The organism is Streptomyces sp. V3I7 (assembly GCF_030817495.1).
Taxonomy (GTDB): Bacteria; Actinomycetota; Actinomycetes; order Streptomycetales; family Streptomycetaceae; genus Streptomyces.
Map to the genome: position 1 here is coordinate 1240466 of NZ_JAUSZK010000001.1, position 55643 is coordinate 1296108.

A 55643-nucleotide genomic window follows, 5' to 3' on the forward strand; every position below is an offset into this window, starting at 1 on the left:
GGCCACTGTCAGTGGCAGCACGTATGGTCTGTGGTCATGGACAGCAGCATCGAGGACGCGCCGGAGGCGGCCGCGCCGACCCCGTCGAAGCCACCCGCTTCGTTGTCGCCGTCGCGGGCCGGCGACTTCATGCAGTGCCCGCTGCTGTACCGGTTCCGGGTGATCGACCGGCTGCCGGAGAAGCCGAGCGAGGCGGCGACCAGAGGGACGCTGGTGCACGCGGTCCTGGAGCGGCTCTTCGACGTGCCCGCGGCCGAGCGGACGGCGCCGCGCGCCGCGTCGCTGATCCCCGGGCAGTGGGACCGGCTGCGGGAGACCAGGCCGGAGGTCGGGGAGCTGTTCGCCGACGATCCGGGCGGCGAGCGGCTCGCGCGTTGGCTCGGTGAGGCCGAGCGGCTGGTGGAGCGCTGGTTCACGCTGGAGGACCCCACGCGTCTGGAGCCGGCCGAGCGGGAGATGTTCGTCGAGGCCGAGCTGGACTCGGGGCTGCGGCTGCGCGGGATCATCGACCGGGTCGACGTGGCGGCGACGGGCGAGGTGCGGATCGTCGACTACAAGACGGGCAAGGCGCCCAGACCCGAGTACGCCGAGGGCGCGCTGTTCCAGATGAAGTTCTACGCGCTGGTCGTCTGGCGGCTCAAGCGCGTCGTTCCGCGGCGGCTGCAGCTCGTGTATCTCGGCAGCGGCGACGTGTTGACGTACGACCCGGTCCTCGCCGACCTGGAGCGGGTGGAGCGCAAGCTGCTCGCGCTGTGGGACGCGATCCGGCAGGCCACGGAGACGGGCGACTGGCGACCGCGTCCGACCAAGCTGTGCAACTGGTGCGACCACCAGGCGCACTGCCCGGAGTTCGGTGGCACTCCCCCGCCGTACCCGCTGCCGGTGCGGGCGTCCGCGCCGGCAGCGGACGGGGCCTGAGCCGACGGCCGCGGTGCCCCGCGGGCGGGTCGTCGCACCCGTGCAGGGCAGAATGGGGCCGGACGAGCGAAGGAGAGTTCCGTGGCCATCCGCGTGCTACTGGTCGACGACCAGCCGCTGTTGCGTACCGGGTTCCGGATGATTCTGGAGGCGGAGGAGAACATCGCGGTCGTGGGCGAGGCCGGGGACGGTCTTCAGGCCCTCGACCAGGTGCGCGCCCTTCAGCCCGACGTGGTGCTGATGGACATCCGCATGCCGCGGATGGACGGGGTGGAGGCGACCCGTCAGATCACCGGCCCTGAGCGCGACGGCCCGGCCAAGGTGCTGGTGCTGACCACGTTCGACCTGGACGAGTACGTGGTGGAGGCGCTGCGGGCCGGGGCGAGCGGCTTCCTGCTCAAGGACGCGCCGGCCGACGAACTGGTGCAGGCGATCCGGGTGGTGGCCGCGGGCGAGGCGATGCTCGCGCCGAGCATCACGCGGCGGCTGCTGGACAAGTACGCCACGCATCTTCCCTCGGGCGAGGAGCCGGTGCCGGACACCCTGCACACGCTGACCGACCGTGAGGTGGAGGTGCTGAAGCTGGTGGCGCGCGGGCTGTCGAACGCGGAGATCGCCGCCGACCTGTTCGTCAGCGAGACCACGGTCAAGACGCATGTCGGGCACGTGCTCACCAAGTTGGGCCTGCGCGACCGTGTGCAGGCTGCGGTGTACGCGTACGAGAGCGGGCTGGTGCGTCCCGGCCCGCAGTGACCGAAGGGCCCGTACGTACGAAGGCCACGAGGGCGCTCCCTCCCGGAGGAGGGGGCGCCCTCGCTGCGTGCACGGGCCGGCGGTGGTCAGCCCTTGCTGAGTTCCCAGAAGCGGAAGACGGTCGAGGCGTCGAGGCAGGACTCGAGGCCGTAGACGCCGTCGCGGACGACCGCGTACTGCTTGGCCTGCCAGACGGGCAGGACGGGCAGTTCGTCGGCGACGATGTTCTGGAGTCGGCTGAACTCCCGGACGGTGGCGGCACGGTCGCTCTGGGCGGCGGTGCGCGGGAGGAGGGAGCCGGTGATGGTGGTGTTGCTGTAGTTGTTGGCCAGCACGTTGCCCTTGCCGAAGAAGGGCGCCGTGAAGTTGTCGGCGTCGGGGTAGTCGGGCACCCAGCCCTTGACGTAGACGCCGTACTTGCCGCGGGCTATGTCCTTCTCGTACTGGTCGAAGGCGACCGACTGCACGTCGGCCTCGAACAGCCCGCTGGCGTTGAGCTGGCCGGCGATGGCCTTGAGCTCCTCGTCGGTGGCCGGGCCGTAACGGGACGGGGTGGACCACAGCGTGAGCTTGACCTTGCCCGTGATGCCGTCGGCGCGCAGGGCCGCGGCGGCCTTGGTGCGGGAGGGGCGGGCGCCGTAGGTGTCGAAGAAGGCCGTGTTGTGACCGGTGATTCCGGCCGGGATGATCGAGTAGAGGGGCGTGGCGGTGCCCTGGTACACGTTCTTGATGAGGGCGTCGCGGTCGATCAGGTACGCCATCGCCTTGCGGACGCCGAGCTTTCCGGCGACCGGGTCGCGCATGTTGAAGACGAGGTGCTGGACCTCGGCGCTGCTGCCCTCGATGACCTCGGTTCCCTTGGTGTTGCCCTGCTCGTCGACGTCGGCGATGTCGCCCGCGGACAGGCCGCGGTAGGCGAGGTCGACGTCGTCGTCGAGGAGCGCTTTCTTCAGGGCGGTACGGTCGCCGTGGAAGAACTTGAGCGTGACGCCGGAGTTCTTGGGCTTGGCGGCGCCCCGGTAGGCGGGGTTGACCGAGAAGACGGCCTCGTCGTGGTCGAAGGAGTCGAGCTGGTAGGGGCCGGAGCCGACGGCTTGGCCGTCCTTGCGCAGGCCGCTCGCGTCGTACTGCCGGTGGTCGACGATGGAGCCGGCACCGGAGGCGAGCTTGCTGGGGAAGGTGGCGTCGGAGACCTTGAGGTGGAACACGACGGTCTTGGCGTCCGGCGTCTCGATGTCGCCGAGCATCGGGAACATGATGGCGGGGCCGGCGGCGTCGTCGATCTTCAGCAGGCGGTCGAAGGAGTACTTCACGTCCTTCGAGGTGAGCGGGTCACCGTTGCTGAACTTGAGGCCGCCCTTGAGGGTGCAGCGGTAGACGCGCGCGTGGCCGTCGGTGAACGTGCAGGTCTGCGCGGCATCGGGCTGCGGCTCGGTCGCACTCTCGGGGAAACTCAGCAGCGACTGGAAGACGTTGTTGAACAACAGCCAGGAGCCTGGGTCGTATCCGGACGCGGGGTCGGTGGCGAGAACGTCGTCGGACATTCCCATGACCACGGGGGCCGCGTCGTTCTCGGATTCGCCGCTGTCCGTGCCGCAGCCGGTCAGCAGCCCGGAGGCCAGTCCCACCACGAGAGGCAGGACTGGCCACTGGTTGCGCATGTTCACAGCAGTGCCTTGTCGTCGTGTATCGAGAACCGAGGGCCGGTACGACACCGGCCCTCGGGTGGTACAGGAAGACGTCAGCCACTGACTCCGCGGCTGAGCTCCCACAGCTGAAGCGTCGAGATGGAGCTGACGGCGTACGAGGTGCCCGTGATGTCGTCACGCGCGGCGATGTACTGCTTGCCCTGCCACAGCGGCAGCACGGGGACGTCCTCGGCGACGATGTCCTGAAGTGCCGTCAGGCTCTTCGTGGCGCTGAGCCGGTCCGCCTGGCGGCGGGACTCGGGCACGAGGGTCGCGACCTGGCTGTTGGTGTAGGGCGAGTGCAGGAAGTTGTCCTTGTCGAGGAACGGCGCCAGGTAGTTGTCGGCGTCGGGGAAGTCGGGGAACCAGCCCAGGCCGTAGACGTCGTAGCGGCCCTTCTGCGCGGCGGGCCGGAACGTGGACCAGGGCGAGCCGTTGAGGGTGACGTCGAACAGCCCGCTGTCGTCGAGCTGCTTCTTGAGGACCTCGAACTCCTGCTGGGTGGAGGCACCGTAGTGGTCGGTGGTGTAGTTCAGGGTCAGCTTGACCGGCGTGCTGATGCCGGCGCGGGCGAGCAGCGCCTTGGCCCGGGCGGGGCTGGGGTTGCCGTACTTGTTGAAGAACGAGTTGGAGTGGCCGGTGATGGAGGCCGGGACCAGCGAGTACAGGGGCTCGGCCTGGGTGCCGTACACCTTGGAGACGAGCTCGCCGCGGTCGATGATCTGGGCCATGGCCTGGCGGACGGCCTTGGACTTGACCGTGGGCGCGTCGGTGTTGAAGGCCAGGTAGCGGATCTCCAGGCCGGGCATGTCGACGAGGTCGACGTGCGGGTTCGATCCGGTTTCGAGCTTCTGGATCTGCGCCGGCGTCATGGTGCGGGTCATGACGCCGATGTCGCCCTTGTTCAGGGCGGTGCCCATCGCGGTGGCGTCGGGGAAGGTGCGCAGCACGACCTTGTCGTTGTTGACCTTCACGCTGCCCTTGTAGGTGGGGTTCTTGGTGAAGGTGGCGCTGACGACCTCGTTGTTGCGGACGTCGGTCTGGACCGTGTACGGGCCGGAGCCGTCGACCTGGAACCCGTCGCGCAGCTTGTTGTTCGCGTAGTCCTTCGGGTTGACGATGCCCGCGACCTCGGTGGACAGCTTGTACGGGAAGGTGGCGTCGGCCGTCTTGAGGTGGAAGACGACCTCACGGTCGCCCTGGGTCTCGACGGTGTCGACGGTGGACAGCAGGGCGAACACACCACTGTCGGCCTTGATGCGCAGGGCGCGGTCGATCGAGAACTTGACGTCCTTGGCGGTGACCGGGGAGCCGTCGCTGAACATCAGGCCCTCGCGGAGCTTGCAGGCGTAGCGCTCGTTGCCGCTGTCGGTGAAGCCGCAGCTCTCGGCCGCCTCGGGGACGGGGTCGCCGTCGCCCTTGGGCTGGATCATCAGGGTCTGCACGGTCTGACGCAGGATGTTCCAGCTGCCGATGTCGTAGGCGGCGGCCGGGTCGAGCGGCGCCGGGGCCTCCTGGGTGGCGCTGAACCGGTCCGTGGTGCCGACGGTGATCGCACCGTCGTCCGCGCTCCCGCTGTCGGATCCGCCGCAGGCGGCGAGAACCGGCGCGAGCAGTCCGGCCACGGCCGGCAGCACCAAAGTCTTGCGGTTCATGCTCGAGTTTCTCCAGCTGTTCAAGTCCGTGTATCCGGAACACATGTGTGTGGTGGCGGATCACGGGGGGTGGGGCGATGTTCTCCGGATGAGATTAGTCCGCGTGTACAGGAGCGTTCACAGTCACCGGAGTTGAGACGCCATCACGCTGTGAAACCGGGTGCGGACACACTGAAAACCCGACAGCGGCATGATTGGTGCAGCGGTCCACCAATCGGGACACAAGGACACCCTGATCACCCCCGTTCAAGGTCGATCAGGGTGCCGGGACGGCGCCATCGCCCCCCTTGGGGAGTGGCAAAGGTCACACCTGCAACTGCGTTGACCGGTACCGGAATTCAGCCAGACGGCTCGATTCGAATCGAATTCCGGCATGTGTTTGCGCGGCGGACATTTGCCCGGCCAATGACTTTTAACGCTCGGTGAACGTCTGACGCATTTCCGTCATCAATCCGCGGAGAAATGCCAGATCGACCTCTTCGAGGGAGCCCACGACGGTGCGGCGCAGGGCGGGGGCGATGGGGGCCACGGACGGCACGGCGACCACGTGGCAGCCCGCGGCCTCCGCGGCTTCGACGCCGGTGGCGGTGTCCTCGACGACGGCACATCTGGCCGGGTCCGCCCCGAGGCCGGCGGCGGCGAGGAGATACGGGTCCGGGTACGGCTTGGTGCGCGAGACCTCGTCGCCGGCGATGGACAGCGCGAAGTGCTGGGGGCCCAGGGAGGCCAGCACGCGGTCGATGATGCGGCGGTGGGAGGCGGAGACCAGCGCGGTGGGGATCTCGTGCTCGCTGAGCTCGGCGAGCAGGCGGGCGGCGCCCGGCATCAGCGGCAGGGTGCTCCCGATACGGGCCTCGAAGCCCTCGTTGAGCAGGACGCTGATCTCGGGGAGGCTGATGTCTGCTCCGGTGGCCTCGATGAGGAAGCCCGCGCTGCGGGTCATGGGGCCGCCGACCACGACGTGCCGCCACGAGTCGTCGAGGGTGTGGCCCAGGCGGCCGAAGACCTCGACCTCGACCTCCCACCAGAAGCCCTCGGTGTCCACCAGGGTGCCGTCCATGTCGAGGAGCACCGCCTGCAGGGCGGAATCTTCGGCCGCTGGGGCCTTCACTGCCCGAACCGGGCCGAGGGTCGAGGGAAGGGATCCATGCGCGGGGACCGTGCTGGTCATCCGGGCGCACCTCCTTGAGGGACGATCAGGCCGGTTCCCGAGCGGGAACCGGCCTGCGGTGGATCGACCAGTCTACGTCGCCGGCGAGCGAATCGCCTTGTTTATCCCTCCGGCTCGCGGGTACCCCGGCCGACACCCCCCGGACGGCCCGGGAGGCGCACCGAGCTGTGCGGAAGCAGGCCGCGGAGGCCGTCCGGGGACGGGCACGGGGATGGGCAGTGGGCGGCGGGCAGGGGGGCACCCGGGCTTTCACCGGGCGTTGAAGTACTTCGCCTCCGGGTGGTGGATCACGATCGCGTCCGTGGACTGCTCGGGGTGGAGCTGGAACTCCTCGGACAAATGGACGCCGATCCGCTCCGGCTGGAGGAGGTCGGCGATCTTGGCGCGGTCCCCCAGGTCGGGGCAGGCGCCGTAGCCGAGGGAGAAGCGGGCGCCACGGTACTTCAGGGCGAACATGTCGTCGATACCGGCCGGGTCCTCGCCGGCGAAGCCCAGTTCGGAACGCACCCGGGCGTGCCAGTACTCGGCGAGCGCCTCGGCCAACTGCACGGACAGGCCGTGCAGTTCGAGGTAGTCACGGTAGGAGTTGGCCGCGAAGAGCTTCGCGGTCTCCTCGCCGATCTTCGAGCCGACGGTGACGACCTGGAGGCCGACCACGTCCGTCTCCCCCGACTCCTCCGGGCGGAAGAAGTCGGCGAGGCACAGGCGGCGGCCGCGGCGCTGGCGGGGGAAGGTGAAGCGGGTGCGCTCGTTGCCGCGCTCGTCCAGGATGATCAGGTCGTCGTCCTTGGACACGCAGGGGAAGTAGCCGTGGACGACGGCGGCTTCGAGGAGGTTGTCCGTCTGGAGCCGGTCGAGCAGTCCGCGCAGCCGCGGGCGGCCCTCGGTTTCGACGAGTTCCTCGTACGTCGGTCCGTCGCCGGTGCGGGCCTGCTTCAGCCCCCACTGCCCCTTGAACAGGGCGCCCTCGTCCAACCAGCTGGCATAGTCCTTGAGCGGGATGCCCTTGACGACGCGGGTGTCCCAGAACGGCGGGGTCGGCACGGGGTTGTCGGTGGCGACGTCGGAGCGGACGTGGCCCTCCTCGGGCCGCTCCTCGATCTCGACGGTGGCGGCGCGGACCCGGCGCTGCTTGAGTTCGGGCAGCACGGCGCCGGGCACCCCGCGCTTGACGCCGATGAGGGCGTCCATGAGGCGCAGGCCCTCGAACGCGTCACGGGCGTAGCGGACTTCGCCCTCGTACAGCTCGTGCAGGTCCTGTTCGACGTAGGCCCGGGTCAGGGCGGCGCCGCCGAGGATGACCGGGTAACTGGCCGCGAGGCCACGCTGGTTGAGCTCCTCCAGGTTCTCCTTCATGATCACCGTGGACTTGACCAGGAGCCCGGACATGCCGATGACGTCGGCCCGGTGCTCCTCGGCCGCCTCCAGGATCGCGGAGACCGGCTGCTTGATGCCGAGGTTGACGACGTTGTAGCCGTTGTTCGACAGGATGATGTCGACCAGGTTCTTGCCGATGTCGTGGACGTCGCCGCGGACGGTCGCGAGCACGATGGTGCCCTTGCCCTCGGAGTCCGACTTCTCCATGTGCGGTTCGAGGTGGGCGACGGCGGCCTTCATGACCTCGGCGGACTGGAGCACGAACGGCAGCTGCATCTGGCCGGAGCCGAACAGCTCACCGACGACCTTCATGCCGTCCAGGAGCGTGTCGTTGACGATGTCGAGGGCGGGCCGCTCAGCCAACGCGAGATCCAGGTCGGCCTCCAGGCCGTTGCGCTCGCCGTCGATGATGCGCCGCTTGAGGCGCTCCTCCAGCGGCAGCGCGGCCAGTTCCTCGGCCTTGCCCGCCTTCAGCGACTTTGCGGTGGCGCCCTCGAAGAGCTGCATGAGCTTCTGGAGCGGGTCGTAGCCCTCGGCGCGGCGGTCGTGGATCAGGTCGAGGGCCGTGTTCACCTCTTCCTCGCTGAAGCGGGCGATCGGCAGGATCTTGGAGGCGTGCACGATCGCCGAGTCCAGGCCCGCCTTGACGCACTCGTCGAGGAAGACGGAGTTGAGCAGGATGCGGGCGGCCGGGTTGAGGCCGAAGGAGATGTTGGACAGACCGAGGGTGGTCTGCACGTCCGGGTGACGCCGCTTCAGCTCGCGGATCGCCTCGATGGTGGCGATGCCGTCCTTACGGGACTCCTCCTGCCCCGTACAGATGGTGAAGGTCAGACAGTCGACGAGGATGTCGGACTCGTGGATGCCCCAGTTGCCGGTGAGGTCGTCGATGAGCCGTTCGGCGATCTCGACCTTCTTCTCGGGGGTACGGGCCTGGCCCTCCTCGTCGATGGTCAGCGCGATGAGCGCGGCGCCGTGCTCCTGGGCGAGCTTGGTGACCTTCGCGAACCGGGACTCGGGGCCGTCGCCGTCCTCGTAGTTGACGGAGTTGATGACCGCGCGGCCGCCGAGCTTCTCCAGGCCGGCGCGCAGGACGTCGACCTCGGTGGAGTCCAGCACGATCGGCAGGGTGGAGGCGGTGGCGAAGCGGCCGGCCAGCTCCTCCATGTCGGCGACGCCGTCCCGGCCGACGTAGTCGACGCACAGGTCGAGCATGTGCGCGCCCTCACGGATCTGCTCGCGCGCCATCTCCACGCAGTCGTCCCAGCGGGCCTCCAGCATGGCCTCGCGGAACTTCTTGGAGCCGTTGGCGTTCGTGCGCTCGCCGATCGCCAGGTACGCCGTGTCCTGCCGGAACGGCACCGACTGGTACAGCGAGGCGGCGCCGGGCTCGGGCCGGGGCGCGCGCTCGGCCGGGGTGAGGTTCCGGACGCGCTCGACGACCTGGCGCAGGTGCTCGGGGGTGGTGCCGCAGCAGCCGCCGACGAGCGAGAGGCCGTAGTCGTGGACGAAGTTCTCCTGGGCGTCGGCCAGGCCCTCGGCGTCGAGCGGGAAGTGCGCGCCGTCCTTGGTGAGGACCGGCAGGCCCGCGTTCGGCATGCACAGCAGCGGGATGCGTGAGTGCCGGGTGAGGTAGCGCAGGTGCTCGCTCATCTCGGCGGGGCCGGTGGAGCAGTTCAGGCCGATCATGTCGATGCCGAGCGGCTCCAGGGCGGTGAGCGCGGCACCGATCTCGGAGCCGAGCAGCATGGTGCCGGTGGTCTCGAAGGCCATCGAGCACAGCAGGGGCACCTCGACTCCGGTGGCCTCCATGGCGCGCCGGGCGCCGAGGACGGAGGCCTTGGTCTGGAGCAGGTCCTGGGTGGTCTCGACGATCAGCGCGTCGGCGCCGCCCGCGAGCAGCCCCTCGGCGTTGGCCTGGAAGCCGTCGCGGAGGGTGGCGTACGGCACGTGGCCTAGCGTGGGCAGCTTAGTGCCGGGGCCGATGGAGCCCAGGACCCAGCGCTGGCGGCCGTCGCTCGCGGCGAACTCGTCGGCCACCTCGCGGGCGATGCGGGCGCCGGCCACGGACAGTTCGTGGACGCGGTCGGCGATGTCGTACTCCGCCATGGCCGCGTGGTTGGCCCCGAAGGTGTTGGTCTCCACGCAGTCGACGCCCACGGCGAAGTAGGCCTCGTGGACGGAGCGCACGATGTCGGGGCGGGTGAGATTGAGAATCTCGTTGCAGCCCTCGAGGTTCTCGAAGTCCTCCAGGGTCGGCTCCTGGTCCTGGAGCATCGTGCCCATCGCTCCGTCGGCGACCACCACACGGGTGGCGAGTGCCTCTCGGAGCGCGGACGTACGGGTCCGGCTGTCGGCGGAAGGGGTCGTTGGCAACGAGGCCATGTAGGGCTCCCTGGGCTGCGACGGCTGTCGGCTATGCGTTCCCGGGCAGGTCCGGGCAAGGCGCACGGCGTCAGCCTAACCGGGAGTCGGCTCGGATGGGCAGGGCGTCCACGACGCGGACGGGTGTGGCGAGGCCGTGGTCCCCCGGCCCGTGCGTGCGGGGGCGTGAGTCGGTCGATCATTGGCGAGAGGTCGGCATCGACCGGTAGTGTTCGGCATTGCCGAACAGTGGCGATGAGCCGGGCACGCAGTGGTGAAGAGTGGCAGCGCGACGTCGCGCGAGGGCGGACGGCGGAGACGGAGGCAGGACGGCGATGGCACGGAACATCCAGTCGCTCGAACGGGCGGCCGCGATGCTGCGGCTGCTCGCGGGGGGCGAGCGCCGGCTCGGCCTCTCGGAGATCGCCTCCTCGCTGGGCCTGGCCAAGGGCACCGCCCACGGCATCCTGCGCACCCTCCAGCACGAGGGCTTCGTCGAGCAGGACGAGGTCTCCGGCCGCTACCAGCTGGGCGCCGAACTGCTGCGCCTGGGCACGACCTACCTCGACGTGCACGAGCTGCGGGCGCGGGCGCTGGTGTGGACCGACGACCTGGCCCGTTCCAGCGGGGAAAGCGTCTACCTGGGCGTGCTCCACCAGCGGGGCGTGCTGATCGTGCACCACGTCTTCCGGCCCGACGACAGCCGGCAGGTGCTGGAGATCGGGGCCATGCAGCCGCTGCACTCCACCGCGCTCGGCAAGGTGCTGTCGGCCTACGACCCGGTCGCCCACAGCGAGGCCCTGGACGGCGATCCGAAGACCTTCACCGAGCGCACCGTGAGCGACGTGGCCGGTTTTGAGCACATCCTCGACCTCACACGCGCGCGGGGTTACGCGGTCGACGTGGAGGAGACCTGGGAGGGCATGGCCTCCATCGCCGCCCCGGTCCACGACCGGCGGCGCATGCCGGTGGGCGCGGTCGGCATCACCGGCGCCGTGGAGCGGCTGAGCCGGGGCGGTGAGCTGCGCCCCGAACTGATCGCGGCGGTACGGGACTGCGCCCGCGCGGTGTCGCGGGACCTGGGCGCCCGGCGCTTCTGAGCCGGCGGGAGTCCGGAGCGCCGTCCATGACGATCGCGCAATAACGATCAATAACGATCCTGGTTTCGGCCACAGAACTCTTGACGCACGTGTGACGCCGGGACAAGACTCCCGTCCATCGGTCGGCATTGTCGAACACTTACCGGCAATACACGCTAGGGTGTGACAACGCCAAGGGCCGGCTTCCCCTGGACGAAGGACAAAGGAGTCGCGGGTGTCCAGCTCCGACATCTTCATCGGCGAGACCATCGGTACCGCCATACTCATCCTGCTCGGCGGCGGCGTCTGTGCCGCCGTGACGCTGAAGGCCTCCAAGGCGCGTAACGCCGGCTGGCTCGCCATCACCTTCGGGTGGGGCTTCGCCGTTCTCACGGCCGTCTACACAGCGGCGCCCCTTTCCGGCGCCCACCTCAACCCGGCCGTGACGCTGGCGCTCGCGATCAAGGACCACGACTTCAGCCACGTGCCCGTCTACTGGGCCGGGCAGATGTTCGGCGCGATGATCGGCGCCGCGCTGGTCTGGGTGGCGTACCTCGGCCAGTTCCACGCGCATCTCACCGACAAGGAGATCGTCGGCGGTCCCGGTGCCCAGGCCACGGCGGCCAAGGCGGTCGAGGCGCAGGAGGCCGCCGCAGGCCCGGTCCTCGGCATCTTCTCCACCGGCCCGGAGATCCGCAACGCCCTGCAGAACCTCGCCACGGAGATCATCGGCACGGTCGTCCTGGTGCTCGCCGTTCTCACCCAGGGCCTCAACGACAAGGGCAACGGCCTCGGCACGCTGGGCGCGCTGATCACCGCGCTCGTGGTCGTCTCCATCGGCCTCTCCCTCGGTGGGCCGACCGGTTACGCGATCAACCCGGCCCGTGACCTCGGTCCGCGTATCACGCACGCTCTTCTGCCCCTGCCCAACAAGGGCGGCTCCGACTGGGGCTACGCCTGGATACCCGTGGTCGGTCCGCTGATCGGCGGCGCCATCGCTGCGGGCATCTACAACGTCGCATTTGCTTAAAGGGACCGAACTTCAGGAGATCCGCTCCCGAGCACCGCGCCTCGCAGCACGCGCCGTACGTACCGCCCCCGTAACCAAGGAACTTCCAGGAGCACACAGTGACCGACGCCCACACCGCAGGCCCGTTCATCGCGGCCATCGACCAGGGCACGACCTCCAGCCGGTGCATCGTCTTCGACCGGGACGGCCGGATCGTCTCCGTCGACCAGAAAGAGCACGAGCAGATCTTCCCGAAGCCGGGCTGGGTCGAGCACGACGCCAACGAGATCTGGACCAACGTCCAGGAGGTCGTCGCCAGCGCCATCGAGAAGGCGGACATCACCCGCGACGACATCAAGGCCATCGGCATCACCAACCAGCGCGAGACCACCGTGCTGTGGGACAAGAACACCGGTGAGCCCGTCCACAACGCCATCGTCTGGCAGGACACCCGCACCGACGCCCTGTGCAAGGAGCTCGGCCGCAACGTCGGCCAGGACCGCTTCCGCCGCGAGACCGGCCTGCCGCTGGCCTCCTACTTCGCCGGCCCCAAGGCCCGCTGGCTGCTCGACAACGTCGAGGGCCTGCGCGAGCGCGCCGAGGCGGGCGACATCCTCTTCGGCACCATGGACACCTGGGTCATCTGGAACCTGACCGGCGGTGTGAACGGCGGCAAGCACGTCACCGACGTCACCAACGCCTCCCGCACCATGCTGATGAACCTGCACACGATGCAGTGGGACGAAAAGATCTGCTCGTCCATCGGCGTCCCGATGCAGATGCTCCCGGAGATCCGCTCCTCCGCGGAGGTCTACGGCGAGATCACCGGCGGCCGCCTCGGCGACCTGCTCGGCGGCATCCCGGTGGCGTCCGCGCTCGGCGACCAGCAGGCGGCCCTGTTCGGCCAGACCTGTTTCTCCGAGGGTGAGACCAAGTCGACGTACGGCACCGGCACGTTCATGGTGATGAACACCGGCGACAAGATCATCAACTCCTACTCGGGCCTGCTGACCACGGTCGGCTACCAGATCGGCGACCAGAAGCCGGTCTACGCCCTGGAGGGCTCGATCGCCGTCACCGGCTCGCTGGTGCAGTGGATGCGCGACCAGATGGGTCTGATCTCCACCGCCGCCGAGATCGAGACGCTCGCGCTGTCGGTCGAGGACAACGGCGGCGCCTACTTCGTGCCGGCCTTCTCCGGCCTGTTCGCCCCGCACTGGCGTTCCGACGCGCGCGGTGTGATCGCCGGTCTGACCCGGTACGTCACCAAGGCGCACGTCGCCCGCGCCGTCCTGGAGGCCACGGCCTGGCAGACCCGTGAGGTCGCGGACGCCATGACCAAGGACTCCGGCGTCGAGCTGGCCACGCTCAAGGTCGACGGCGGCATGACCGCCAACAACCTGCTGATGCAGACGCTCTCCGACGTCCTGGACGCGCCGGTGGTGCGCCCGCTGGTCGCCGAGACCACCTGCCTGGGCGCCGCGTACGCCGCCGGTCTCGCCGTCGGCTTCTGGAACAGCACCGACGACCTGCGCGCCAACTGGCGCCGGGCCGCCGAGTGGACCCCCCGCATGGACGCGGAGACCCGCGACCGTGAATACAAGAGCTGGCTCAAGGCCGTCGAGCGGACCATGGGCTGGATCGAGCACGAGGAGTAGTCACCCCACATGACCAGTCAGTCCACCCTGCAGTCCGTGCCTGCCCTGGGTACGCGCCCTGCCTCCGGCTCGAACCCGAGCCGCGCCGAGACCCGGGAGCAGCTCGCCAAGGCGTCGTACGACCTTCTCGTGATCGGCGGCGGCATCCTGGGCATCTCCACCGCCTGGCACGCCGCGCAGTCCGGCCTCAGGGTGGCACTGGTCGATGCCGGCGACTTCGCCGGTGCCACCTCGTCCGCCTCCTCCAAGCTGCTCCACGGCGGTCTGCGCTACCTGCAGACCGGCGCGGTGAAGCTGGTGGCGGAGAACCACTTCGAGCGCCGTGCGGTCTCCCGCCAGGTGGCCCCCCACCTGGCCAACCCGCTCACGTTCTACCTCCCCGTGTACAAGGGCGGGCCGCACGGCGCGGCGAAGCTCGGAGCGGGCGTCTTCGCCTACTCCGCGCTGTCCGCGTTCGGTGACGGCGTGGGCCACCTGCTCTCCCCCGCCAAGGCGGCGCAGGACGTGCCCGAGCTGCGTACCGAGAACCTCAAGGCCGTGGCCGTGTACGGCGACGACCAGATGAACGACGCCCGCATGGCGCTGATGACGGTCCGCGCGGCCGTCGAGGCGGGCGCGGTCGTGCTCAACCACGCCGAGGTCACCGGCCTGCGCTTCACCCGGCGCCGGGTGACGGGCGCAGAGCTGAAGGACCGTCTGTCCGGCGAGGAGTTCGGCGTCGACGCGCGCCTCGTGCTCAACGCCACCGGCCCGTGGGTGGACCACCTGCGACGGATGGAGGACCCGAAGGCCGCGCCGTCGATCCGGCTGTCGAAGGGCGCGCACCTGGTCCTGAAGCGCACCGCCCCGTGGCGGGCGGCGCTGGCCACCCCGATCGACAAGTACCGCATCACCTTCGCCCTCCCCTGGGAGGACATGCTGCTGCTCGGCACGACCGACGAGGCGTACGAGGGCGATCCGGCGGATGTCGCGGTCAACGACAAGGACATCGCGCAGATCCTCGACGAGGCCGCGTTCTCCATACGCGACCAGCAGCTCGACCGGGACCTGATCACGTACGCCTTCGCCGGTCTGCGCGTGCTGCCGGGCGGTCCCGGCGACACCGCCAAGGCCAAGCGGGAGACCGTGGTGAGCGAGGGCCGGGGCGGGATGCTGTCCATCGCCGGCGGCAAGTGGACCACGTTCCGGCACATCGGACGGACGGTCATGAAGAAGCTGGAGTCGCTGCCGGGGCATCCGCTGGGCGACGACTTCGAGCCGATCTCGTCGCTGCCGAAGCGGCTGCCGCTGCCCGGCGTCGCCAACCCCCGCGCCGTGGCCCACCGCCTGCTGGTGGACCGTCCGGCGCCCGGTCCGCGGATGGCCGCCGACACCGCCAGGCACCTGGCCACGCACTACGGCTCGCTGGCCTTCGACATCGCCCGCCTCGCCAACGAGTCGCCGGAGCTGGCCGAGCGCGTCCACCCCGACGCCCCCGAGATCTGGGCGCAGGTCGTCTGGGCCCGCGACCACGAGTGGGCCGAGACGCAGGACGACGTGCTGCGCAGGCGTACGACGCTGACGATCCGCGGGCTCGCCACGGACGAGGTACGGGCCCGGGTGCAGGGCGTCCTCGACGCCAAATAGCCCCGGACGCACAGCCCTTGGAGGGGCGGTTCCTCGCCGGAGGAGCCGCCCCTCTCCGCTGTGCCCGGGCATCGGCCTATCTTGTCGTACATGTCCGAGAGTTGACGACCCATGAGGCATGTGGGGTAGGAGGGGCATCATGTCGGGCATCGACTTGTCATGAACCTGCGATCCGACGGTCGGATCGCAGTCTCATGGAGGTGTGGGATGCACCGAAGACTCGCCACCGGATTAGCCGCCTCGACCCTCGCCCTGATGACCGTCGCCGGCACGGCCACCGCCGCCACCGCCGCCCCGGCCGACAAGCCCCAGGTCCTGTCCAGTTGGACCCAGACCAGCGCGTCGAGCTACAGCGCGTGGGCCGCCGCGCGCGCCAACCAGTCCGCCTGGTCCGCCTATGGGTTCGACTGGTCCACCGACTACTGCTCCTCCTCGCCGGACAATCCGTTCGGCTTCCCCTTCGCCACGTCCTGCGCCCGCCACGACTTCGGCTACCGCAACTACAAGGCGGCGGGCTCCTTCGACGCCAACAAGCCCCGTCTGGACAGCGCGTTGTACGAAGACCTCAAGCGTGTGTGCCTCAACTACAGCGGCTCGACGAAGTCCGCGTGCGACGGAACGGCCTGGACGTACTACCAGGCCGTTAAGGCGCTGGGCTGACCGGAGCCGCAGACGGGCCGGGGCCGGACGCGGCGCGTGACGCGGCCGGCCTCGTGCGTACGGCACCGCGGCCGCGGGCCGGTTGTCGGTGGCGGCTGGTATCCATGACCGTATGCGCACAGATCAGGCGGATCCGGGTGTGGGAGGAGGACGGCGAGGGCGACGGGGCGTTCGAAGACCCCGACGAGGCCATCGACCGGGTTCTCTCACCACTTCCGCGGGCGGGCGACACCCGGGCGGTGGTGCGGGAGGGGACGGTGGGCCCCGGGTGTTCCCGGGGGCCGATCGGGGCAGTGATCCGTTCACTCCCCCTTGCACGGGGGCTGCGGGCGCCCTCGGGGGACGCCGTAAGGTTGAGGCGTACGTGAGGGCTCGTCGGAAGGAGGCACTGGGTGATCGAGCTCGAGGGGGTTCCCGAGCTGATCGACCCGGTCATGGTGGCCGCGTTCGAGGGCTGGAACGATGCCGGCGACGCCGCCTCCACCGCGGTCGCGCATCTGGAGAAGGAGTGGAAGGGCGAGGTGTTCGCGGCGCTGGACGCCGAGGACTACTACGACTTCCAGGTCAACCGCCCCACCGTGTTCATGGAGGGCGGCGTCCGCAAGATCACGTGGCCCACGACGAGACTGTCGGTCGTCCGGGTCGGCGGCGAGAAGCCGCGCGACCTGGTGCTGGTCCGTGGCATCGAACCGTCCATGCGCTGGCGCTCGTTCTGCAACGAACTGCTGGGCTTCGCCCATGAACTGGGTGTGGAGCTGGTGGTCGTCCTGGGCGCCCTGCTCGGCGACACCCCGCACACGCGCCCGGTTCCGGTCAGCGGTGTCACCTCCGACCCCGACCTGGCCCGCCGCATGGACCTGGAGGAGACCAAGTACGAGGGCCCGACGGGCATCGTCGGCGTGCTCCAGGAGGCGTGCACGCACGCGGGCGTCCCGGCGGTGTCGCTGTGGGCCGCCGTACCGCACTACGTGTCGCAGCCGCCCAACCCGAAGGCGACTCTGGCCCTGCTCAACCGCCTGGAGGACCTGCTCGACCTGCGCATCCCGCTGGGCGAGCTGCCCGAGGACGCGCGCGCCTGGCAGGTCGGCGTGGACCAGCTGGCCGCCGAGGACAGCGAGGTCGCCGAGTACGTCCAGACGCTGGAGGAGGCCCGGGACACCGCCGAGCTGCCCGAGGCGTCCGGCGAGGCCATCGCCCGCGAGTTCGAGCGCTACCTGCGCAGACGGGACGTCAGTCCGCCCGGCGGGCACGCCACTGCGGACGGCGGTGAAGGGACGTCCTCGCCGTCCTCGTACCTGCGGGACAACCCGGGCGGCCGGACCCGTCCCCCGAAGCCGCCGCGGCGCGGCGGTCGGGGAGGCAAGGGCAGCCCGGGCAACACGGGCAGCGGCGAGAGCGGCGACGAGGAGAGCGGCTCCGAGGACTGAGTCCGCCGGCGATCGGGACGGCCGGGACGGCCAGTAGACGGAAGGGGCGGTTCCTCCGGTGTGGAGGAACCGCCCCTTCCGGCGTTTCTCAGGCCTTACAGCGCGACGCCCAGCAGCGCGTCCACGGCGCGCGAGGCGACGCCGGGAGCGCCGGTGTCCGTACCGCCCTGCTCGGCCTGGAGCGCCACCCACCGGTCCACGGCGGCGAGGGCGGCCGGGGAGTCGAGGTCGGCGGCGAGTGCCTCGCGGATCTCCTCGACGAGGGCGTCGGCGGACGGGCCGTCGGGACGGGAGACCGCGGCGCGCCAGCGGCCGAGGCGGGCGGCCGCGTCGGCGAGCACCTGGTCGGTCCACTCCCAGTCGGAGCGGTAGTGGTGGGCGAGCAGGGCGAGCCGGATCGCGGCGGGGTCGACGCCGTCGCGCCGCAGTTGCGAGACGAAGACGAGATTGCCCTTGGACTTGGACATCTTCTCGCCGTGCAGCGCGACCATGCCGGCGTGGACGTACGCCTTGGCCATGGGGAACTCGCCGGTCAGCACCTGGGCGTGCGAGGCGCCCATCTCGTGGTGCGGGAAAGCCAGATCGGAGCCGCCGCCCTGGACGTCGAAGCCCATGCCGAGGTGGTCCAGGGCGATGGCCACGCACTCGATGTGCCAGCCGGGGCGGCCACGGCCGAGCGAGCCGCCGTCCCAGCTCGGCTCGCCCTCGCGGGCGGCCATCCACAGCATCGGGTCGAGCGGGTTCTTCTTGCCCGGGCGCTCCGGGTCGCCGCCGCGCTCGGCGGACAGCAGCCGCATCGCGGCGGCGTCGAGGTTCGAGACCTGGCCGAAGTGCGGGTCGGACTCGACGGAGAAGTAGATGTCGCCCTCGAGGTCGTAGGCGGCGCCCAGGTCACGCAGCCGCTCCACGAGCGGCACGATGCCGGGTATCGCCTCGACGGCGCCGATGTAGTGCTGCGGCGGGAGCATCCGGAGGGCGGTCATGTCCTCGCGGAAGAGGGCCGTCTCCTTCTCGGCGAGGGCGACCCAGTCGACGCCGTCGCGGTCCGCGCGCTCCAGGAGCGGATCGTCGACGTCGGTGACGTTCTGGACGTAGTGGACCTGGCGCTTGGTGTCGAGCCACACGCGCTGCACGAGGTCGAACGCGTTGTAGGTCGCCGCGTGACCGATGTGGGTCGCGTCGTACGGGGTGATGCCGCAGACGTAGATACGGGCGACGGGACCGGGGTCGAGGGTCACAGGACCACCGGTCGCGGTGTCGTGGATCCGGAGGTCGCGGCCCTTGCCGGGCAGGGCGGGGACCTCGGAAGCGGGCCAGGCATGCATGTACATGAGCCTAACCGGCCGCGAGTTCGGTATACGAACCGGACCGCTGTGAATGACCGGAAAGGCGATCTTGCGCGGGGCGCCGCCGTGTGCTGCGCCGCCGGACGGCTGCCGCGGCCCCGGCTATACCGGCGGCCAGGGGATCGGCGGCCACTCCCCGCCCGGCTCCGGGTGCCTGCCCGAGCTCAGCAACGCGTCGACCCGCGCGCGCGTGGCCTTCAGTTCCGCACCGGTGATCAGGTGGGCCAGACGGGTGCCCAGCGCGCCGCCGTCGCCCAGGGCGGCCTTGAGGCCCTGGAGCGCGGCGACGGCGTCGTCGGTGAGGGGCTCGCCCGCCCAGCCCCACAGCAGGGTGCGCAGCTTGTTCTCGACGTTGAAGGTGACGCCGTGGTCGATGCCGTACAGGCGTCCCCCGGCGGCCGGCAGCAGATGGCCGCCCTTGCGGTCCGCGTTGTTGATCACCGCGTCGAGGACGGCGAGCCGCCGCAGCCGCTCGTCGTCGGCGTGCACGAGCAGCGCGGTCCGGCCCTCGCCGACGTCGGCGAGGCCGATCGCCTTCCAGCCCGGTCCGGGCTCCTCGCCGTCCACCAGGGCGAGCAGCTCGCCGTCGGGGACCGGGTCGATCCACAGCTGGCACATGCCCTCGCCGTACGGCCCGTCCCGCAGCACGGTGGGCGGCACCAGGCCCCAGCCGGTGGCCTCGGAGACCTCGTACGTGGCCGTTTCGCGCTCGGCGAGGGTGCCGTCGGGGAAGTCCCACAGCGGGCGCTCGCCGGCGATGGGCTTGTAGATGCAGGACGCCGTACGCCCGTCGTGGGCGACCGTGCAGAACAGGGCCGCGTTGGACGCCTCACGGATGCGGCCGCGCACCGTCAGCTCGCCCTCGGCGAGCAGTTCGACGGCGCCGTCCTCGGACGTCACGCTCTCCTCGGGCGTCACGCTCCGCGGCGGTATCCGTTCTGGCGCGGACATACGTGTCCTTCCGGGTCGAGCGGGAGGCTGCACAGCGGGCACGGCGGCCTTCCGGCGTTGACGACGTCGAGGGCCCGCTTGGCGAAGGCCCTGGCCTGCGCGCCGGTGAGCCGGACCCGCAGCATCGGAGGGCCGTTCTCCTCGTCCTGGAGCAGCCGCTCCTCGGCCTGGGCGAGGTCCTCGTCGGACTCGGCCTCCAGCTCGACCAGCGCCTGGGCCTCGACGACCATGCGCTGCTCCTCGCCGTCCCAGGCGAGGGCCATGGTGCCGACGCGGAACTCCTCCTCGAGGGGGGTGTCCAGCGGGTCGGTGTCGGAGATCTCGGCCGGCGCCACCGCGGGCACCGGCGCGCTGCCGCCGCTGCGCCGCACGACCTCGTCGAGGAGTTCGTCCATGCGCTCGGCGAGGGCGGCGACCTGGGTCTTCTCCAGGACCACGCTGGTCACCCGGGGGCCGGCGGTGGCCTGGAGGAAGAACGTACGGCGTCCGGGCAGCCCGACCGTGCCCGCCACGAAGCGGTCCGGGGGGTCGTAGAGGAACACCTGACGGGACACGTCCTGTCTCCATGGGATCTAGAGTGCGTGAGGATCCATGCGTGCACGCGGTGATGTCTACCGCAACCGCTTCACCCTACTGCGCTCGCCGATCACGGTGCGCCCGCACCGCCCCCCACCGGTGCGTCTCCCCCGTCCTGCCCGCCTTCCACGGGCGGTTCCTCCCTCGGTACGAGGGAGGCGAAGTCCCCGGTCTCGCCGAGGCGGACGAGGAACGGCCGCAGGCGCGTGTAGCGGATCGCGGTGACGGAGCACGGCTCGACGGAGATCCGCTGGAACAGGTCGAGGTGCATGCCGAGCGCGTCGGCGACGAGGGACTTGATGATGTCGCCGTGCGAGCACATGAGATAGACGGCGTCGGCGCCGTGGTCGCGCTCCACGCGCGCGTTCCAGTCGCGTACCGCCTCGACGGCCCGGGCCTGCATGGCCCGCATGGACTCGCCGCCGGGGAAGGCGGCCGCGGAGGGGTGCGCCTGGACGACGTCCATCAGCGGCTCGTCCTTCAGCTCGGCGAGCTTGCGGCCTGACCAGTCGCCGTAGTGGGCCTCCCCGATGCGTTCGTCGGTGTGCGCCGTCAGTTCCGGCCGGGCGTCGAGCAGCGGCTGGACGGTCTCCCGGCAGCGCTGGAGGGGGCTGGTGACGACCTCGCGGAGCGGCAGCGCGGCGAGCCGGCCGGGCAGCGCCGCGGCCTGCCGGGCGCCGCGCTCGTCGAGGGCGACGCCGGGCGTCCAGCCGGCGAGCAGTCCCGCGGAGTTGGCGGTCGAGCGTCCGTGCCGGACGAGGATCAGCGTGGGCATGCGGCCCAGAGTAGGCGGCCCGTAAGGGGATGCGTCCAGCGCCGTACGACGGAAGAATGCACCGCGTGATCTTCGACTGTGCCCTTTACCGCGACGGGCGTCGCACCGACGGACCCGCGGAACCCGCCAAGGCCCTTGAGGAGGCGCGCGACACGGACGGCGCCTTCGTGTGGCTCGCCCTGCACGAGCCGACGGCGCAGGAGTTCGACAGCGTCAAGAACGTGTTCGGGCTGCACCCGCTGGCCGTCGAGGACGCCCTGAAGGCCCACCAGCGGCCGAAGCTGGAGGTGTACGACGATTCCCTCTTCATGGTCCTCAAGCCGGTCTTCTACGAGCCCGAGAGCGACGCCGTCTCCACCGGCGAGGTCATGGTGTTCATCGGCGACTCGTTCGTGGTGACCGTCCGGCACGGCAAGGCCTCGGCGCTGACGGAGGTTCGGAAGCGGCTGGAGACTCATCCCGAGAAGCTGCGGCACGGGCCGACGTCGGTGCTGCACGCGACCGCGGACGCCACGGTCGACGCCTACATGGAGGTGGCGGCCGAGCTGAGCAACGACCTGGACGAGCTGGAGGCGGAGGTCTTCTCCCCCTCCGACTCCGGCTCGCGGGGCACCGCGTCCAGGATCTACACGTTCAAGCGGCAGATCCTGAAGTTCCGCCGGGCGACGGTGCCGCTGGCGCTGCCGCTGACCCATCTCTCGGGCGGGGAGGCGGGCGGCACGGCGGTGCCGTTCGTGGACGACGCGGCGCGGCCGTTCTTCCGTGACGTCAACGACCACCTGACGCGCGTGAACGAGTCCGTGGAGGGTCTGGACCGGCTGGTGTCCGACATCCTGTCCGCGCATCTCGCGCAGATGAGCGTCCGCCAGAACGACGACATGCGGAAGATCTCCGCGTGGGCGGCGATGGCCGCGGTGCCCACGCTGATCGCAGGCATCTACGGCATGAACTTCGACCACATGCCCGAGCTGCACTGGATCTGGAGCTACCCGGTGGTGTTGTGCGTGATGGCGGTCCTGGAGGTGCTGATGTTCCGGGGCTTCAAGCGGCGGGGCTGGTTGTAGGGCGGCTTCAATCGTCCCTCCCTCCTTCGGTCGTCTCCGCCTTCGGTCGTCCCCGCCGTCAGGCGTACTCGGTCGCCGCGGGCGCGGGGCCGCCCAGCGCGTCGCGTCGTTCGGGCATCCGCAGGGAGACCATGCGGTGCCAGCCGACGGCCCGCTCGTAGGCGTACCGGGCGTGGATGCCCGCGGCGAGGAGCGCGGACCTGGCCCGCGACCAGCCGAGGATGCACGCCATGTGGGCCATGACGGCGAGGCTGACGTCGCGGTGCACCCGGATCTCGGCGAGGGCGCACGCGCGCAGCGCCCGCAGGATGGCCGGGCCGTGCCCCGCGCGCGCGAGGCGCAGCAGTTCCTCGTGACAGTAGGCGAGGTGGTTGTCCTCGTCGTGGGAGATCATCCGCACGGCGCGACCGACGTCGGGGTGGTCGCCGAAGTGCCGGCACAGCAGCTCCATCTGCTCGGAGGCGCGCTGCTCGGTGACCCGGCTGTGGGCGAGGTAGACGACGATGTCCTGTTCGGTGAGCGGCTCGTCGCGCCTGAGCTTCTCGTGCGCGAGACCGATCCCCTGCCGCTCCAGGAGCATCGTGTAGTCGGTCTCGGGCGGTACGGGGACCGGGTGGAGGCCGCGCTTGCGCAGCAGGGCGTTGAAGATGCGCCCGTGCTTGTCCTCGTCCGCGCCGTGCCGGGTGATCTTGGGGGCGAGCGCGCGCCGGCTCTGCGGTACCAGTGCGGCGATCCGGCTGTTCTCCCAGCCGCCCTGCGCCTCCCCGCCGGCCGCGATGGAGCAGAAGAGCCGGAAGGACTCGTCGTTGTCGAGGATCTCCTGGAACAGACTCCTGGCCGACAGCATGAGGGCCACCTCTCCGCAGCATCCGCAGGGCTCCGCGAAGTCCGAGTCAAATGCGCGGGGAGAGGGGCTGCAACAGCTGTGTCCGACAACTCGGCCGAACGGGGGACTCCACGGCCGTGGCGCGGGCCCGTAACCGCTCGGGCGCCCGCGCGTTGTCCTCCGTGACGGCCGTGGCGGGGAAGACCCCCCGAGCCCCCACCACGGCCGCAGAAATCTTTCCGACGCCTCGCTGCCTACGCGAGACCGGCGCGCTCCAGGGCGTCGGTGCCGGCTCGCAGGGAGGTGAGCCGCTCGTCGAGGGTGAAGCCGGCGGGGGCGAGGCTCAGCGTGGTGACGCCGGCCGCGGCGTAGGCCTTCATCCGGTCGGCGATGCGGCCGACGGAGCCGAGCAGCGTGGTCTTGTCGATGAGGTCGTGTGGTACGGCGGCCGCGGCGCCGTGCTTGTCGCCGGAGAGGTACTTCTCCTGGATCTCGGCGGCCTCCTTCTCGTATCCCATGCGCCGGGCGAGCTGGTTGTAGAAGTTCTGCTTGAAGCTGCCCATGCCGCCCACGTACAGGGCGGTGTAGGGGCGGAAGGTGTCGGCGAGCCGGGCCACGTCCTTGTCGTCGCCTACGGCGAGCGGGAGGGTCGGGCAGATGTCGAAGCCGTCGAGGGTCTTGCCGGCCTTCTCGCGGCCCGCGCGCAGGTACTTGACGGCGGTCTCCTCCAGGTGCTCGGCGGAGGGGAAGATGAGCAGCGCGCCGTCGGCGATCTCGCCGGTCTGCTCCAGATTCTTCGGGCCGATCGCCGCGATGTACACCGGGATGTGCTCGCGCTGCGGGTGCACGGTCAGCTTGATCGGCTTGCCGGGGCCGCCGGGCAGCGGCAGCGTCCAGTGCTCGCCCTCGTACGACAGGCGCTCGCGGGTCAGCGCCTTGCGCACGATCTCGACGTACTCGCGCGTGCGCGCCAGCGGCTTGTCGAACTTGACGCCGTACCAGCCCTCGGAGACCTGCGGGCCGGAGACGCCGAGGCCGAGCCGGAAGCGGCCGCCGGAGAGCGAGTCGAGCGTGGCCGCGGTCATCGCGGTCATCGCGGGCTGGCGGGCGGGGATCTGGAAGATGGCCGAGCCGACGTCGATGCGCTCGGTCTGTGCGGCGACCCAGGTGAGCACGGTGGCCGCGTCCGATCCGTACGCCTCGGCCGCCCAGCACACGGAGTAGCCCAGCCGCTCGGCCTCCTGTGCCACGGCCAGATTGTCCGCGTCCATCCCGCCACCCCAGTAACCGAGGTTGATCCCGAGCTGCATCGCCGATCCCCTTACCCGTGAGTAACGTGCCTGTGGCGCAGACACTAGCGCGCGGGGAGGCCGCCCCGGGAGAGCCCCGGGCGGCCCGAAACCTGTGTCCACAAGGGAGTTCGGTTGTCCACAGGCAACCCACGGCAGCAGTCATGGCCAGTAATCTCGCGGACATGGAGCAGAGGCATCTCGGCCGAACCGGCCTGCGCGTGTCCCGGATCGGGCTCGGCACCCTCACCTGGGGCCGGGACACCGACGAGCACGACGCCGCGGACTTGCTGAAGGCGTTCTGGGAGGCGGGCGGCAACCTCGTCGACACCGCGGACGTGTACGGCGCCGGGGAGTCCGAGTATCTGCTGGGCAAGCTCATGGAAGGCCTCGTGCCACGCCGGGACCTGGTCATCTCGACGAAGGCGGGGAGTGTGCCGGACCCCGAGCGCCGGTTCGACGGCTCGCGCGGCCATCTGCTCGCCGCGCTCGACGCCTCCCTCGCCCGCCTCGGCACCGACTACGTCGACATCTGGCACATCCACGCCTACGACCCCGACACCCCGCTGGAAGAGACCCTCCAGGCCCTCGACCTCGCCGTCAGCAGCGGCCGCGCGCGCTACGCCGGGGTCTCCAACTTCTGCGGCTGGCAGCTCGCGAAGGCGGCCACCTGGCAGCTCGCGGCGCCGGGTACGCGCACCCGGCTGGCGAGCACGCAGATGGAGTACTCGCTGCTCCAGCGCGGGATCGAACGCGAAGTGCTGCCCGCCGCCCAGGACCTGGGCGTGGGTCTGCTGCCCTCCTCGCCGCTCGGCCGCGGCGTCCTGACCGCCAAGTACCGCCATTCCACGCCCTCGGACTCGCGCGGCGCCTCGGAGCACCTGGCGCCGTTCGTCGCCCCGTACCTCGACGACACGGCACGGCAGATCGTGGAGGCGGTGACGACGGCGGCGGACGGCCTCGCCGTGACGCCGCTTCAGGTGGCCCTCGCCTGGGTGCGGGACCGGCCCGGCGTGGCCGCCCCGATCGTCGGCGCGCGCAACGTCCAGCAGCTCACGGGGGCGCTGTCAGTGGAGGCGCTTAGTCTTCCTGACGAGATCTGCCGGGCGCTCGACGATGTGTCGGCGCCCCTGCACCGCTATCCCGATCACGACTGGAGCACGCTGTGAGCACGGACCCGGAGACCACGGAGAACGCCGAGCCGGGGACCCCGGACGACCGGACGCCGGAGGCGGGGACGGACGCTGACGGTGCCGCGGCGCCGGGTGCCGGCGAGGGCGCGGCGGACGACGGCTCGCTGGCGGGGGACGACGCCGGGACCGAGGGCGGCGACGCGGAGACGGGCGCGGGCACCGCGGGCACGGACACGGACGCGGGCACGGACACGGGCACGGACGGGGACTCGGACGACTCCGCGGCGCAGCGTTCCGCGGCCGAGGCGGAGCTCGCGGCTCAGCGGATCGAGCGGGAGCGGATCGAGCGGCGCAAGGCCGAGAGGCAGGGGCCCGTCGAGAGCGGCGGCAAGCTCAGCGGCCAGGCCGCCGATCTGCTCGCGGCCGTACGGGCGGTGGAGAGCGGCAAGAAGTCCGCGGCCCCCGTCTTCAGCGAACCGCAGCCGCGCCGCGCGGCTCCCGAGCCCGAACGCCGGCCACAGCCCGCCCCCGCCCCGGAAGCCGTCGCTCCGGCGGCTCCCGCGGCGGAAGCCGTCGACGCCGTCCGGCGCGTCCTCGCCGACGGCGGGGCCCCGGAGGCCCTCGCTCCGCAGGCCGCCGCGCTCCTCGGTGAGGGGGCGGACGCCCTGCTGCGGGAGGACCCCTGGCAGTTGCTGCGGCTCGGCGGCGTACGGCCGGAGCAGGCCGACGGGTTCGCGCGGGCGCTGCTCGGCGCGCAGTGCGGTCCGGACGACGAGCGCCGGGGCCGGGCGATGACCCTCTGGCTGCTGGAGCAGGCGGCGCTGGCCGGACACACCGCCCTGGAGATGCCCGCGCTCGCTGCCGCGCTGCGGCAGCGGGGTGTGCCCGATCCGGCCGCGGCCGTGCAGAGCACGATCGCCGAGGGCGACGCCCTGGTCTTCCAGGACGCCCTTGAGGAACCGGGAGCCCCGGCCGCTCAGGACGACGCTCAACAGGACGACGAGGAAGGCGACGAGGAGCGCCCCGTACGCGTGCTGGTCGGCCTGGAGCGGTATGCGCTCGCCGAGGAGAGCCTGGCCGACGGACTGGCCCGGCTCGTCAACTCCCCGCCCAAGGAGGCCTCGCAGCCCTGGGAGTCGGCCGCCGCCTCCCTCTCCGGCAGTGCGGCCGAACTGGCGCGTGCCGTCGCCGTGCACAGCCTCGTGCTGCACACCGGCGGTGAGGCGGCCGGCGCCGAGCCGGCCGCTCTGCTCGCAGCGGCGCGCGCCGCGGGGCTGAGCGCCGTCGCGGCCGCCCACACCCCGGACGGCGGCCGCCGCTTCGCCGCCCTGCCGGCGTCCGGTGACGACTCGTCCGCCGTCGTCACCGTCCCTGGGCTGCTGTCCGGCGCCGAGGGACCGGGCCGGGACGCGGACGGCGCCCTGGAGCTCGATCTCCTCGTCGTCCTGGATGCGCCGCAGCTCGACGTGGAGAGCGCGGCGATGCTCGTGGAGTCGCTGCCCGACGGCGCCCGGCTGGTGCTGAGCGGGGACCCGGCGGTGCTGTGGTCGGCCGGACCCGGCCGGGTCTTCGCCGACCTCCTCGCGGCCCGTGCCTGCCCGCAGATCGCCTCGCGCACTCCCGACCCCGGCCCCCTCGGCGAGCTCGTCTCCGGCATCGGCATCGGCGAGCTGACCCAGGTCGAGGCGCCCGGCAAGGAGGTCGTCATCGTGCCGGTGCGGGACGCGGGCGAGGCCGTGCACCGGACCGTGCAGCTGGTCGCGGACTCGGTGCCGCGCGCCATCGGCATCCCGGCGGAGCGGACGGTCGTGATCACGCCGGGGCACGGCGGTGCCGCGGGCACCCGCGCGCTCAACGCGGCCCTCAAGCAGCGCCTCAACCCGGGCCCCGGCCGCTTCGGCGGCTTCGATCCCGGTGACCGGGTGGCCTACTCCCCCGCGCCGGGCCGCACGCTCCCGGGGGAGGTGGTGAAGGCCGACGCCGAGGGACTGCACCTGTCGTGCGCGGGCGTCCTCGTCGTCGTACCGAGAGAGCGGGTCGAGCGGTCCGTACGGCACGGGTGGGCGCTGACCGCGCATCAGGCGGCGGGCGGCCGCTGGCCGGCGGTGGTCGTGGTGCTGCCCGGCGACGCGGCGCAGGCTCTCAGCCGACCGTGGGTGTACACGGCGTTCAGCCGCGCGGAACGTCATCTGTCCGTGGTCCACGGCGTGGACCAGGCGCTGCCGAGAGCGGTCGCCGAGGTCCCGGCCAAGCCGCGGACGACGCGTCTGCAGGTCCTGCTGACGACGCAGGTGCCCGCGTCCTGACGCGGGGCGGTGGCGGTGCCGCACGGGCCCGATGGGCCGGTCCGGCACCGCCCCGGGATCAGCGCCCGCGACCCCGGTCCGACGCGTCCGCGTCCTCGTCGCCGTCCTCGCCGTCCTCGCCGTCCTCGTCGTCCTCGGTCTCGTCCTGCTCCTCGTCGAAGACCGCGCTGACGTCGAAGCGGCAGACCACGTGCTCCGGGTCGATCTCGTCGAACGGCGCCTCCAGCCACTCGCCCGGGTCGGCAGGCTCGTCGGTGGCGGTGACCCAGAGGGTGGAGTCGCCCTCCTCCAGCCCGAACTCCTTGTGCCGCGAGGCGATCTCGTCCGGCTCGAACTCGCCGAACAGGATGCCCAGCGCGCCGTGCACCGTGCTCGCGGCGTCCTCGCCGGTGCCGACGGCCTCGCCCTCCTCGGCCGCCTCGACCCGCTCGGCCTGGGCCAGCAGCCGCTGCGGCTCCACCACGGCGTAGTCCCGGCGGATCAGCACGCTGAGGGCGTGCGGTTCCTCGGGGCCCGCGTACGGCGGCAACGCCTCTTCGGCACCGGGGATCTCGAAGGGGGTGACCTCGTCGTAACGGTCGTAGAGCAGCTCGTCGTAGACCTCGGCGGCCGCGGCGAGCTCGTTGAACGCCTCGTAGACAGCCGGATCGTCCTCCCCGGACCTGCGTTCGACCGCGGCCAGGTGGCGGTCGAGCGCGGTCTTGACCGCCTCGGCGGCGGCGCGTACCTCGGCAGCGGTGGGCTGCGCAGCATCAGACATAGTGCAGACGCTATCCGTACCGGGCGTGTGCCCGCACAATAGATGCGATGCCGGAATACGAATTTGTCGACGTGTACGTCCCGCGCGGGGTCTCCCGCAAGGAGGCCACGCGTCTGCTGACGGACCATGCCGAGTACGGACACTGGGAGTTGGACCGACTGAGCCTGCTGCGGGACGGCAGCCGCAAGGTGCGGTTGCGTCGGCGGATCATCCGCCAGGTCCGCGCCACCTGGTGAGACAAGGCGCATGCGCGTGAACGGAGCGGGCCCCGTCGATGGTGGGGCCCGCTCCGTCGTCTGCGCCGATTCCTGCCCTTACGCCGACGCCTTGCCCCTGCGGTACAGCACCACGCCCGCCAGGAGCGCCCCCGCGCTCGCCGGGATCGCGACGCCGAGCGGCAGGTCGCTGCCGGTGTGCGCGAGTTGTGCGGTGGGCCGGGGCTGGGTGACCTCGCTGCCGCCGCCCTGGCCGCCGCCGTGCGCGGAGCCGCCGGGCGTCAGGCCGCCGCCTGTGGAGGGCGGGTTGCCCGGCTCACCGGGGTGCCCGGGGGTACCGGGGTGACCAGGCGTGCCAGGGTTGCCCGGATGACCCGGGTTGCCAGGGTGACCCGGCTCACCGGGGTGACCGGGGTGTCCCGGCTGACCGGGGTTCCCTGGCGGCGTCTCATGGCCACCCCCGCCCCCACCGCCCCCGCCCGGAGGCGTGGTGCCGTGGCCGCCCCCGGAGGAGCCTCCGTCGTTGGCGCACGTGTTGCCCAGCGCGGCGTTGCCGATCCCGATGATGTCGACGCTGTTGCCGCACACGTTCACCGGCACGTCGATCGGCGCCTGCACGCTGTTGCCGGAGCCGACGCCGGGCGAGCCGCCGGTGTGCGCGCCCGCGTGCGCGCCGGAGCCGCCGTGACCGCCCGAGGAGCCGCTCCGTCCGCCGTTGCCGCACGCGTTGCCCGCCGCCGGGTTGAGAAGTCCGACGACGTTCACGGTGTTGCCGCAGACGTTGACCGGTACGTGCACCGGTACCTGGACGGTGTTGCCGGACAGCACACCGGGCGAGCCGGCGGCCGAGCCGCTCGCTCCCGAATCCGCGTGGGCGTAGCCGCCCGCGCCGACGATGACACCGGTCGCCGCGACGACGGTCATGAGGCCCTTGCGGGTGCCCTGTCCCATGAAATGAATCCGCATGACGTGATTCCCCCCTGCCTTCGCTATTCGATCGTGCTCGAATTCCTTGCGAAAAGACCGGTCGCCCCGGAGCGCATGGCGCGCGCTCCGGGGCCGACGGTCGGACGCCCCTCAGGGAGTGGGCGTCACTTGTTGACGCAGTAGTTGCCGAAGGCGGGGTTCAGCAGCCCGATCACGGAGATCGTGTTGCCGCAGACGTTCACCGGGACGTGCACGGGAACCTGGACGACGTTGCCGGAAATGACGCCCGGGGAGTGCACGGCGGCACCCTGAGCACCCGAGTCGGCGACGGCCAGGCCCGCACCCGCGAGAACCAGACCACCAGTGGCAGCCGCAGCAGCGACGACCTTCTTGAGCATTGTTCCTCCTTGTTGGCAAAGCGATCCCCAGCTGACGGATCGCATCACGTGTAACGAGGAGGGAGTAATCAAGATACGAGCGTATCGTCGCATTCACTCTTCTCAGTCACGGCCGCACGGGCGACCGATTATTGTTCGGTTATCGTCCCGGCCGGAATTCAGGACGCGTCGATGAACCGGTCGAGCACCCGTACACCGAACTTGAGCCCGTCCACCGGCACCCGCTCGTCCACGCCGTGGAACATGCCCGCGAAGTCCAGCTCCGGCGGCAGCTTGAGCGGCGCGAAGCCGAAGCCCCGGATGCCGAGGTCGTCGAACGACTTGGCGTCCGTACCGCCGGAGAGCATGTACGGGATCGCCTTCGCGGCCGGGTCCTCAGCGAGCAGTGCGGACTGCATGGCCTCCACCAGGGCACCGTCGAAGGTGGTCTCCACGGCCTTGTCGGCGTGCACGTCCTCCCGGCGCACGTTCGGGCCGAGGAGCCGGTCGAGGTCGGTGAGGAACTCGTCCTCGAAGCCGGGCAGGAACCGTCCGTCGATGTGCGCGGTGGCCTCGCCGGGGATGACGTTGACCTTGTAGCCGGCGTTCAGCTGCGTCGGGTTGGCCGTGTTGCTCAGGGTCGCGCCGATGAGCTTGGCGATGCCGCCGAGCTTGGCGAGGGTGGACTCCATGTCCTCGGCGTCCAGTTCGACGCCGAGCGCGTCGCCCAGCTCGTCGAGGAAGGCCCGCGTCGTCTTGGTGACCCGTACCGGGAACTTGTGCCGGCCGACCCGGGCGACCGCCTCCGACAGCTCGGTGATCGCGTTGTCGCGGTGGATCATCGAGCCGTGCCCGGCGGTGCCGGCCACGGTCAGCTTCATCCAGTGCATGCCCTTCTCGGCCGTCTGGATCAGATAGAGCCGCCGCTGCTCGTTCACCGTGAAGGAGAAGCCGCCCACCTCGCTGATCGCCTCGGTGACGCCGTCGAACAGCTCGGGGTGGTTGTCGACCAGCCAGCGGGCCCCGTACGTGCCGCCCGCCTCCTCGTCGGCGAGGAACGCGAGCACGATGTCGCGCGGGGGACGGCGCCCGCTGCGCAGCCGGTCGCGCACGACCGCGAGGGTCATCGCGTCCATGTCCTTCATGTCGACGGCTCCGCGCCCCCACACGCACCCGTCCGTGACCTCGCCGGAGAACGGGTGGTGGGTCCAGTCGTCGGCGTTGGCCGGTACGACGTCCAGGTGGCCGTGGATCAGCAGCGCCGGCCGGGACGGGTCCTCGCCCTCGATCCGGGCCACCGTGGAGGCGCGTCCCGGGTGCGACTCGAAGATCCGCGGCTCGAGCCCCACCTCGGCCAGCTTCTCGGCGACGTACTCGGCGGACTTGCGCTCGCCGGGGCCGGAGTGGTCGCCGTAGTTGCTCGTGTCGAACCGGATCAGGTCGCGGCAGAGGTCCACGACCTCGTCCTCGCCGGTGACGCCCCTGGCCGTGTCCTTGTCGCTCACGCTGCTTCCTCCCGCTGTCACTGCTGGTGGTTGCCCTCATCCTCTCTCTCCGCGGCCCCGCACCCAAGAGGGCCGCGAGGAGGAGGGGGGTGATCAGGCACCCCCGGGAGCCTGGTAATGTTCTCTGTGTCGCCGCGAGGGAAACCACGCGCGACAGACACCTTGTCCGGGTGGCGGAATGGCAGACGCGCTAGCTTGAGGTGCTAGTGCCCTTTATCGGGCGTGGGGGTTCAAGTCCCCCCTCGGACACACGAGATGAGTGAGGGCCGCGACCGTGAGGTCGCGGCCCTCACTCGTGTGCGACGTGCGCCGGCCCGGTCCCGCCGTCCCCGACAATGGCCGTATGACCACGCGTTCCTGCCCCTGCGGCCTGTCCGAGCCGTACGAGAAGTGCTGCGGCCGTTTCCACTCCGGCGCCCTGGCCGCGCCCACCGCCGAGGCGCTGATGCGGTCCCGGTACAGCGCCTTCGTGACGGGGGACGTGGCATATCTGCTGCGGACCTGGCATCCGCTGACCCGGCCGGACGGGCTCGACCTGGACGCGGGGATGCGGTGGACCGGCCTGGAGGTGCTCGACACCCGGGACGGCTCGGCCTTCCACTCCACCGGCACCGTGACCTTCCGCGCCTCCTACCGGGGCGGCTCGCTGCACGAGCGGAGCCGTTTCGAGCGCGTCGACGGGGCCTGGGTGTACGTCGACGGGGAGTTCCTCGACGACTGAGCCGACCGAGCGGCGGGGCAGGGAGTCGGGGGCGCTACGGCGCCAGGATGTCCAGCTCCTGCAGGGCGCCCTCGGTGATCTCGCGGGTCAGCCGCTCGGCGCGGACCTCGTCGCGCGCGCGGACCGCCTCCGCGACCTGGACGTGCAGGGTGACGGCGGCCGGGTCGGGGTCCTCGAACATGACCTCGTGGTGGGTGCGGCCGGCGAGGACCTCGGCGACGACGTCTCCCAGGCGGGCGAACATCTCGTTGCGGGAGGCGGTGAGGATGACCCGGTGGAACGCCATGTCGTGGACCAGGTACTCCTGGAGCTTGTGGCCGCTGGAGTTGGCCACCATGCCCAGCGCGCACTCGGTGAGCTCGGCGCACTGTTCCTTCGTGGCGTTGCGCGCGGCCAGGCCCGCCGCGACCGGCTCGATCGCCGAGCGCAGCACGGTCAGCGAGCGCAGCTGGTGCGGGCGGTCGGCGCCGGCCAGCCGCCAGCGGATGACCTGCGGGTCGTAGACGTTCCACTCGCACTTGGGCAGGACGGTCACGCCCACGCGGCGGCGGGACTCGACGAGGTGCATGGACTCAAGGACGCGCACCGCCTCGCGCATCACCGATCGTGACACTTCGAAGTGGTGGGCCAGCTCGTCCGTGCGCAGCACGCTGCCCGCAGCGTACTCGCCCGCGGTGATCGCGGGTCCGAGGGTGTCCAGTACATGGCCGTGCAGCCCCCGGCCCGGTGTGCTCATGCACTCAGCGTACAGAGCGGATCACGGAGACAAAAAGTCAGACTTATTCGTCACAGACTCTTGAATTTGTCGTATCTAATAGGTTTCAGTGAGGCCGACGTCAGCAGTCCGACGTCGCATGTCGAGGAAGACAGCGAGGCAGCAATGCGTACCACCCACGTCGTCGTGGTGATGGGCGTCGCCGGCACGGGCAAGACCACCATCGGTCCTCTGCTCGCCGACCGGCTCGGCGTCCCGTATGCCGAAGGCGACGACTTCCACCCGCAGGCCAACATCGACAAGATGTCGGCCGGCATCCCGCTCGACGACGCGGACCGCTGGCCGTGGCTCGATGCCATCGGCGGCTGGGCGCACGATCGGGCCGGGCTCGGTGGAGTGGTCAGCAGCTCGGCGCTGAAGCGGGCGTACCGTGACCGCCTCAGGGCCGCGGCCCCCGGGGTCGTGTTCGTCCACCTCACGGGCTCGCGCGAGCTCATCGAGGAGCGGATGTCGCACCGTCAGGGCCACTTCATGCCGACCGCGTTGCTGGACTCCCAGTTCGCCACGCTCCAGCCTCTCGAGGCGGACGAGGCGGGAGTCGCCGTGGATGTCGCCGGTGGTCCCGAGGAGATCACCGAGCGCGCCGTCAACGCGCTGTCCGAGCTTCCCCACGCCGTGCACTGAGGCTCCACACCTCCACCCCCCGCACGCAGTGATCCCCACTGCATCCCCTTCCCCCGTCCCCCATTTCCCAAGGGAACACCGTGACCAGACTCAGCGTCGAGATGCTGGCAGCGGACACCGTTGCGCCGATCACCACGGCCGGCCACGCCCAGCTGGGCATCGCCGTGCTGGCGGGTATCGCCGTCATCGTCCTGCTCATCACCAAGTTCAAGCTCCACGCCTTCCTGGCGCTCACCATCGGCTCGCTCGCGCTCGGCGCGTTCGCCGGTGCCCCGCTCGACAAGGCGATAGCGAGCTTCACCACCGGTCTCGGCACCACGGTCGCCGGCGTCGGCGTGCTGATCGCGCTGGGCGCGATCCTCGGCAAGCTGCTCGCCGACTCCGGCGGCGCCGACCAGGTGGTGGACACGATCCTCGCCAAGGCCGGTGGCCGGGCGATGCCGTGGGCGATGGTGCTGATCGCCTCCGTCATCGGTCTGCCGCTGTTCTTCGAGGTCGGCATCGTGCTGCTGATCCCGGTGGTGCTGATGGTGGCCAAGCGCGGCAACTACTCGCTGATGCGTATCGGCATTCCGGCGCTGGCCGGTCTGTCCGTGATGCACGGCCTGGTGCCCCCGCACCCCGGCCCGCTGGTGGCGATCGACGCCGTCAAGGCCAACCTGGGCGTCACGCTGGCGCTCGGCATCGTCATCGCCATCCCCACCGTGATCATCGCCGGTCCGCTGTTCTCCAAGGTCGCGGCCCGCTGGGTGGACGTCCAGGCTCCCGAGCGCATGCTGCCGCAGCGCGCCTCGGACGAGCTGGAGAAGCGCCCGAGCTTCGGCGCCACCCTCGCCACGATCCTGCTGCCGGTCGTCCTGATGCTGGCCAAGGCGCTGGTTGACCTCACGGTCGACGACCCGACGAAGCCGCTCCAGCGCGTCTTCGACGTCATCGGCTCCCCGCTCATCGCCCTGCTCGCCGCCGTCATCGTCGGCATGTTCACCCTGGGCCGGGCGGCCGGCTTCACCAAGGGCCGGATCTCGCAGACCGTCGAGAAGGGCCTCGTGCCGATCGTCGGCGTCCTGCTGATCGTCGGCGCCGGCGGCGGCTTCAAGCAGACGCTGATCGACTGCGGTGTCGGCCAGATGATCCTGGACGTCTCCAAGGACTGGTCCATCCCGGCCCTGCTGCTGGCCTGGCTGATCGCCGTGGCGATCCGGCTGGCGACGGGTTCGGCGACGGTGGCGACCGTCTCGGCGGCGGGTCTCGTCGCCCCGCTGGCCGCCGACATGTCGACGACCCACGCGGCCCTGCTGGTCCTCGCGATCGGCGCCGGCTCGCTGTTCTTCAGCCACGTCAACGATGCCGGCTTCTGGCTGGTGAAGGAGTACTTCGGCCTGGAGGTCGGGCAGACGGTCAAGACCTGGTCCGTCATGGAGACGATCATCTCGGTCGTCGCGGGCGGTCTGGTCCTCTTGCTGTCCTTGGTCCTCTAGGGACTGTCCGGCGGATCAGGTCGAAGGAAAGCCACGGCGCCTGATCAGTGCGGGTGAGCGGGGTCTGGGCGTGCCAGACCCCGCGTCCGCCTTGACGAGGCCTCTGTCGCCCTGCCCGGGGAGGTCCGCACGGCGGTTTTCGACGTGACCGACGGCCCCTCGGTGGCCGCCGGGATCGGGGACGTCGAGGAGCGGGTGGGCCCGCTCGACAAGGGCATGTGCGCGGACTGGGCCCCGCACAGCGTGCAGGGCAACGGGCTGGGCCCCGGCTACATCGAGACCGAACCGACCCGGCCCGTCGAGGACGAGGAGTTCAGCGCCTGGGTCCGCCGCCGCACCCCGGCCGCCCGCTGGGGCCGCACCGAGGACCTCGTCGGCGGCGTCCTGTTCCTCGCCTCCCCCGCCGCGGACTTCGTCAACGGCCAGGTGCTGTACGTCGACGTCGGCATGACCAGCGTGCTGTGAACGCCCGGCCGCAGGGCATGAGCCTCACGGCCGCCGGCTGGCCACGCCCGCCGCACCGGTGGGCGTCGACCGAGGCCGGGCCTCGGCCCACGCTCACGGCCGCCACAGCGGATGTTCCCGCCGCGCCCACTCCCCGCTCACCGTCCCCGTGCGCAGGCCCCGCCGCGCCTCCGGGTCGGCCCAGGCCATGCCGATGTGGCCGGCCAGGACCACGCCGATGGTCAGCGCCAGCCAGTCGTGGACGAAGGTCGCGCCCGTGCGCCACTCCAGCGGCGTGAGATGCGTGAACCACATCAGCAGGCCCGTGCCGAGCATGACCAGGGTGGCGCCGGCGAGCCACGCGGCGTAGACCTTCTGCCCCGCGTTGAACTTGGCCGCCGGACGCGACGCACGCCGCTTGTCGCGGTGCAGGGCGGCGCGCAGCCAGACCCGGTCGTGCGGGCCGAAGCGGTTGAGCCGGCCCAGGTCGGCGCGGAACGCGCGGGAGACGAGGCCGATCAGGACCGGGACGGGCAGGGCGAGGCCCGCCCATTCGTGCACCCGGACCACGAGCTCCCGGCGCCCCACGAGCACGGCGAGCTGCGGGACGTAGAGACAGGCCGCGGTCAGCACGCACACGCCCATCAGCACGGCCGTGGCGCGGTGGATCCAGCGCTCGGCGGGGGTGAAGCGGGCCAGCCGTGCCGTGGTGGCCGGGGCCGCCTCAGCTCGTAGGGTCATCGGACCGTCCGTTCGAGCGGCCGACCCAGGCGTCGACGTCGTATCCCAGCCGCTCCCAGTAGCCCGGCCGCACCCGGTCGGTGACCGTGATGCCGGAGAGCCACTTGGCCGACTTGTAGAAGTACATGGGCGCCACGTAGAGGCGGACGGGGCCGCCGTGGTCGTGACCGATGTCCTTGTCCTGCATGCGCAGGGCGACCAGCACGTCGCGGCGGCGGGCCTGGTCGAGGGTGAGGCTCTCGGTGTACGTGCCGTCGAAGCAGGTGAAGCGGATCGCCCGCGCCGAGGCGCGCACCCCGGCGGCGTCCAGCAGGCGCGAGAGCCGTACGCCCTCGAACGGGGTACCCGGCACCCGCCACCCGGTGACGCACTGGACGTCCCGGACGAGCCGTGTCCGGGGCAGCGCGCGCAGCTCGGCGAGCGTGTACGCGCGCGGACGGTCGACGAGTCCGTCCACCGTGAGCCGGTAGTCGGCCGGCCCCTTGTGCGGTACGGACGCGGCGACCGAGTAGTAGCGGAAGCCGCCGCCGTTGGGGAGCAGGCCGGTCAGTCCCGTGGGGTCCTTGCCGGACACGGTGCCGAGCAACGACTCCAGCCCGTGCTGCACGGTGGGGGCGGCGACCACGCCGAGGGCGCCGAGGCCGAGGGTGCCGAGGAAGATCCGGCGGCCGATGGGCCGGCCCTCCTCGTGCTGTTCAGGGTTCACCCGTTCATTCGAACACTCGCGGACGCGCGGGACCAGGGGCGGCGGGCTCGCGTCAGCGTTCCGTAAGAACCGGACGACCAGCTGCGGGTGACTGACTGTGAGTGACCGGTTCACCGTCGTCTGCGTCGTGACCGGTTGAACTGCCGGGTTACGGGTACTTCCGGGGGCACGCTGGATACCGGGTCCTGGGAGCCGCAGACGCTACAGTCGCCACTACGCACCCGTTGCCCGGCCGGACGATCGAGGTACGCAGCGTGTCGGTTCTGATTGTGGTTCTCGCGGTGAGCGCGGCCTGCTGTCTGGGCATCGGCTTCGTGCTCCAGCAGAACGTGGCCCAGAGGGCACCCCTCAGCGACTTCCTCACCCCCCGGCTGCTGCTCGACCTGATGAAGGTGCCGCGCTGGCTGGCCGGCACCGCGCTCATGGTGGCCGGCATGGTCCTGGGCGCCATCGCGCTGGGCCGCGGCGAGATCTCCATGGTCGAGCCACTGCTCGCGACGAACCTGCTGTTCGCCCTCACCCTGTCCCGGTACCAGACCAAGGCACCGCTCGGCCGGCAGGGCTGGGCGGGGCTCGCGCTGCTCGCCGGCGGGGTGTCCGTGTTCATCTGGGCCGGCCAGCCGCGCGGCGGCACCGCCGTCACCGACCCGCTGCGGCACTGGCTGATCATCGGCGCGATGGTCGGCGTGGCCCTGCTGCTCACGGGCTTCGCCCGGCACGCCCGACTGAACACGGCCGCGCCCCTGCTGCTGGCCATCGCCGCCGGGCTGCTGTACGGCGTGCAGGACTCGCTGACCCGGGTGAGCGGCGAGCGCTTCGCCGAGGGCGGCCTGGCCGAAGTGCTCTCCGGCTGGCAGCCGTACGGCGTGCTGGTGCTGGGCGTCACCGGGCTGATCCTGGTCCAGAGCGCGTTCGAGACCGCGCCGCTGCGCATGTCGCTGCCCGCGCTCACCGCGGCCCAGCCGATCGCCGGGATCGTGTGCGGCGTCGGCTTCCTCGGCGACCGGCTGCGCACCGACGCCGGGGCCCTGGCCTGGCAGGCGGCGGGGCTGGCGGCCGTCATCCTGGGCATCGTGCTGCTCGGCCTGCACCCGGCGATGCCGACCGGGGCGTCGAAGTCGGAACCGGCACGCGACCTCCAGCCGCACTGAGCGCCCGCCCGGGCCCTGCTTGGATGGGCCCATGAACCCTGCTGACCCTGTGAACCCCGACCCTGTGAGCCTCGCTGCCCCTGTGAACCCTGCTGACGAGATCCTCGACGTCGTCGACGAGCACGACCGGGTCGTCGGGCAGTCCCCGCGCGGCGAGGTCTACGCCCGCGGGCTGCGCCACCGGTGCGTGTTCATCCAGGCCCGGGACGCGCGGGGCCGCGTCTTCGTCCACCGCCGCACCCCGACCAAGCTGGTCTTCCCGTCCCTGTACGACATGTTCGTCGGCGGGGTGGTCGGCGCGGGCGAGTCCTACGACGACGCGGCCCTGCGCGAGGCGGAGGAGGAGCTCGGGGTGACGGGGCTGCCCCGGCCGTCGTACCTCTTCAAGTTCCTGTACGACGACGGCGCCGGGCGCAGCTGGTGGTCGGCGGTGTACGAGGTGCGCTGCGAGCTGCCGGTGCGGCCGCAGGTCGAGGAGGTGGCCTGGCACGACTTCCTGCCCGAGAGCGAGGTGGAGGCCCGGCTCGGTGACTGGGAGTGGGTGCCGGACGGGCGGGCGGGGTACGAGAAGCTGCGGGAGTACCGCTCGGGGCGGTGAGCGGGGCGCCCGGGTAGGGTCCAGCGCGTGATCGAATTCGTGCGGAACGTCCGGCTGTGGTTCGCTCCCGAGGCGATCCGGGACGAGGGCGGCACCCCCGACTACCGGTTCTCGCTGGCGAACGAGCGCACGTTCCTGGCCTGGCTGCGGACCTCCCTCGCACTGATCGGCGGGGGATTCGCGGTGGACCAGTTCCTGCCGGACCTGCGCTGGGGCTGGCGCGTGGGGCTGGCGCTCGGTCTGCTCGGTGCGGGTGTGCTGTGCTCGCTGCGCGCGGTCAACCACTGGGTGCGCTGCGAGCGGGCGATGCGCCGGGGCGAGGATCTGCCGGTGTCGCGGTTCCCGGCGGTGCTGAGCCTCGTGGTGACGGTGGTGGCCGTGGCGATGGTGGTCGTCGTACTGGTCGGCTGGGACGGATGACGGCCGCCACCCCCGAGAGCCCCGCGCGCGACCCGGGGCTGCAACCGGAGCGGACGCGCCTGGCCTGGCGCCGCACGACCCTCTCATACGTCGTCACCACCCTTCTCGCGCTGCGCACCGTCCTGCACTCCGGCGCGTCCACCACGGCGGTCGCCATCGGCGCCGTCTGCTGCATGCTCTGGCTCTGCTTCCTCGCCATCGCCCACCGCCGCATCCGCACTCTGTCCGGTTCGTTCCAGCCCCCCGCCCTCTCCCCCCGGATCGCCACGGCGGCGGTCCTGTGCGGGGTGGCGATGGCGGTGTGCGCGGCGGTGCTGGTGGTCTAGGGGGTGTCTCGTCGATCAGGCCGGATCAGGGAGCGGCGTCTGGTGCCGTGCATCGCAAGGCGGAGGAGGGAGTCGATGCGGAGTGATGGGGGTGCCCCCTGCTCGAGCGAAGCCGAGAGCTTGGGGGAGACCGACGACCACGCGGCTGGGGGCGCCCCCTGCTCGAAGAGCTTGGGGGAGGTGCCAGGCCTCGCGAGCCCGGCGTGATCGACGAGACACCCCCTATAGCGCCACCGGAGTCGCGTGGGGTTCAGTGCGGGGTCACCCAGTCCGGGGTCCAGGACCCGGGGGCGTCGTGGCCGGGCGTCGTGGCGGCGAGGTGGGCGCGGAGGGCGGCCAGCGCGGGGTGGGGATTGTCGCGGTGCCAGAGGAGCGAGTGGGGGTAGACGGGGGTCGGGTCGGTCACCGGGATGCGGCGCAGGCCGTGGCCGTCGGGCCAGACGAGGCGGGTGTGGCCGCCCATGAAGGTGGCCAGGGCCGGGGTGTCGGCGACGGTGTCGAGGAGCGCGTCGGAGCCGAAGTTGGGGCCGGTCGCCTCGATGGTGAGGCCGAACTCGGCGACGAGGTCGTCGTAGTAGGCGGCCCACTCGGTGCCGGGGACGATGCCGGGCATCCAGATCCGGTGTCCGGCGAGCTGGGCGACGGTCACCGAGCGGGCGCCCGCCAGGGCGTGGGCGGGGCCGGTGAGGAGCTGGAGCGGCTCGTCGAGGACCCGTACGGACGTGATGTCCTCGGGCAGGGGCCGGCCGGGCACGGCGACGGCGCGGAAGGACGCGTCGATCGCGCCGGAGCGGATGGCGGCGACGGCCGTGTCGATGTCGAACAGCATCACCACGTCGAGCTCGGTCTCCGGGTGCGCGCGGTGGAAGCCGCGCATCAGGCCGGTCGCCGCGCCGCGCGAGGCGATCACGTCGACGCGCAGCGGACGCCGGTCGGTGTGCACGGACGCGACCGCGCGCTCGGCGGCCCGCAGCAGCTCGCGCGCGTGGGGCAGGAACGCCTGCCCGTCGATGGTGAGCTCGGCGCCGCGCGCGGTGCGCGTGAACAGCCGCACACCGAGGTTCCGCTCCAGCGCGGCGATGCGCTTGGAGACGGCCTGCTGGGTGAGGGCCAGCTCGGTGGCCGCTTCCTGGAACCGCCCCGTGTCGGCGGCTGCGACGAAGGTCCGGACGGCGTCGAGGTCCATACCGACACCCTAGGCGCACAACCGTTGGTTGTAGCCTGCGGCCTGGCGGTTGTTTGATCCCCGGTCACGGCGCCCGGTTTGATGGCTCCGAGTGTTTCCGCACGCGGATCGGTTGTGCGGGTGAGCGGTGAGAGGCGTCGGGCATGGGGAGCGGGCTGCGGCTGGGACGTCTGCTCGGGCAGCGTCTGGGGCCGCGGTTCGGGTGGCTGTGGGGAGCGTACGGGGCCAGTGCGCTCGGTACGTGGCTCGCCTTCGGCGCGTTCCCGCTGATCGCCGTCCGCGTACTGCACGCCGGACCGGCCGAGGTCGCCGCGCTCTCCTCCGTGGGGGCCGCGGTGGGCGCGGCGGTGGCGGTGCCGCTCGGCCCGTGGGTGGAGTTCCGCCGCAAGCGGCCGGTTCTGATCGCGACGGACCTGGCCCGGTGCGCGGCGCTGCTGTCGATCCCCGCCGCGTTCGCGCTCGGAGTGCTGACCTTCGTCCAGCTCCTGCTGGTCTCGGTCGCCGTCGCGGCGGCGGACATCACCTTCCGCGCCGCTTCCGGCGCCTACCTGAAGACGCTGCTGCCGGCCGAGCACCTGCTCGTCGCCAACTCCCGGTTCGAGTCCACCGCCTGGACGACCACGATCATCGGCCCGCCGCTGGGCGGCGCGGCGATCGGGCTCCTCGGCCCCGTGGCGACGGTGCTGGCCGACGCGGTCAGCTACCTGCTCTCGGCCCTGGGCATCCGCGCCACCGGCGGCGACGAGCCGCGACCCGAGCGCCGGGAGGCCGGGCGCCTGCGGGCCGGTGACCTGCTCGACGGCTGGCGGTACATCCTCGCCGACGCGACGCTGCGTCCGCTGTTCTTCAACACCGCCCTGTTCAACGGCCTGGTGATGGCCACCGAGCCGCTGCTCGCCGTCCTCATGCTCGGCCGGCTCGGGTTCGCACCGTGGCAGTACGGCCTCGCCTTCGCCGCGCCCTCGATCGGCGGACTGCTCGGCTCCCGGCTGGCCCGGCCGCTCGCCGCCCGGTTCGGGCAGCACCGCGTCCTGGTCGTGACGGGCTCGCTGCGCGCGGTCTGGTCCGTCGGCCCCGCCTTCCTGGGGCCGGGCACCGGAGGGCTGCTGCTGGTGATGGGCGTCGAACTCGGGCTCATCTTCTGCTGCGGGGTCTTCAACCCGGTCTACGCCACCTATCGCCTTCAGCGCACCGCGACCGACCGGGTCGCCCGCACACTGACCGCCTGGACGGTGACGACCAAGGCCTCGACCGCGCTGCTGACCGCCGTCTGGGGCGTACTGGGCAGCCTGCTCGGCCCGCGTACGGCCATCGGCGTGGCCGGCCTGCTCCTGCTGGCGACCCCGGCGCTGCTCCCCTTCAGCGCGGCAGCGCGCGCCGCCGATCCGGAGCCGGCGGCCAGCCGCGTCTGACGTGCCGCCACACGCCGCCCCATACATCCGGATATGTACGGCAACACACGGATCGCGTGGCAGCCTGTCCGTCGTCGGCATCGCCCCGCCCCGGAAGGTGAGCACCATGACCGCCCTGCATCACGAACACGCCTCCCACGCGCACGCCCACGGTCCCGACTGCGGGCACGCCGCCGTGCCGCACGGCGACCACGTCGACTACGCGCACGACGGGCACCTGCACCGGGAGCACTCCGGGCACTGGGACGAGTGCGAGGTTTCCGGCCATGTCATGCACGATGGGCACGACCACCAGCACGGCGAGGGGTGCGGGCACGCGCGCGTGCGCCACGGTGACCATGTCGACTACCTTCACGACGGTCACCGGCACGCCGAGCACGGCGGCCACTGGGACGACCACTGACCGGAACCGCCCCCTGACGGCTCCTTCGCGCACCGCGCGAGGGAGCCGTCGCCGTAAGGTGGCCCCGATCACGTTGGGCCTGCGCACTGGACGGCATACCGACCGGTCGGCATCATGAGTCGCGACCTTGTTCTCCCCTTCGTAGGAGCGACGCATGAGCCCCGATCACCCGCCCGGACTCGATCTCGACCGGCTGCGTGTCCTGCTCGAGCGTGAGCGGCCCGGTCTGATCGACGGCCCGCTGACCGGCCGGCTGATCGAGGGCGGGCGGTCGAATCTGACGTACGCCGTCTCCGACGGCACGTCGAAGTGGGTCGTACGGCGCCCTCCGCTCGGCCATGTCCTCGCCACCGCGCACGACATGAAGCGCGAGCACCGGGTGATCAGCGCGCTGCACCCGACGGACGTCCCGGTGCCGCGCCCGGTGCTGCTGTGCGAGGACGAGGAGGTGCTCGGGGCGCCGTTCTACGTCATGGACTTCGTCGAGGGCACCCCGTACCGCACCGCCGGCCAGCTCGCCCCGCTCGGCGAGAAGCGCACCCGCGACGCCGTGCTGTCCCTCGTCGACACCCTCGTCGAGCTGCACGCGGTCGACCCCGCCGAGGTGGGCCTCGCCGACTTCGGCCGCCCCGAGGGCTTCCTGGACCGCCAGCTGCGCCGCTGGGGCAAGCAGCTGGACGGCTCCCGCAACCGTGAGCTGGCCGGCATCGACGAGCTGCACTCCGCCCTCGGCCGCGCCCTGCCCGACTCCCCCGCGCCGACCGTCGTGCACGGCGACTACCGGCTGGACAACGTCCTCATCGGAGCCGACGACCAGATCAAGGCGATCCTCGACTGGGAGATGTCGACGCTGGGCGACCCGCTCACCGACCTCGGCCTGCTGGCGATGTACAGCATGCCGCTCGACACCCCCGACTCGCCGGTCTCCACCACCGCCGAGGCCCCCGGGCATCCGACTCCGGCCGAGCTGATCGAGCGGTACGCCGCGCGCTCGGGGCGCGACGTCTCGGACGTCTCCTGGTACACGGCGTTCGCCTGGTTCAAGCTCGCCGTGATCCTGGAGGGCATCCACTACCGGTACACGCTGGGCCAGACGGTGGGGCGCGGCTTCGACCGCATCGGCGACCTCGTCCCCGTCTTCATCGAGCACGGACTGACCACTCTTCAGGAAGGCTGACCGCTCATGGACTTCGCGTTCGACGCGCGCACCGAGGAACTGCGGCACAAGCTGCTCGCCTTCATGGACGAGTACGTCTACCCGGCCGAGGCGGTCGCCGAGGAGCAGCGGGCCGCGCTGGACTCACCCTGGGACACCCCGGCGGTGGTCGAGGAGCTGAAGGCCGAGGCGCGCAGGCAGGGCCTGTGGAACCTCTTCCTGCCGGACGCCGAGTACGGCGCCGGGCTCACCAACCTCCAGTACGCCCCGCTCGCCGAGATCACCGGCCGCTCCCCGCAGCTCGCGCCCACCGCGCTGAACTGCGCGGCGCCGGACACCGGCAACATGGAGGTGCTGGCGCAGTTCGGCACCGACGAGCAGAAGAAGCAGTGGCTGGAGCCGCTGCTGGCCGGTGAGATCCGCTCGGCGTTCGCCATGACCGAGCCGGAGGTGGCCTCCTCCGACGCCACGAACATCACCACGCACATCGAGCGGGACGGCGACGAGTACGTCATCACCGGCCGCAAGTGGTACATCTCCGGGGCGATGAACCCGGACTGCAAGATCTTCATCGTGATGGGCAAGACGGACCCGGACGGAGCGGACATCCGCCGCCAGCAGTCCATGGTCCTCGTCCCCCGCGACACCCCGGGCGTCACGGTCAAGCGCGCGATGCAGGTCTTCGGTTACGAGGACCACTGGCACGGCGGCCACGCCGAGGTCGTCTTCGACCACGCGCGCGTGCCGGTGTCGAACCTGATCGGTGAGGAGGGCGGCGGTTTCGCCATCGCCCAGGCCCGGCTCGGTCCCGGCCGGATCCACCACTGCATGCGGCTGATCGGCATGGCGGAGCGGGCGATCGAGCTGATGTGCCGCCGCGCGGTGTCCCGTACCGCCTTCGGCAAGGCGCTGGCCCAGCAGGGCGTGGTGCAGAACTGGATCGCGGACGCCCGGGTGACGGTCGAGCAGCTGCGGCTGCTGGTGCTGAAGACGGCCTGGCTGATGGACACGGTCGGCAACAAGGGCGCCCACACGGAGATCCAGGCCATCAAGATCGCCACCCCGCGCGCGGTGGTCGACATCCTCGACCGCGCGATCCAGCTGCACGGCGCGGGCGGCGTGAGCCAGGACTTCCCGCTGGCCGAGCTGTACGCCGGCGCCCGTACGCTGATGCTGGCCGACGGGCCGGACGAGGTGCACCAGCGCTCGCTGGCGCGGCGGGAGTTGAAGAAGTACCTGTGAGCAAGCATGTGTAAGGGGCGGTCGCCAATTGGCGACCGCCCCTTACACATGTCACCTCAGGGACGCAGCGCCCGCAGCAGCAGGTCGGCCAGGTGGTCGGCCACCTCCTGCGGGGTGAGCGGTCCGTCGGGGCGGTACCAGGTGGACAGGTGGTGCACGGAGCCGAAGTGGTAGTCCACGACCAGGTCCGCCGGGGTCGCCTTGGAGAAGACCCCCGCCTGCTGGCCCTCCTCGATGAGCGCGCGGAAGCGTTCGTGGTAGCGCCGGCGCTCGGCGCGGACCTGCTTGTTCTTCTCCGGGCTCAGATGGTGCATGGAGCGGAAGAAGATCGACGCGTCGTCGAGGTTCTCGATCGTGGTGACGACGACGTCGGCCGCGGCGGCGCGCAGCCGCTTCTCGACCGGCTCGTCGGCGTCCGCGACGGCGTCCAGCCGCTCCTGCTGGACGCGCAGCATGCGGGCGTACACCTCGTGCAGGAGGTCGTCCTTGGAGCCGAAGTAGTGGTACAGCGCGCCTTTGGTGACGCCGGCCGCCTCGACGATCTCCTGTACGGAGGTGCGGTCGTACCCCTGCTCGGCGAAGAGCCGGGTGGCGGCGGCGAGCAGCCGCTGCGGAACGGGGGTTCCGTCTCCGTCCGTGGTCCTGGGCACTGCCGCCACCTGCCTTTCCGTGATGCTCTGACTGTGCTGCCTACTGGCCGTTCCGTGCGCGGGAACGAAGTTCCCGACGGAGGATCTTCCCACTTGCCGTCTTCGGCAGGTCCGGCAGGATCTCCACCTGGCGCGGATACTTGTAGGCGGCCAGTCTCTCCTTGCAGTAGGCCGCGAGCGCCTCGGGGCCGGTCTCGGCGCCCGGCCGGAGGCTGATGAACGCCTTGACGGTCTCCCCGCGGTAGTCGTCGGGCACCCCGACGACGGCGGCCTCGCGCACCTCGGGGTGCGTGTAGAGGACGTCCTCGACCTCGCGCGGCCAGACCTTGAAGCCGGACGCGTTGATCATGTCCTTCTTGCGGTCGACGACGTACACCCAGCCCTGCGCGTCCATGAACCCGACGTCCCCGGTGCGCAGTTCGCCGCCGGGGAAGGTCTCGGCGGTGGCCTCGGGGCGGCGCCAGTAGCCGGGCACGACCTGCGGGCCGCGGACGGCGATCTCGCCCTGCTCGCCGAGCGGGACCTCCTCGCCCCGCTCGTCGAGGATGCGGACGACCGTGTCGGGTCCGGGCAGGCCGACGGCCAGGGTCCCGGAGGCCGGGTCGACGGGCGCCTCCAGCTGGCCCGGCGTGCTGGTGCACGGGCCGCTGCACTCGGTGAGCCCGTAGCCGTTGTGCAGGTACGGCCCGAAGCCCGCGCGGAACTTCTCCACGAGGGCGGGCGGTACGGGGGCGCCGCCCGAGGAGATGTTCACGAAGGAGGAGAAGTGCTCCGGGGTGACGCCCGGGTGGGCGGCGAGCGCCATGAACGCGGTGGAGGGGCCGACGGTGAAGTGCGGGCGGTGCTCGGCGAACGCGTCGAGGACCACGCCGGGTTCGAAGCGGTAGGTCAGCACCAGGGTGCCGGCGCTGTTAAGGCAGGCGGCGAACTGGCAGGCCATGCCGGTGATGTGGAACAGGGGCGCGAGGCCGTAGTAGACGGGCGCCTCGGGCAGGTCCATCCCGGTCCGCTGCCGCTCGGCGATGTACATGATGTTGCCGTGCGTGTTGGTGGCGCCCTTGGGGGTGCCGCTGGTGCCCGAGGTGTAGCTGATCAGGGCGAGGTCGGACGGGCGCGGGTCGCGGCCCTCCGGTGCCTTGCCGCCCCGCCGGGCGACGCTCACGAGGTCGTCGGCGTCGGGCGCCTGCGGCAGCCGCTCGAAGCCGAGTACGCGCGCGTCGTCGCGGCTCTGCAGGTCCAGTTCGCAGCCGGTGAGCACGATCCGCACCGGGGACTCGGCGGCCGTCTCGCGCAGGTACGACTCCCACGCGCGGTCGGAGCAGATCAGCCCGGCCACCTCGCCGTCCCGCAGGACGTGGGCGACCTCCCCCGACTTGTACATCGGGTTGACGGGGACGACGATGCCGCCCGCCTTCCAGACGCCGAGCACGGCGAGGACGAAGTGCGGGGAGTTCTGCAGCAGGACGGCGACCCGGTCGCCGCGCTCCAGGCCTCGCTCGACGAGGTGCGCGGCGACGGAGTCGCTCAGCTCGTCGGCCTCGCGGTAGCCGAGGGGGGTGTCGAAGTAGGTGACGAAGGCGCGGTCGGGAGTGGTGGCGGCCGCCCGGCGCAGGGCGTGGACGAGCGAGTCGACGGGCTCGACCGGGGCGCGCTGGGCGTCGCTGAGGAGGGCCAGCCAGGGCTTGGCCGCATAGGGCGACCCGGTCACCGGGCGGCCTCCCACTTCTGCTGGAGGTGGTTCATGCTGGTCAGCCAGCGGTCGGGGTCGGCGGCCCGCGCCTGGAAGTACTCGCCGGCCTCGGGGTGCGGCAGGATCAGGAAGCGGTCCTCGGCCATGCCCCGGAAGAGAGCCTCGGCGACGTCCTCCGGATCGATCGCGTCCGGCTTGAGGACGAGGTCGCCCACGCTGCCGGTGGCGTCCAGCATGTCGGTGCGCACGCCCTGCGGGCAGATCGCGTGCACCTTGAGCCCGCGGTGGCGGTACGTCAGCGACAGCCACTCCGCGAAGGAGTACGCGGCGTGCTTGGTGACGCTGTAGGGGGCGGCGCCGATCATGGTGAGCAGGCCGGCGGCGGAGACGGTGGAGACGAACCGGCCGCTGCCGCGCTCCAGCCAGTCCGGGACGAGCTCATGGGCCGCGCGCACATGGGCCATGACGTTGACGTCCCAGGCCAGCGCCCAGACCTTCTCCTTGGCCGCCTCGGTGCCGCCGGAGCCCACGCCCGCGTTGGCGCAGTACACGTCCACCGTTCCGCCGAGCGCCTCGCGGGCCTCGGAGACGATCACGGAGGCGTCGCCCGGTACCGCGATGCCGCCGATCTCCTCGGCGACCGCCTTGGCCTTGTCGGCGTCCAGGTCGTTGACGACGACCCGGGCGCCCTCGGCGGCGAACCTGCGGGCCAGTGCGGCGCCGATGCCGCCTCCCGCTCCGGTGACGACCACTCCCGCATCCCGCACGGCTTCCACCATCGGTCTCCTTCGGCACGACTTCGGTACCCGGCGCATCCGTTCCGCCGCCTGTGACGCGCGTCAGACTAACCGGTCGGTATGCCCCGCGGAAGGGGCTTCCCCGGCGAGCCCCGTCGGGTTCGTTCCGTTCCGCGCGGGCGCGCGCTAGCGTGCGTGGGCATGACACCGGTCGCGATCACGGAGGTCACCGCATGAAGCTGTCCAGACGAGGCCTGCTCCACGTCAGCGCCGCGGCCGCCGCCGTCGCGGCGACCTCCGTCCCGGCGGGGGCCACCGGGCAGGACGGAGCCGGGCAGAGCGGCAACGGGCCGCGCGGCAACGGCCTGCGCACCGGCTTCGAGCACCTCGCCGCGGACGGGTACGCCCGGCTCGACGGCCAGCGCGTCGGCATCGTCACCAACCCCACCGGCGTCACCCGCGACGTGCGCCACATCGTCGACGTCATGCACGCGGATCCGCGGGTGAACCTGACGGCCGTCTTCGGCCCCGAGCACGGCTTCCGCGGCACCGCGCAGGCGGGCGGCTCCGAGGGCCGCTACGACGACCCGGCGACCGGACTGCCGGTCTACGACACGTACTTGAAGAGCGGCAGCGCGCTCGCCGACATCTTCACCGCCTCCGGCGTGGACACCGTCGTCTTCGACATCCAGGACGCGGGCGCCCGCTTCTACACGTACATCTGGACCCTGTACGACTGCATGGAGGCGGCGGCGCTCGCGGGCAAGCGGTTCGTCGTGCTGGACCGGCCGAACCCGGTGACCGGGCGCGCGGCCCTCGGGCCCGTGCTGCACAAGGAGTTCGCCACGTTCGTCGGACGGCAGCCCATCGCGCAGGCGCACGGGATGACGGTCGCGGAGCTGGCGCGGCTGTACAACGGGGAGTTCCTGAGCAGGCCGGTGCCGCTGGAGACGGTGCTGATGACGGGCTGGAAGCGGTCGGATTTCTTCGACGCCTCGGGGCTGCCCTGGGTGCCGCCGAGCCCCAACATGCCCACTCCGGACACGGCGTTGGTGTACTCGGGGACCTGTCTGTTCGAGGGGACCAACCTGTCCGAGGGGCGCGGCACGACCCGGCCCTTCGAACTCCTGGGCGCCGACGGCATCGACGGCCGCTGGGCGGAGGCGGCCAATGAACTCGCGCTGCCCGGCGTGCGGTTCAGGGAGGCGTACTTCGCGCCCACCTTCTCCAAGTTCCAGGGCAAGACCGTCGGCGGCGTGCAGATCCATGTGCACGACCGGGCCGCGTACGATCCCGTGCGCACCGGCATCGCGCTGCTGGCGACGGCGAGGAAGACCTGGAGCGGTTTCGCCTGGCGGTCGGACAACTGGATCGACAAGCTCACCGGGTCCACGCAGGTCAGGACGATGCTCGACGCGGGCGCGGCCCCGGACGAGGTGGTGGCCGCCTGGCAGGACGAGCTGAACGCGTTCCGGCGGGTGCGGAAGGAATATCTGCTCTACAACTAACTCGTCCGCTGGAGCCACGTCGTGGCGTATGGCCAACCTTGCCCAGCAGCGGGACGATGCGTCCGTATCGCACCGCTTCGGGGGACGAGAGGGCCGCCATGACTGATCCTGGGATGAGCGTGACTCCCTACTGGGAGCTGACCTTCGACGCGGACGGGGACGCCGACGGCCGGGCACGCGACCGGCTGCTGGGCGAGGTCACGGAGCACGGCGTCCGTGACCTCCTCGTCTTCGCGCACGGCTGGAACAACGACCGTTCGGGGGCGAGATCCCTCTACCACCGCTTCTTCGCGCCCGTCCCCGGACTCGCCCCGAAGGCCCGCATCGGCTACGCGGGCGTGGTCTGGCCGTCGATGCGCTTCAGCGACGAGCCGATCCCCGACTTCCCCAAGTCCGTGGCGGCCCGGGCGGCCGAGGACGCGCCGCACCCGGCGCTCGACAAGGACACCCGGCAGGCCCTGCTGGAGACCTTCCCCGGGCGGTCCACGGTGGTCGAGCAGCTCGCCCGGATGCTGGACGAGCGGCACACCGACGCGGCCGAACTGGCGGAGTTCGGGCGGCTGGTGCGGGTGCTGGTCGAGGTCGATCCGGACGGACCGCAGCCGCACTTCGCCGCGGACACCGCCGCCGACGGGGTGCCGCAGGACGAGCCCGCCCTGTTCAGCCAGGACACCGCCGCGCTCTGCGAGGAGTTCGCGCGGGCGCTCGCCGGTCCGCGCTCGGCTGACTTCTCGCTGCCCAACCCCTGGGACGGCGCGCGCGAACTGCTGCGGCAGGCGACGTACTACGCGATGAAGCGGCGCGCCGGCACCGTCGGCGAGCGCGGACTCGGGCCGCTCGTCGGGCGGTTGGCCAAGGCCGCGCCGGGCGTGCGGGTGCATCTGGTGGGCCACAGCTTCGGCGGGCGGCTGGTGTCGTTCGCGCTGCGCGGACTGCCCGACGGTGTCCGCACGGTGAAGTCGGTGACGCTGCTCCAAGGGGCCTTCTCCCACTACGCGTTCGCCCCGCGACTGCCGCACGACCCGCGCGCGGGCGGTGTCCTCCATGGCCGACAGCGGCGCATCGACGGCCCGTTGGTGTGCTGCCACTCGCACCACGACTCCTCGCTCGGCACCTTCTATCCGCTGGCCTCGCGGATGGCCGACGACGACCGTTCGGCCTCGGGCGTGGACCTCGGGCACCTGCCGGGCACCCGGTGGGGCGCGATGGGCTACGACGGGATGCAGGCGGTGCCGGGAACTGCCGCGCTGACGCTCGCCGAGGCGCTCGCCGGCGGGCTGCCCGCGTCGGGCTGCGCGAACGTCGACGCGGCGGCGGTCGTCCGGCGCGGGGATCCGCCGACGGGCGCGCACAGCGACATCCTGCACCCGGAGCTGGCACGCGTGGTGCTGGCGGCGGGCCGTATCGCGTGACCCGCCGCCATGACTGCCGTACCGGAGCCCGTGCTCACCTCACCGGTGCGACGTGAACTCCACCACCTGCTGGTAGGTCGGCCGGTTCTGCCAGCTGATCGCGCCGTGCCTGATGCCGCCCAGGGCGCGCTGGACGATCGAGTCGGCGCACCACTGGTCGCCCGCCGCGCACTGGTCGTCACCGGGGTACACCTGCGCGGCGGTCCGGCCGGCGGCCTGCTTGAGCGTGCCGATCAGCACGTCCCGGCAGGAGCCGAGGCTGCCGCCGCCGCAGTACGTCGCGGCGAGCGGCCCCTTGACGGGCTCCCCGAGCACCGCCCGGATGTCCTTGTCGACATAGCTCCACCAGCCGTACTGGAAGGAGCTTCCGGCGTGCGCGCCGGTCGGGCCGTGCCCGGCGTACGGGGCCTCGTCGACGGGCAGGCTGGCGGTGAACGCGGCGTACAGGTCGCTGCCGAGGCCGGGTTCGAACTCGGCCTTGACCAGCAGCGGCCACCACGCGTCCAGGATCCGGATCGCGTCGGCGTCGGCGTACCGCTTCGAACCGGCCGACGTCTCCGTGCGCTGGGCGCCCGCCGTCAGCCAGGTGCGCAACTTGCCCACCGCCGCCGCGGCCGCGGGGTCGGTGACCGGCGCGCTGTCGATCACCTTCAGCAGGCCGGGCAGCACGTCCTCGGCGCGCAGGTCGGCGAGCGCCGCGTCCGCCATCACCTTGACGAGGGACGAGCGGGTCACGCCGCCGGCCTGGACCAGCTTCCGCACCCGGTCGTCCAGGAGGTCGCCGCGGTGCACGGAACCCTCGCCCCAGGGCGCGGCCGTGTAGTCCTCGGCCTGCTTGTTGTTCCAGGAGATGTAGTAGTCCTGGTCGGTGGAGTGGGGGTGCTCGGCGGGCGGGGTGTGGTCGGCGGTGTGGGTCGCCGGGTCCCAGCCCTTCCAGTCGTACGCCGGCTGCCCCCACACCGGGAAATCGGCGTCGACGCCGCTCGCGCGTACCGGGTTGTCACCGCTGTTGTAGTAGGCGGTGTGCGCGGAGTCGGCGTAGAACCAGTTGAAGGTGTAGTTGATGTGCTGCACCGCGCTCTGGAAGCTCTGTGCGTCCTTGGTGTGGTCCGGGTCGTTCAGCATCTGGAAGCCGATGATCGAGTCGACCTCGTGCTGGTAGGAGGAGCGCAGCGTGGTGTAGGCGACCCGCTTGCCGCCGACGGTCGCCCGGTACTGCACCGGCCCGTACTCGGTGCGCCAGACGCGCATCGTGTACGAGCCCGCCGCGGTGCCGTCGGCCACGGTGGGCTTCCAGGCGTTGCGCTGCTCGACGGGGTCCATGGCCGTGCAGGTGCCGCGGTACAGGTAGTGGTGGTCGTCCTGGCACAGCTCGACGGTGTAGGTGTCGATGACGTCCTGCCCGGAGGTCGTCGCGCTCCAGGCGTAGTCCTGGCCGCGGCCGAGTTCGACGTACATGCTCAGACCCGCGAAGGAGGCGCCGCGGGCGCTGATGCCCGGGCCCTGGATCTCCTGGAGCATGAGCAGCTGGGGCGCGAAGTAGCCGGTCTGCGGGCCGAAGACGGCGACGGGGTGACCGCTCGCGGTGTGCTCGCCGCTCACCACCAGGGCGTTGGACATACCGCGCCGGGCCGAGCTCAGGGTCGCCTTGGCGGCCGCGGCGGAGGTGGCGGTCGCGGTCGACGTGGCCGCCGCGCCGGTGCGGTCGTGGACCAGCGGCTCCTGGGTGACCGAGCCCGCGTCAGGCAGGGCCCGGCCCTGGGGGCTGTCCGGCCTGGTGGCGTACGGGAAGCTCTCGCCCTCGTGGACGGTGAGGACGGCCTCGGGGTCGTTGCGCTCGCGGAAGGACTCCCAGACCCGGGTGCCCTCCTCGACGCCGTACTTGGACTGGGCGGCGACGAGGGAGAGCGCGTTGCCCACCTCGCCGCCCCCGCCGGAGCCGAACAGCGAGCCGACGACGGAGGCGAGCGCCACCAGGTCGGTGACCTTGAAGCGGTCGATGGTGCCCGCGTTGGTGAGGGCGTCCTTGTGACCGGTGAGGACGTACTCGCCGGGAAAGTAACGGCCCTTGTCGGAGGCGTCGATATAGGCGTTGACGCCGTCGAGGTAGGCGGTGACATCGGCGAGGGCCTGCCGGCCCCGGTCCCCGTTCGTGGCCACGGTGCGGTCGATCTGCGCCTGGAGCTCGGCCTCGGTGTAGGGGGCGTTGCGGTAGAACTCCTGCTCCAGGCCCTGGTTGGCGGGCGCGCCGCCCGCGAAGGAGGTCAACTGGCCGCGGCCGACGTGCCGGAAGACGTCCATCAGCCACAGCCGGTCCTCGGCGGCCGCGTACCCGGCGCCGAACTCGGTGCCGTAGCGGGTGGTGCCGGTGATGTGCGGCACGCCGGTCTTCTTGTCGCGGACGATCGTCACGTCGCCGCGGCCGGCGGGCTTCTCCGAGGAGGCGACCTGGTCGGAAGGGACGCCGAACGACGCGTCGTTGAAGAACGTGTTGATCTTGGCGTCCGTGAGCGTGGTGTGTCCGGTGGCGAGGTCGGCGTACGGGCCGAGCTGGTCCTCGGCGTGGGCGGGCTGGATGCCGAGCGACTGGTTGAGGAGGATCTCGGCGAGGGTCGCGTTGCCGTTCTCGCCGGGCGGCAGGATGTCCGCGCACTGCCCGCCGCAGTGGTCGGTGGCCGCGGACGTCACGGTGACGTCCGCGGCCACCGCCTGCGTGAGCGGGGTGAGAAGACCCGCGATCAGCACGCAGACGGACGCCGTCTTCAGGAACCTGGGAAGTCTGCCGGGAGTTCTCGGTCTGTGGGGCAACGCGATGTGTGGGGTACGCGGTTGCATGGCGGCTCCTCGCGACAGGGGTGGGCCGGAGGCTACTGCCGGTAAGGCGGAGAGTGAAGGTGAACATGCGTCACTTTTTCGAAGCCGGGACGTTCCGCCCGGGTTCCACCCGAGGGGCGGCCCGGCGGGTCAACCCGGTGTCCGTTATGGGAGGGCATCGGAAATCGGATGGAGCCGAATCGCCGGTCGGCACGTCTATTCGGCGAGGTCGCTCCGACGACTTCGTACGGCGCCGTCGCGTGCGGCGCCGAAGTGACCGAGGAACAACTGCAGATGTGACGGAGGTGCAGGGCAATGGCCGGTTTCCGCAGTCTGGCGAGACAGGTGCGCGATCCGCGGTGCGATCTGGCGCTGCGACGCTACTCGCTGCGCAAATGCCTTGAACGGTTCGCTCCTTATGGCCACCGGGCGACCTGGGACCATCTGTGCTCCCGGGCCGGGTTCGGCCCCGAGGACCGCTCTCCCGATCCAGTGCGTCTCGTGGCCGCACTGGAGGAGCTGGAGGAGGCGCGGGCCGTCTGGCTGACCTATGAGGCCCAGTTCGCCGAGCGTCGCAGGAAGGAGAAGCACGACGGGCTGCGCCGCCCGGGGAGCGTGGACGACTGGCACCGCCTGACCTGGGGCGGCTTCGGGGTCGCCTGGTGCGACGACCCCCGCGTCCATCCCGATGAACCACTGGCCGAGGTGCTGCGGCGGCTGATAGCCGCTCTGGAGCGCGACCCGGGTTCGACCTGCCCGGCGTGCGGCGGGGAGCGCCTCGTCTGGACGTACGACCTCGACCACGAGCCCTCGACGGGGCCGGTCTGCGCGGACTGCGGCATTCTCGTGCCACGGCCCGTGCTCACCGCCGAGGCCCTGGCCTGTGCCCGGCGCGGACGGCTGCTCATGTCCGCCTGATCATGCGGGGGGTGCGCCGGGGATGCCGCGCCCCCTGTCCTGAGCCCGTCAGTCGACTCAGCGGGTGTTCCAGTAGGGATGCGCCCAGCGCTCGTCGTAGGGCAGCGCGAGCAGTTCGGCGCGGGTCGCCAGATCCGGCTCGCCGCAGTCGTGCAGACGGGCGGCGCCCTCTCCGGCCAGCCAGCTCCGCAGCTCGGCGACACCGGCTTCCTCGGCGTCGTTCCACCACCACCAGAACGGGGAGTTGTCCGAGAGCAGGTCGTAGAGCCAGGCGTCGGCGCAGCTGACGAGGTGGACGTCGGCTACAGGACCGCGACTCCACGTGTCGAGGAACGGCGTCACGGTCCGGGCGATCGCGGCGCAGGTCTCGAAGACCTCGTGGACCTCGTACGGCGGCTCGGGCGTGGCGAGGACCTCCTGCCACCACGCCCGCACGAACGCGTCGAGGGCAGCGGCCTGTTCGGCCGGCCAGGACCGCCAGACCGCCTGCGCCAGCCCGTGGGCGCCCCACCCGATCCCGTCCAGGGTGCCGTCGGCCATGGCGTGCGCGGCCTGGGGCAGCAGGCGGCGCATCGCGGCGGCGTGGTCGATGAAGTGGTCCGACCCCTTGAAGACGTACTTTCGCAGGACGTCCGGGGGCACTCGCGTGTACGGCGTGCGCAGATACGCGGTCTCCTCGGGCAGGTCACAGCGGCCGCAGCCGGTCTCACCGGGGCTGTCGAAGCCGTTGAAGACGGTGTCGATGCCGGCGAGGGCGGCGGCAAGCGCGGGCGAACGCATGGGAGTCGGTCCCGTCAGGACTCCGTGCGCGGCGCGGTGCGCCGGCCGAAGAGCGCGACGCTAGCAGGAGCCCGAGGGACCGGTCAGGCGGATTTTCCGGTGCCGGGCCGCTCTCCCCCGGGTTCCACCATCAGCCGCGAGCCCGCCCCCCGTTCGCCGAAGACGTCGTCCGGGTTGGACAGGACGCAGCCGCTCAGGGAGAGGCAGCCGCATCCGATGCAGTCGGTGAGGTGGTCGCGCAGGCGGTTCAGCTGCTTGATGCGCTCGTCCAGTTCGGAGCGCCAGGCCTCCGAGAGGCGGGCCCAGTCCGCACGGG

The 55643-nt window shown here is 71.5% G+C and carries 50 protein-coding genes, 1 tRNA gene and 1 pseudogene (1 of these 52 cut by a window edge); 28 read left to right on the top strand and 24 right to left on the bottom strand.

The window, feature by feature from the left end:
• The first annotated feature begins 36 nt into the window (after positions 1-36).
• Both QFZ74_RS05945 and QFZ74_RS05950 read left to right on the top strand, forming a co-directional pair.
• On the top strand, positions 37-918 hold the full coding sequence (locus QFZ74_RS05945; protein ID WP_307619721.1) for a RecB family exonuclease: 882 nt from the start codon (positions 37-39) through the stop codon (positions 916-918).
• A gap of 81 nt (positions 919-999) precedes the next feature.
• Complete coding sequence (locus QFZ74_RS05950) at positions 1000-1671, top strand: response regulator transcription factor (RefSeq protein WP_307619722.1); 672 nt, start codon at positions 1000-1002, stop codon at positions 1669-1671.
• Positions 1672-1757: 86 nt separating this feature from the next.
• Here the strand turns inward: QFZ74_RS05950 and QFZ74_RS05955 are convergent, their stop codons facing one another.
• From QFZ74_RS05955 to metH, 4 genes are all read right to left on the bottom strand, one after another.
• Positions 1758-3338, bottom strand: a complete 1581-nt coding sequence (locus QFZ74_RS05955) for an ABC transporter substrate-binding protein (protein ID WP_307619723.1) — start codon at positions 3336-3338, stop codon at positions 1758-1760.
• Positions 3339-3412: 74 nt separating this feature from the next.
• Positions 3413-5014 carry an ABC transporter substrate-binding protein gene (locus tag QFZ74_RS05960; protein WP_307619724.1) on the bottom strand — a complete coding sequence of 534 codons (1602 nt, stop codon included), beginning with the start codon at positions 5012-5014 and terminating at the stop codon, positions 3413-3415.
• Between the two features lie 412 nt (positions 5015-5426).
• On the bottom strand, positions 5427-6185 hold the full coding sequence (locus QFZ74_RS05965; protein WP_307619725.1) for an HAD family phosphatase: 759 nt from the start codon (positions 6183-6185) through the stop codon (positions 5427-5429).
• 249 nt (positions 6186-6434) lie between these two features.
• On the bottom strand, positions 6435-9947 hold the full coding sequence (gene metH, locus QFZ74_RS05970; RefSeq protein WP_307619726.1) for a methionine synthase: 3513 nt from the start codon (positions 9945-9947) through the stop codon (positions 6435-6437).
• Between the two features lie 314 nt (positions 9948-10261).
• Between metH and QFZ74_RS05975 the strand changes: the two genes are divergently transcribed.
• From QFZ74_RS05975 to QFZ74_RS06000, 6 genes are all read left to right on the top strand, one after another.
• Positions 10262-11026: an IclR family transcriptional regulator gene (locus tag QFZ74_RS05975; RefSeq protein WP_307619727.1), complete on the top strand. Its 765-nt coding sequence runs from the start codon at positions 10262-10264 to the stop codon at positions 11024-11026.
• Between the two features lie 214 nt (positions 11027-11240).
• Complete coding sequence (locus tag QFZ74_RS05980) at positions 11241-12035, top strand: MIP/aquaporin family protein (RefSeq protein ID WP_307619728.1); 795 nt, start codon at positions 11241-11243, stop codon at positions 12033-12035.
• Positions 12036-12133: 98 nt separating this feature from the next.
• The gene (gene glpK, locus QFZ74_RS05985) at positions 12134-13672 is read left to right on the top strand and encodes a glycerol kinase GlpK (RefSeq protein WP_307619729.1); all 1539 of its coding nucleotides are present in this window, start codon (positions 12134-12136) and stop codon (positions 13670-13672) included.
• Between the two features lie 9 nt (positions 13673-13681).
• Positions 13682-15298: a glycerol-3-phosphate dehydrogenase/oxidase gene (locus QFZ74_RS05990; protein ID WP_307619730.1), complete on the top strand. Its 1617-nt coding sequence runs from the start codon at positions 13682-13684 to the stop codon at positions 15296-15298.
• A 207-nt stretch (positions 15299-15505) separates the two neighbouring features.
• Complete coding sequence (locus QFZ74_RS05995) at positions 15506-15958, top strand: phospholipase (protein ID WP_307619731.1); 453 nt, start codon at positions 15506-15508, stop codon at positions 15956-15958.
• A gap of 392 nt (positions 15959-16350) precedes the next feature.
• Entirely contained in the window at positions 16351-17385 is a 1035-nt protein-coding gene (locus tag QFZ74_RS06000) for a PAC2 family protein (protein ID WP_307619732.1), read from the top strand.
• A 95-nt stretch (positions 17386-17480) separates the two neighbouring features.
• Here QFZ74_RS06000 and mshC read toward each other — a convergent pair whose 3' ends face one another.
• The 4 genes from mshC to QFZ74_RS06020 all read right to left on the bottom strand — a co-directional run bounded on the left by mshC (position 17481) and on the right by QFZ74_RS06020 (position 21033).
• Positions 17481-18710 (bottom strand): cysteine--1-D-myo-inosityl 2-amino-2-deoxy-alpha-D-glucopyranoside ligase, encoded by a 1230-nt coding sequence (mshC, locus tag QFZ74_RS06005; RefSeq protein WP_307619733.1) that lies wholly within the window; start codon positions 18708-18710, stop codon positions 17481-17483.
• Between the two features lie 123 nt (positions 18711-18833).
• Complete coding sequence (locus QFZ74_RS06010) at positions 18834-19682, bottom strand: SCO1664 family protein (protein WP_307619734.1); 849 nt, start codon at positions 19680-19682, stop codon at positions 18834-18836.
• Complete coding sequence (locus tag QFZ74_RS06015) at positions 19646-20236, bottom strand: DUF3090 domain-containing protein (protein WP_307619735.1); 591 nt, start codon at positions 20234-20236, stop codon at positions 19646-19648. Before QFZ74_RS06015 ends, QFZ74_RS06010 begins: the two co-directional genes overlap by 37 nt.
• 92 nt (positions 20237-20328) lie before the next feature.
• Positions 20329-21033 (bottom strand): histidine phosphatase family protein, encoded by a 705-nt coding sequence (locus tag QFZ74_RS06020; protein WP_307619736.1) that lies wholly within the window; start codon positions 21031-21033, stop codon positions 20329-20331.
• Positions 21034-21098: 65 nt separating this feature from the next.
• Here QFZ74_RS06020 and corA point away from each other — a divergent pair, with 65 nt between their 5' ends.
• Positions 21099-22097 (top strand): magnesium/cobalt transporter CorA, encoded by a 999-nt coding sequence (corA, locus tag QFZ74_RS06025; RefSeq protein WP_307619737.1) that lies wholly within the window; start codon positions 21099-21101, stop codon positions 22095-22097.
• A gap of 58 nt (positions 22098-22155) precedes the next feature.
• Here corA and QFZ74_RS06030 read toward each other — a convergent pair whose 3' ends face one another.
• Positions 22156-22944 (bottom strand): ferritin-like domain-containing protein, encoded by a 789-nt coding sequence (locus tag QFZ74_RS06030; RefSeq protein ID WP_307619738.1) that lies wholly within the window; start codon positions 22942-22944, stop codon positions 22156-22158.
• 233 nt (positions 22945-23177) lie between these two features.
• Complete coding sequence (locus QFZ74_RS06035) at positions 23178-24233, bottom strand: LLM class F420-dependent oxidoreductase (protein WP_307619739.1); 1056 nt, start codon at positions 24231-24233, stop codon at positions 23178-23180.
• Between the two features lie 164 nt (positions 24234-24397).
• Between QFZ74_RS06035 and QFZ74_RS06040 the strand changes: the two genes are divergently transcribed.
• Positions 24398-25381, top strand: a complete 984-nt coding sequence (locus tag QFZ74_RS06040; RefSeq protein WP_307619740.1) for an aldo/keto reductase — start codon at positions 24398-24400, stop codon at positions 25379-25381.
• Positions 25378-27651 carry an ATP-binding domain-containing protein gene (locus tag QFZ74_RS06045; RefSeq protein ID WP_307619741.1) on the top strand — a complete coding sequence of 758 codons (2274 nt, stop codon included), beginning with the start codon at positions 25378-25380 and terminating at the stop codon, positions 27649-27651. The genes QFZ74_RS06040 and QFZ74_RS06045 overlap by 4 nt, the downstream gene beginning before the upstream one ends.
• A 58-nt stretch (positions 27652-27709) precedes the next feature.
• On the opposite strand, the gene QFZ74_RS06050 is transcribed toward QFZ74_RS06045, so the two are convergent.
• Complete coding sequence (locus QFZ74_RS06050) at positions 27710-28411, bottom strand: hypothetical protein (protein ID WP_307619742.1); 702 nt, start codon at positions 28409-28411, stop codon at positions 27710-27712.
• A 47-nt stretch (positions 28412-28458) separates the two neighbouring features.
• Between QFZ74_RS06050 and QFZ74_RS06055 the strand changes: the two genes are divergently transcribed.
• Positions 28459-28647, top strand: coding sequence for a DUF5703 family protein (locus QFZ74_RS06055; RefSeq protein ID WP_043407302.1), 189 nt, complete (start codon positions 28459-28461; stop codon positions 28645-28647).
• A 78-nt stretch (positions 28648-28725) separates the two neighbouring features.
• Here the strand turns inward: QFZ74_RS06055 and QFZ74_RS06060 are convergent, their stop codons facing one another.
• The 3 genes from QFZ74_RS06060 to QFZ74_RS06070 all read right to left on the bottom strand — a co-directional run bounded on the left by QFZ74_RS06060 (position 28726) and on the right by QFZ74_RS06070 (position 31435).
• The gene (locus QFZ74_RS06060; RefSeq protein ID WP_307624055.1) at positions 28726-29577 is read right to left on the bottom strand and encodes a chaplin family protein; all 852 of its coding nucleotides are present in this window, start codon (positions 29575-29577) and stop codon (positions 28726-28728) included.
• 140 nt (positions 29578-29717) lie between these two features.
• Positions 29718-29951: a chaplin ChpH gene (gene chpH, locus QFZ74_RS06065; RefSeq protein WP_307619743.1), complete on the bottom strand. Its 234-nt coding sequence runs from the start codon at positions 29949-29951 to the stop codon at positions 29718-29720.
• A 158-nt stretch (positions 29952-30109) separates the two neighbouring features.
• On the bottom strand, positions 30110-31435 hold the full coding sequence (locus QFZ74_RS06070; protein WP_307619744.1) for a M20/M25/M40 family metallo-hydrolase: 1326 nt from the start codon (positions 31433-31435) through the stop codon (positions 30110-30112).
• A 164-nt stretch (positions 31436-31599) separates the two neighbouring features.
• Between QFZ74_RS06070 and QFZ74_RS06075 the strand changes: the two genes are divergently transcribed.
• Together QFZ74_RS06075 and QFZ74_RS06080 are read left to right on the top strand one after the other, a co-directional pair.
• Positions 31600-31684: transfer RNA gene (locus QFZ74_RS06075), tRNA-Leu, on the top strand.
• A 94-nt stretch (positions 31685-31778) separates the two neighbouring features.
• Positions 31779-32156: a YchJ family protein gene (locus QFZ74_RS06080; protein ID WP_307619745.1), complete on the top strand. Its 378-nt coding sequence runs from the start codon at positions 31779-31781 to the stop codon at positions 32154-32156.
• Between the two features lie 34 nt (positions 32157-32190).
• Here the strand turns inward: QFZ74_RS06080 and QFZ74_RS06085 are convergent, their stop codons facing one another.
• Entirely contained in the window at positions 32191-32892 is a 702-nt protein-coding gene (locus QFZ74_RS06085) for a FadR/GntR family transcriptional regulator (RefSeq protein ID WP_307619746.1), read from the bottom strand.
• Positions 32893-33036: 144 nt separating this feature from the next.
• Here QFZ74_RS06085 and QFZ74_RS06090 point away from each other — a divergent pair, with 144 nt between their 5' ends.
• From QFZ74_RS06090 to QFZ74_RS06100, 3 genes and pseudogenes are all read left to right on the top strand, one after another.
• Positions 33037-33555 (top strand): gluconokinase, encoded by a 519-nt coding sequence (locus QFZ74_RS06090; RefSeq protein ID WP_307619747.1) that lies wholly within the window; start codon positions 33037-33039, stop codon positions 33553-33555.
• 80 nt (positions 33556-33635) lie between these two features.
• On the top strand, positions 33636-35033 hold the full coding sequence (locus tag QFZ74_RS06095; RefSeq protein WP_307619748.1) for a GntP family permease: 1398 nt from the start codon (positions 33636-33638) through the stop codon (positions 35031-35033).
• Between the two features lie 87 nt (positions 35034-35120).
• Positions 35121-35498: pseudogene (locus QFZ74_RS06100) on the top strand (SDR family oxidoreductase); the annotation flags it as partial.
• Between the two features lie 93 nt (positions 35499-35591).
• Here the strand turns inward: QFZ74_RS06100 and QFZ74_RS06105 are convergent.
• Both QFZ74_RS06105 and QFZ74_RS06110 read right to left on the bottom strand, forming a co-directional pair.
• The gene (locus tag QFZ74_RS06105; protein ID WP_307619749.1) at positions 35592-36218 is read right to left on the bottom strand and encodes a cytochrome b/b6 domain-containing protein; all 627 of its coding nucleotides are present in this window, start codon (positions 36216-36218) and stop codon (positions 35592-35594) included.
• Positions 36202-36924 (bottom strand): molybdopterin-dependent oxidoreductase, encoded by a 723-nt coding sequence (locus QFZ74_RS06110; protein ID WP_307619750.1) that lies wholly within the window; start codon positions 36922-36924, stop codon positions 36202-36204. Before QFZ74_RS06110 ends, QFZ74_RS06105 begins: the two co-directional genes overlap by 17 nt.
• Before the next feature lie 254 nt (positions 36925-37178).
• On the opposite strand from QFZ74_RS06110, the gene QFZ74_RS06115 reads away from it, so the two are divergent.
• The 4 genes from QFZ74_RS06115 (at position 37179) to QFZ74_RS06130 (ending at position 39419) form a co-directional block, all read left to right on the top strand.
• The gene (locus QFZ74_RS06115) at positions 37179-38075 is read left to right on the top strand and encodes a DMT family transporter (RefSeq protein ID WP_307619751.1); all 897 of its coding nucleotides are present in this window, start codon (positions 37179-37181) and stop codon (positions 38073-38075) included.
• An 82-nt stretch (positions 38076-38157) separates the two neighbouring features.
• Positions 38158-38673, top strand: coding sequence for an NUDIX hydrolase (locus tag QFZ74_RS06120; protein WP_307619752.1), 516 nt, complete (start codon positions 38158-38160; stop codon positions 38671-38673).
• A 27-nt stretch (positions 38674-38700) separates the two neighbouring features.
• A complete protein-coding gene (locus QFZ74_RS06125; protein ID WP_307619753.1) occupies positions 38701-39093 on the top strand; it encodes a YidH family protein in 393 nt (130 codons plus the stop codon).
• On the top strand, positions 39090-39419 hold the full coding sequence (locus QFZ74_RS06130; RefSeq protein WP_307619754.1) for a DUF202 domain-containing protein: 330 nt from the start codon (positions 39090-39092) through the stop codon (positions 39417-39419). Before QFZ74_RS06125 ends, QFZ74_RS06130 begins: the two co-directional genes overlap by 4 nt.
• 250 nt (positions 39420-39669) lie before the next feature.
• Here the strand turns inward: QFZ74_RS06130 and QFZ74_RS06135 are convergent, their stop codons facing one another.
• A complete protein-coding gene (locus QFZ74_RS06135) occupies positions 39670-40605 on the bottom strand; it encodes a LysR family transcriptional regulator (RefSeq protein ID WP_307619755.1) in 936 nt (311 codons plus the stop codon).
• A gap of 143 nt (positions 40606-40748) precedes the next feature.
• Between QFZ74_RS06135 and QFZ74_RS06140 the strand changes: the two genes are divergently transcribed.
• The 4 genes from QFZ74_RS06140 to QFZ74_RS06155 all read left to right on the top strand — a co-directional run bounded on the left by QFZ74_RS06140 (position 40749) and on the right by QFZ74_RS06155 (position 44818).
• Complete coding sequence (locus tag QFZ74_RS06140; protein WP_307619756.1) at positions 40749-42017, top strand: MFS transporter; 1269 nt, start codon at positions 40749-40751, stop codon at positions 42015-42017.
• Between the two features lie 106 nt (positions 42018-42123).
• Positions 42124-42420: a hypothetical protein gene (locus QFZ74_RS06145; RefSeq protein WP_307619757.1), complete on the top strand. Its 297-nt coding sequence runs from the start codon at positions 42124-42126 to the stop codon at positions 42418-42420.
• Positions 42421-42574: 154 nt separating this feature from the next.
• Positions 42575-43597 (top strand): phosphotransferase family protein, encoded by a 1023-nt coding sequence (locus QFZ74_RS06150; protein ID WP_307619758.1) that lies wholly within the window; start codon positions 42575-42577, stop codon positions 43595-43597.
• A gap of 6 nt (positions 43598-43603) precedes the next feature.
• Positions 43604-44818, top strand: a complete 1215-nt coding sequence (locus tag QFZ74_RS06155; RefSeq protein WP_307619759.1) for an acyl-CoA dehydrogenase — start codon at positions 43604-43606, stop codon at positions 44816-44818.
• A gap of 56 nt (positions 44819-44874) precedes the next feature.
• Here the strand turns inward: QFZ74_RS06155 and QFZ74_RS06160 are convergent, their stop codons facing one another.
• From QFZ74_RS06160 to QFZ74_RS06170, 3 genes are read right to left on the bottom strand one after another with little or no spacing between them, the layout of a single operon-like run.
• Positions 44875-45468 (bottom strand): TetR/AcrR family transcriptional regulator, encoded by a 594-nt coding sequence (locus tag QFZ74_RS06160; protein WP_307619760.1) that lies wholly within the window; start codon positions 45466-45468, stop codon positions 44875-44877.
• A gap of 40 nt (positions 45469-45508) precedes the next feature.
• Positions 45509-47176, bottom strand: coding sequence for a class I adenylate-forming enzyme family protein (locus QFZ74_RS06165; RefSeq protein WP_307619761.1), 1668 nt, complete (start codon positions 47174-47176; stop codon positions 45509-45511).
• Positions 47173-47937, bottom strand: coding sequence for an SDR family oxidoreductase (locus QFZ74_RS06170; protein WP_307619762.1), 765 nt, complete (start codon positions 47935-47937; stop codon positions 47173-47175). Before QFZ74_RS06170 ends, QFZ74_RS06165 begins: the two co-directional genes overlap by 4 nt.
• A 191-nt stretch (positions 47938-48128) precedes the next feature.
• Between QFZ74_RS06170 and QFZ74_RS06175 the strand changes: the two genes are divergently transcribed.
• Entirely contained in the window at positions 48129-49403 is a 1275-nt protein-coding gene (locus QFZ74_RS06175) for a DUF1343 domain-containing protein (RefSeq protein WP_307619763.1), read from the top strand.
• A 98-nt stretch (positions 49404-49501) separates the two neighbouring features.
• Positions 49502-50815 carry a serine-threonine protein kinase gene (locus QFZ74_RS06180; RefSeq protein WP_307619764.1) on the top strand — a complete coding sequence of 438 codons (1314 nt, stop codon included), beginning with the start codon at positions 49502-49504 and terminating at the stop codon, positions 50813-50815.
• 39 nt (positions 50816-50854) lie between these two features.
• Here the strand turns inward: QFZ74_RS06180 and QFZ74_RS06185 are convergent, their stop codons facing one another.
• Positions 50855-53650, bottom strand: a complete 2796-nt coding sequence (locus QFZ74_RS06185; RefSeq protein WP_307619765.1) for a penicillin acylase family protein — start codon at positions 53648-53650, stop codon at positions 50855-50857.
• Positions 53651-53944: 294 nt separating this feature from the next.
• Between QFZ74_RS06185 and QFZ74_RS06190 the strand changes: the two genes are divergently transcribed.
• Entirely contained in the window at positions 53945-54547 is a 603-nt protein-coding gene (locus QFZ74_RS06190; protein ID WP_307619766.1) for a hypothetical protein, read from the top strand.
• A 57-nt stretch (positions 54548-54604) separates the two neighbouring features.
• Here the strand turns inward: QFZ74_RS06190 and QFZ74_RS06195 are convergent, their stop codons facing one another.
• Positions 54605-55327, bottom strand: a complete 723-nt coding sequence (locus QFZ74_RS06195; protein ID WP_307619767.1) for a hypothetical protein — start codon at positions 55325-55327, stop codon at positions 54605-54607.
• Between the two features lie 83 nt (positions 55328-55410).
• Positions 55411-55643 carry the end of a redox-sensitive transcriptional activator SoxR gene (gene soxR / locus QFZ74_RS06200; protein ID WP_307619768.1) on the bottom strand. Its footprint extends 256 nt past the window's final position, so 233 of the gene's 489 nt are visible here — the last part of the coding sequence; its start codon lies beyond the right edge, outside the window — the gene reads right to left on this strand; it ends in the stop codon at positions 55411-55413.

What these genes read in the sequence shown, in the direction of transcription:
- QFZ74_RS05945 (WP_307619721.1), top strand. Translation starts at nt 37, where the DNA reads ATGGACAGCAGCATCGAGGACGCGCCGGAGGCGGCCGCGCCGACCCCG.
- QFZ74_RS05960 (WP_307619724.1), bottom strand. Translation starts at nt 5,014, where the DNA reads ATGAACCGCAAGACTTTGGTGCTGCCGGCCGTGGCCGGACTGCTCGCG.
- QFZ74_RS05965 (WP_307619725.1), bottom strand. Translation starts at nt 6,185, where the DNA reads ATGACCAGCACGGTCCCCGCGCATGGATCCCTTCCCTCGACCCTCGGC.
- metH (WP_307619726.1), bottom strand. Translation starts at nt 9,947, where the DNA reads ATGGCCTCGTTGCCAACGACCCCTTCCGCCGACAGCCGGACCCGTACG.
- QFZ74_RS05975 (WP_307619727.1), top strand. Translation starts at nt 10,262, where the DNA reads ATGGCACGGAACATCCAGTCGCTCGAACGGGCGGCCGCGATGCTGCGG.
- QFZ74_RS05990 (WP_307619730.1), top strand. Translation starts at nt 13,682, where the DNA reads ATGACCAGTCAGTCCACCCTGCAGTCCGTGCCTGCCCTGGGTACGCGC.
- QFZ74_RS05995 (WP_307619731.1), top strand. Translation starts at nt 15,506, where the DNA reads ATGCACCGAAGACTCGCCACCGGATTAGCCGCCTCGACCCTCGCCCTG.
- mshC (WP_307619733.1), bottom strand. Translation starts at nt 18,710, where the DNA reads ATGCATGCCTGGCCCGCTTCCGAGGTCCCCGCCCTGCCCGGCAAGGGC.
- QFZ74_RS06010 (WP_307619734.1), bottom strand. Translation starts at nt 19,682, where the DNA reads ATGTCCGCGCCAGAACGGATACCGCCGCGGAGCGTGACGCCCGAGGAG.
- QFZ74_RS06020 (WP_307619736.1), bottom strand. Translation starts at nt 21,033, where the DNA reads ATGCCCACGCTGATCCTCGTCCGGCACGGACGCTCGACCGCCAACTCC.
- QFZ74_RS06030 (WP_307619738.1), bottom strand. Translation starts at nt 22,944, where the DNA reads ATGCTGTCGGCCAGGAGTCTGTTCCAGGAGATCCTCGACAACGACGAG.
- QFZ74_RS06035 (WP_307619739.1), bottom strand. Translation starts at nt 24,233, where the DNA reads ATGCAGCTCGGGATCAACCTCGGTTACTGGGGTGGCGGGATGGACGCG.
- QFZ74_RS06040 (WP_307619740.1), top strand. Translation starts at nt 24,398, where the DNA reads ATGGAGCAGAGGCATCTCGGCCGAACCGGCCTGCGCGTGTCCCGGATC.
- QFZ74_RS06050 (WP_307619742.1), bottom strand. Translation starts at nt 28,411, where the DNA reads ATGTCTGATGCTGCGCAGCCCACCGCTGCCGAGGTACGCGCCGCCGCC.
- QFZ74_RS06055 (WP_043407302.1), top strand. Translation starts at nt 28,459, where the DNA reads ATGCCGGAATACGAATTTGTCGACGTGTACGTCCCGCGCGGGGTCTCC.
- QFZ74_RS06060 (WP_307624055.1), bottom strand. Translation starts at nt 29,577, where the DNA reads ATGGGACAGGGCACCCGCAAGGGCCTCATGACCGTCGTCGCGGCGACC.
- chpH (WP_307619743.1), bottom strand. Translation starts at nt 29,951, where the DNA reads ATGCTCAAGAAGGTCGTCGCTGCTGCGGCTGCCACTGGTGGTCTGGTT.
- QFZ74_RS06080 (WP_307619745.1), top strand. Translation starts at nt 31,779, where the DNA reads ATGACCACGCGTTCCTGCCCCTGCGGCCTGTCCGAGCCGTACGAGAAG.
- QFZ74_RS06085 (WP_307619746.1), bottom strand. Translation starts at nt 32,892, where the DNA reads ATGAGCACACCGGGCCGGGGGCTGCACGGCCATGTACTGGACACCCTC.
- QFZ74_RS06090 (WP_307619747.1), top strand. Translation starts at nt 33,037, where the DNA reads ATGCGTACCACCCACGTCGTCGTGGTGATGGGCGTCGCCGGCACGGGC.
- QFZ74_RS06105 (WP_307619749.1), bottom strand. Translation starts at nt 36,218, where the DNA reads ATGACCCTACGAGCTGAGGCGGCCCCGGCCACCACGGCACGGCTGGCC.
- QFZ74_RS06130 (WP_307619754.1), top strand. Translation starts at nt 39,090, where the DNA reads ATGACGGCCGCCACCCCCGAGAGCCCCGCGCGCGACCCGGGGCTGCAA.
- QFZ74_RS06135 (WP_307619755.1), bottom strand. Translation starts at nt 40,605, where the DNA reads ATGGACCTCGACGCCGTCCGGACCTTCGTCGCAGCCGCCGACACGGGG.
- QFZ74_RS06140 (WP_307619756.1), top strand. Translation starts at nt 40,749, where the DNA reads ATGGGGAGCGGGCTGCGGCTGGGACGTCTGCTCGGGCAGCGTCTGGGG.
- QFZ74_RS06145 (WP_307619757.1), top strand. Translation starts at nt 42,124, where the DNA reads ATGACCGCCCTGCATCACGAACACGCCTCCCACGCGCACGCCCACGGT.
- QFZ74_RS06150 (WP_307619758.1), top strand. Translation starts at nt 42,575, where the DNA reads ATGAGCCCCGATCACCCGCCCGGACTCGATCTCGACCGGCTGCGTGTC.
- QFZ74_RS06155 (WP_307619759.1), top strand. Translation starts at nt 43,604, where the DNA reads ATGGACTTCGCGTTCGACGCGCGCACCGAGGAACTGCGGCACAAGCTG.
- QFZ74_RS06170 (WP_307619762.1), bottom strand. Translation starts at nt 47,937, where the DNA reads ATGGTGGAAGCCGTGCGGGATGCGGGAGTGGTCGTCACCGGAGCGGGA.
- QFZ74_RS06175 (WP_307619763.1), top strand. Translation starts at nt 48,129, where the DNA reads ATGAAGCTGTCCAGACGAGGCCTGCTCCACGTCAGCGCCGCGGCCGCC.
- QFZ74_RS06180 (WP_307619764.1), top strand. Translation starts at nt 49,502, where the DNA reads ATGACTGATCCTGGGATGAGCGTGACTCCCTACTGGGAGCTGACCTTC.
- QFZ74_RS06185 (WP_307619765.1), bottom strand. Translation starts at nt 53,650, where the DNA reads ATGCAACCGCGTACCCCACACATCGCGTTGCCCCACAGACCGAGAACT.
- QFZ74_RS06190 (WP_307619766.1), top strand. Translation starts at nt 53,945, where the DNA reads ATGGCCGGTTTCCGCAGTCTGGCGAGACAGGTGCGCGATCCGCGGTGC.
- QFZ74_RS06195 (WP_307619767.1), bottom strand. Translation starts at nt 55,327, where the DNA reads ATGCGTTCGCCCGCGCTTGCCGCCGCCCTCGCCGGCATCGACACCGTC.